Origin of the sequence: Paenibacillus phytorum, from assembly GCF_013141715.1 — a bacterium.
Taxonomy (GTDB): domain Bacteria; phylum Bacillota; class Bacilli; order Paenibacillales; family NBRC-103111; genus Paenibacillus_E; species Paenibacillus_E phytorum.
The window spans coordinates 1-47,417 of sequence record NZ_WHOA01000014.1; the positions used below are offsets into that span (position 1 = coordinate 1).

43 protein-coding genes, 2 tRNA genes and 1 pseudogene are annotated in these 47,417 nt (G+C 45.8%); 10 read left to right on the top strand and 36 right to left on the bottom strand.

From position 1 onward, the window contains the following. Positions 1-309: 309 nt before the first annotated feature. Complete coding sequence (locus GC098_RS02450; protein WP_171640642.1) at positions 310-1,179, bottom strand: nucleotidyltransferase-like protein; 870 nt, start codon at positions 1,177-1,179, stop codon at positions 310-312. A 124-nt stretch (positions 1,180-1,303) separates the two neighbouring features. Between GC098_RS02450 and GC098_RS02455 the strand changes: the two genes are divergently transcribed. Beyond that, positions 1,304-1,708 carry a DUF2614 family zinc ribbon-containing protein gene (locus GC098_RS02455; RefSeq protein WP_171640644.1) on the top strand — a complete coding sequence of 135 codons (405 nt, stop codon included), beginning with the start codon at positions 1,304-1,306 and terminating at the stop codon, positions 1,706-1,708. A gap of 44 nt (positions 1,709-1,752) precedes the next feature. Here the strand turns inward: GC098_RS02455 and GC098_RS02460 are convergent, their stop codons facing one another. The 15 genes from GC098_RS02460 to GC098_RS02530 all read right to left on the bottom strand — a co-directional run bounded on the left by GC098_RS02460 (position 1,753) and on the right by GC098_RS02530 (position 15,448). Further along, entirely contained in the window at positions 1,753-3,405 is a 1,653-nt protein-coding gene (locus tag GC098_RS02460; RefSeq protein ID WP_171640646.1) for a glycosyl hydrolase family 18 protein, read from the bottom strand. Positions 3,406-3,612: 207 nt separating this feature from the next. Then, positions 3,613-4,047 carry a peroxide-responsive transcriptional repressor PerR gene (gene perR / locus GC098_RS02465; RefSeq protein ID WP_171640648.1) on the bottom strand — a complete coding sequence of 145 codons (435 nt, stop codon included), beginning with the start codon at positions 4,045-4,047 and terminating at the stop codon, positions 3,613-3,615. A gap of 100 nt (positions 4,048-4,147) precedes the next feature. After that, positions 4,148-4,726: a DUF6677 family protein gene (locus GC098_RS02470; RefSeq protein ID WP_171640650.1), complete on the bottom strand. Its 579-nt coding sequence runs from the start codon at positions 4,724-4,726 to the stop codon at positions 4,148-4,150. A 20-nt stretch (positions 4,727-4,746) separates the two neighbouring features. Then, positions 4,747-5,055, bottom strand: a complete 309-nt coding sequence (locus GC098_RS02475; protein WP_171640652.1) for a hypothetical protein — start codon at positions 5,053-5,055, stop codon at positions 4,747-4,749. After that, on the bottom strand, positions 5,006-5,608 hold the full coding sequence (locus GC098_RS02480; protein ID WP_171640654.1) for an RNA polymerase sigma factor: 603 nt from the start codon (positions 5,606-5,608) through the stop codon (positions 5,006-5,008). The genes GC098_RS02475 and GC098_RS02480 overlap by 50 nt, the downstream gene beginning before the upstream one ends. Positions 5,609-5,671: 63 nt before the next feature. Continuing rightward, entirely contained in the window at positions 5,672-6,379 is a 708-nt protein-coding gene (locus GC098_RS02485) for an MgtC/SapB family protein (protein ID WP_171640656.1), read from the bottom strand. A gap of 75 nt (positions 6,380-6,454) precedes the next feature. Then, on the bottom strand, positions 6,455-6,937 hold the full coding sequence (locus GC098_RS02490; RefSeq protein ID WP_171640658.1) for a GNAT family N-acetyltransferase: 483 nt from the start codon (positions 6,935-6,937) through the stop codon (positions 6,455-6,457). An 84-nt stretch (positions 6,938-7,021) separates the two neighbouring features. After that, entirely contained in the window at positions 7,022-8,473 is a 1,452-nt protein-coding gene (gene gatB, locus GC098_RS02495) for an Asp-tRNA(Asn)/Glu-tRNA(Gln) amidotransferase subunit GatB (protein WP_171640710.1), read from the bottom strand. Positions 8,474-8,506: 33 nt separating this feature from the next. Then, positions 8,507-9,964: an Asp-tRNA(Asn)/Glu-tRNA(Gln) amidotransferase subunit GatA gene (gatA, locus tag GC098_RS02500; protein WP_171640660.1), complete on the bottom strand. Its 1,458-nt coding sequence runs from the start codon at positions 9,962-9,964 to the stop codon at positions 8,507-8,509. Positions 9,965-9,992: 28 nt separating this feature from the next. Next, positions 9,993-10,280 (bottom strand): Asp-tRNA(Asn)/Glu-tRNA(Gln) amidotransferase subunit GatC, encoded by a 288-nt coding sequence (gene gatC, locus GC098_RS02505; protein WP_057305138.1) that lies wholly within the window; start codon positions 10,278-10,280, stop codon positions 9,993-9,995. 172 nt (positions 10,281-10,452) lie between these two features. Then, positions 10,453-11,748 (bottom strand): TolC family protein, encoded by a 1,296-nt coding sequence (locus GC098_RS02510; protein WP_171640662.1) that lies wholly within the window; start codon positions 11,746-11,748, stop codon positions 10,453-10,455. A 24-nt stretch (positions 11,749-11,772) separates the two neighbouring features. Then, positions 11,773-12,993, bottom strand: coding sequence for an ABC transporter permease (locus GC098_RS02515; RefSeq protein WP_246358383.1), 1,221 nt, complete (start codon positions 12,991-12,993; stop codon positions 11,773-11,775). A gap of 8 nt (positions 12,994-13,001) precedes the next feature. Beyond that, entirely contained in the window at positions 13,002-14,276 is a 1,275-nt protein-coding gene (locus GC098_RS02520; RefSeq protein WP_171640666.1) for an HlyD family secretion protein, read from the bottom strand. A 26-nt stretch (positions 14,277-14,302) separates the two neighbouring features. Then, positions 14,303-14,878: a TetR/AcrR family transcriptional regulator gene (locus GC098_RS02525; protein WP_171640668.1), complete on the bottom strand. Its 576-nt coding sequence runs from the start codon at positions 14,876-14,878 to the stop codon at positions 14,303-14,305. A gap of 189 nt (positions 14,879-15,067) precedes the next feature. After that, complete coding sequence (locus GC098_RS02530; RefSeq protein WP_171640670.1) at positions 15,068-15,448, bottom strand: ATPase; 381 nt, start codon at positions 15,446-15,448, stop codon at positions 15,068-15,070. Positions 15,449-15,653: 205 nt separating this feature from the next. Here GC098_RS02530 and GC098_RS02535 point away from each other — a divergent pair, with 205 nt between their 5' ends. Next, entirely contained in the window at positions 15,654-17,045 is a 1,392-nt protein-coding gene (locus tag GC098_RS02535) for an MATE family efflux transporter (RefSeq protein ID WP_171640672.1), read from the top strand. A gap of 68 nt (positions 17,046-17,113) precedes the next feature. Here the strand turns inward: GC098_RS02535 and GC098_RS02540 are convergent, their stop codons facing one another. The 3 genes from GC098_RS02540 to tkt form a co-directional block, all read right to left on the bottom strand. After that, a complete protein-coding gene (locus GC098_RS02540) occupies positions 17,114-17,605 on the bottom strand; it encodes a NanQ anomerase/TabA/YiaL family protein (RefSeq protein ID WP_171640674.1) in 492 nt (163 codons plus the stop codon). Between the two features lie 99 nt (positions 17,606-17,704). Next, positions 17,705-18,361: a fructose-6-phosphate aldolase gene (gene fsa / locus GC098_RS02545; protein WP_047682483.1), complete on the bottom strand. Its 657-nt coding sequence runs from the start codon at positions 18,359-18,361 to the stop codon at positions 17,705-17,707. Between the two features lie 35 nt (positions 18,362-18,396). Continuing rightward, complete coding sequence (tkt, locus tag GC098_RS02550) at positions 18,397-20,424, bottom strand: transketolase (protein ID WP_171640676.1); 2,028 nt, start codon at positions 20,422-20,424, stop codon at positions 18,397-18,399. Between the two features lie 115 nt (positions 20,425-20,539). Between tkt and GC098_RS02555 the strand changes: the two genes are divergently transcribed. Then, positions 20,540-21,427: a LysR family transcriptional regulator gene (locus GC098_RS02555; RefSeq protein WP_171640713.1), complete on the top strand. Its 888-nt coding sequence runs from the start codon at positions 20,540-20,542 to the stop codon at positions 21,425-21,427. A 93-nt stretch (positions 21,428-21,520) separates the two neighbouring features. Here the strand turns inward: GC098_RS02555 and GC098_RS02560 are convergent, their stop codons facing one another. From GC098_RS02560 to GC098_RS02570, 3 genes and pseudogenes are all read right to left on the bottom strand, one after another. Beyond that, a complete protein-coding gene (locus GC098_RS02560; protein WP_171640677.1) occupies positions 21,521-22,588 on the bottom strand; it encodes a zinc-binding alcohol dehydrogenase family protein in 1,068 nt (355 codons plus the stop codon). Positions 22,589-22,609: 21 nt separating this feature from the next. Next, positions 22,610-23,554, bottom strand: a pseudogene (locus GC098_RS02565) (aldo/keto reductase). Continuing rightward, positions 23,551-24,381: an amidohydrolase family protein gene (locus GC098_RS02570; RefSeq protein WP_171640678.1), complete on the bottom strand. Its 831-nt coding sequence runs from the start codon at positions 24,379-24,381 to the stop codon at positions 23,551-23,553. Before GC098_RS02570 ends, GC098_RS02565 begins: the two are co-directional and overlap by 4 nt. Positions 24,382-24,526: 145 nt before the next feature. Here GC098_RS02570 and GC098_RS02575 point away from each other — a divergent pair, with 145 nt between their 5' ends. Further along, the gene (locus tag GC098_RS02575; protein ID WP_171640679.1) at positions 24,527-25,390 is read left to right on the top strand and encodes an AraC family transcriptional regulator; all 864 of its coding nucleotides are present in this window, start codon (positions 24,527-24,529) and stop codon (positions 25,388-25,390) included. 14 nt (positions 25,391-25,404) lie between these two features. Here the strand turns inward: GC098_RS02575 and GC098_RS02580 are convergent, their stop codons facing one another. The 7 genes from GC098_RS02580 to GC098_RS02610 all read right to left on the bottom strand — a co-directional run bounded on the left by GC098_RS02580 (position 25,405) and on the right by GC098_RS02610 (position 34,183). Then, positions 25,405-26,673 (bottom strand): ATP-binding protein, encoded by a 1,269-nt coding sequence (locus GC098_RS02580; RefSeq protein ID WP_171640680.1) that lies wholly within the window; start codon positions 26,671-26,673, stop codon positions 25,405-25,407. Between the two features lie 123 nt (positions 26,674-26,796). Beyond that, positions 26,797-28,254, bottom strand: coding sequence for an exopolysaccharide Pel transporter PelG (gene pelG / locus GC098_RS02585; RefSeq protein WP_171640681.1), 1,458 nt, complete (start codon positions 28,252-28,254; stop codon positions 26,797-26,799). Further along, positions 28,254-29,666, bottom strand: a complete 1,413-nt coding sequence (gene pelF / locus GC098_RS02590; protein WP_171640682.1) for a GT4 family glycosyltransferase PelF — start codon at positions 29,664-29,666, stop codon at positions 28,254-28,256. The genes pelG and pelF overlap by 1 nt, the downstream gene beginning before the upstream one ends. Further along, entirely contained in the window at positions 29,663-31,507 is a 1,845-nt protein-coding gene (locus tag GC098_RS02595) for a DUF2194 domain-containing protein (protein WP_171640683.1), read from the bottom strand. Before GC098_RS02595 ends, pelF begins: the two co-directional genes overlap by 4 nt. Continuing rightward, on the bottom strand, positions 31,467-32,531 hold the full coding sequence (locus tag GC098_RS02600; RefSeq protein ID WP_171640685.1) for a tetratricopeptide repeat protein: 1,065 nt from the start codon (positions 32,529-32,531) through the stop codon (positions 31,467-31,469). The genes GC098_RS02595 and GC098_RS02600 overlap by 41 nt, the downstream gene beginning before the upstream one ends. After that, positions 32,528-33,763 carry a hypothetical protein gene (locus GC098_RS02605; protein ID WP_171640687.1) on the bottom strand — a complete coding sequence of 412 codons (1,236 nt, stop codon included), beginning with the start codon at positions 33,761-33,763 and terminating at the stop codon, positions 32,528-32,530. Before GC098_RS02605 ends, GC098_RS02600 begins: the two co-directional genes overlap by 4 nt. Before the next feature lie 18 nt (positions 33,764-33,781). After that, on the bottom strand, positions 33,782-34,183 hold the full coding sequence (locus GC098_RS02610; protein ID WP_171640689.1) for a response regulator: 402 nt from the start codon (positions 34,181-34,183) through the stop codon (positions 33,782-33,784). A gap of 138 nt (positions 34,184-34,321) precedes the next feature. Between GC098_RS02610 and GC098_RS02615 the strand changes: the two genes are divergently transcribed. From GC098_RS02615 to GC098_RS02635, 5 genes are all read left to right on the top strand, one after another. Continuing rightward, complete coding sequence (locus GC098_RS02615; RefSeq protein ID WP_171640691.1) at positions 34,322-35,152, top strand: glycoside hydrolase family 191 protein; 831 nt, start codon at positions 34,322-34,324, stop codon at positions 35,150-35,152. Positions 35,153-35,335: 183 nt separating this feature from the next. Then, positions 35,336-36,379, top strand: a complete 1,044-nt coding sequence (locus GC098_RS02620) for an HD-GYP domain-containing protein (RefSeq protein ID WP_171640693.1) — start codon at positions 35,336-35,338, stop codon at positions 36,377-36,379. 18 nt (positions 36,380-36,397) lie between these two features. Continuing rightward, on the top strand, positions 36,398-36,943 hold the full coding sequence (locus GC098_RS02625; protein WP_171640695.1) for a heme NO-binding domain-containing protein: 546 nt from the start codon (positions 36,398-36,400) through the stop codon (positions 36,941-36,943). Next, positions 36,944-38,698, top strand: coding sequence for a hybrid sensor histidine kinase/response regulator (locus GC098_RS02630; RefSeq protein ID WP_171640697.1), 1,755 nt, complete (start codon positions 36,944-36,946; stop codon positions 38,696-38,698). Next, entirely contained in the window at positions 38,691-39,059 is a 369-nt protein-coding gene (locus GC098_RS02635) for a response regulator (protein WP_171640699.1), read from the top strand. The genes GC098_RS02630 and GC098_RS02635 overlap by 8 nt, the downstream gene beginning before the upstream one ends. Here GC098_RS02635 and GC098_RS02640 read toward each other — a convergent pair. The 3 genes from GC098_RS02640 to GC098_RS02650 all read right to left on the bottom strand — a co-directional run bounded on the left by GC098_RS02640 (position 39,053) and on the right by GC098_RS02650 (position 42,896). Beyond that, positions 39,053-39,970 carry an NAD-dependent epimerase/dehydratase family protein gene (locus GC098_RS02640; RefSeq protein WP_171640701.1) on the bottom strand — a complete coding sequence of 306 codons (918 nt, stop codon included), beginning with the start codon at positions 39,968-39,970 and terminating at the stop codon, positions 39,053-39,055. The two genes, GC098_RS02635 and GC098_RS02640, sit on opposite strands and share 7 nt — an antisense overlap. A 183-nt stretch (positions 39,971-40,153) precedes the next feature. Then, positions 40,154-41,488, bottom strand: coding sequence for a (Fe-S)-binding protein (locus GC098_RS02645; RefSeq protein WP_376773821.1), 1,335 nt, complete (start codon positions 41,486-41,488; stop codon positions 40,154-40,156). Further along, positions 41,481-42,896 (bottom strand): FAD-binding oxidoreductase, encoded by a 1,416-nt coding sequence (locus tag GC098_RS02650; protein WP_171640703.1) that lies wholly within the window; start codon positions 42,894-42,896, stop codon positions 41,481-41,483. Before GC098_RS02650 ends, GC098_RS02645 begins: the two co-directional genes overlap by 8 nt. Positions 42,897-43,015: 119 nt before the next feature. On the opposite strand from GC098_RS02650, the gene GC098_RS02655 reads away from it, so the two are divergent. Next, a complete protein-coding gene (locus tag GC098_RS02655) occupies positions 43,016-43,729 on the top strand; it encodes a FadR/GntR family transcriptional regulator (RefSeq protein WP_171640705.1) in 714 nt (237 codons plus the stop codon). Positions 43,730-43,922: 193 nt separating this feature from the next. Here GC098_RS02655 and GC098_RS02660 read toward each other — a convergent pair whose 3' ends face one another. From GC098_RS02660 to GC098_RS02675, 4 genes are all read right to left on the bottom strand, one after another. Continuing rightward, positions 43,923-45,116 carry an anhydro-N-acetylmuramic acid kinase gene (locus GC098_RS02660; protein ID WP_171640707.1) on the bottom strand — a complete coding sequence of 398 codons (1,194 nt, stop codon included), beginning with the start codon at positions 45,114-45,116 and terminating at the stop codon, positions 43,923-43,925. Then, positions 45,116-46,774: a beta-N-acetylhexosaminidase gene (gene nagZ, locus GC098_RS02665; RefSeq protein ID WP_246358384.1), complete on the bottom strand. Its 1,659-nt coding sequence runs from the start codon at positions 46,772-46,774 to the stop codon at positions 45,116-45,118. Before nagZ ends, GC098_RS02660 begins: the two co-directional genes overlap by 1 nt. Before the next feature lie 341 nt (positions 46,775-47,115). Continuing rightward, positions 47,116-47,194 (bottom strand) — tRNA-Leu (locus GC098_RS02670). A gap of 47 nt (positions 47,195-47,241) precedes the next feature. Further along, a tRNA-Leu gene (locus GC098_RS02675) sits at positions 47,242-47,327 on the bottom strand. Positions 47,328-47,417: the final 90 nt, after the last annotated feature.

Sequence of the window (47,417 nt, forward strand, 5' to 3'; positions counted from 1 at the left end):
AACGATTTCTCGTTCGTGTTTACTCACTCGTTGTTCAGTTTTCAAAGATCAATTTCTTTCGTATTTCTTCGCCATCCGTTTAGCGGCGACTTTTATAATATATCACATCTAGGCTACTCAATGCAAGCTTTTTTTATTTTTCTTTTTTTCTTACTTCGCTTACATCTTGGTACTGCGTTGGCTTTCGAATGCGAACCGTTTTTAGCGGCGAGAGTTAATTTATCATAGAATCGCAATCAAAGTCAAGCAATAAAATAAGAATAAAAAAAGAACCAGAATAATACCTGATTCTTCATGGGGTTGGCTCGATTAAACGCTCGTATATCTTAACTCTATTTCTGAATTCTCTTCATCAATGAGAACGGCCACTTCTTTAATCAATCCTTTTTTGACAAGCTTATTCAACAGCAAGGGAAGCTCCGTCTTAAGCTCAACTAACTGAGAATGCTGCTGCAGTTCATCTGTGCTTAAAGGTATTTCATTTTCTCTTAGGATTTGAATAAATGCCTCACAGCAACGCTCCATTTTCGACATGACCGAAAATTCACAAGCGAGTAGAACGAGCTGGACTCTCTGTTTCAACGTTTCTTTACTCATTGTAAGTTCCTCATAGAGCTTATACACGCCAGGATTAATCGCACGGATCTGCCTCCATACGGTGATTTCCGGGTGATAGCCATCTTCGATAATAACAATGCGAGCCCAGTGATGAAGCGCTTCTAGAATATTATTGTAAGCATCGAGCAAATGCTCATCTAAAATGTATTCCTTGCTCTGAAGATATTTACGTAGAAAAAGGGAAAATTCAACAAGTAATTTGTGCTCACGCAAGTCCCCTGGAAACTCGAGTATTCGATGACGCAAGCCTTCTAAATAAGTGTTCTGATCCAGAAGTATCTCCCCTTTTAGCAGCCAGTGAAGGATATTTCGGTTGACGCCATGACGTATCCATTGCTCTATGGAAGATGGATCTATCCATCTTTCTTGTATCCTCGAATCGTCTCTTATATAATTAGTCGTATGATTGTTCAGGCTCAGGTCGTTCGTTACTATAAGAAGTAGCGTATCAAAACCATCCGTCAGTGAAGGAAGTTGCTTAGGATTATCTACCGCCATGACACTAATGATCCTCTGGTCATTTCGGAACTTAAGCAAAAACTGCTCTTTATCGATTCCCATGGGTATCCGAAGCTCCTGTCTCCAAATTGTTTATATCTATTTCTACATCGTAGAAGGAGTTTCCTGCTGATTTCTGTGACAATTCATACAAACATGATAGCAATTGAATGGGGAGGAACAACGCGTGCGTTTCAGATCAAGTAAAGTAAATGAATTCCGCTTATGGGGTCTCGGCATGACCATGGGTGGAATGCTGCTTATGATTATAGGACTAGCGGGCATCGTTTTTGACTGGGGGAAGGCTGGGCGAATCATCGCTGTAGTCTTCATGATCATTGGTATGATAAGTATGATGGTTAGCATGGGTATATACTTCTGGGCAGGGATGCTTTCCACATCAGCAACTGTCATTGATTGTCCGGAATGCGGAAGAAGAACGAAGATGTTAGGGAAGACGGATCGCTGCATGTTTTGCAAAACGATTTTAACAGTTGATCCACAATTCGAACCTACAGCCGAGAACGAAACAGCCGCCACACATACAGTTCAACTCGAATTGGACAGAGCTCACGAACATAAACCTCATTGATTGTAAAAAAGCCGCAACCCTCTTGGGTTCGGCTTTTTGTTTTGTTATTGCTTAGCTTGTTGTAATGTATCCTGAATGACTTTCCACGTTGCCGGTTGTTCAAAACCTCTTCTCCATGAGGCCACTCCTGCTAAATCATACTTCTTCACGAGTTCAAGCCTTGCTTTCATCGATGTTTCATCTTCTAACCAAATACGTATGAGTTTCTCTCCTTCTTTGTACTCCACATAGTTCTGACCTGTTTCAGCTAAGAAAGTAGGTGTTAGTTTCTTATCTTTAATAATCGTCTGGGCGGCTTCCATCGTTAAAGTTTTGGAGGTGACAGTCGCTTTACCATTCTTCGTCTCTTCGGTCCACTGACGCGTATAGAATGGCACACCTAGGACAAGCTTAGATGGTGGCACCTTCTCGCTCCCCAAGAGCTGGGTAACAGAGCGCTCTGCCCACGGCAGCGATGAAACGGAGCCAGATTTGGGGCTAGAAGCCCAGTATTCGTCATATGCCATCAACATCATATAGTCAACAACTTCGGCAAGAGCAGGTCTGTCATAAAACATGGACCACATCTCATTCGTTGATTTCGGTGTTACATCGATGGAAACGGCAAGACCTTGTTCATGCATAAAAGGTGTCAATTCACGGACGAATTGGACCAAATTTTCTTTATCTTTGAGATGCATATTTTCAAAATCAATATTGATGCCCTGCAAATTGTATGTTTGTGCAAAGCCGAGCAATTGTTTAATCATTTTCATACGACGATCATAGGAGGACAGAGCTTGAGACGTTCGATCGGGTTCAAAGCCGTTGCTAAACAACGCCCAGACTTGATAATTGCGCGTTTGCGCCCATTTCACATAGGAAGCGTCGGCCAAGTTCTTAATGCGCCCCTCACCGTCAGCCAGAGAGAACCAGGTAGGGCTAACAACATGTAAGCCGGGCATATCGCCAAGCTTAGAAGTGTCGGGATTCTTCGTAATGACGTGTTCCCAAGTGAGATTTAGTTTACCGTTAAGCGGCTTCCAAGGTACATAAGATGATGCTTGCTCCTGAGCTGGTATAGTTTCTTCATGATCCTCCAAAATATCAGCTTTACGCACAAAGCCTATAGGACCACTCTGCTGCTGTACGCGATACCAATCTCCCTCAACGGCTAGTATCATAACTTGCTCATTGTTTGCGATCGTGGAGACTATCGGTGCTTTTATAGAAGCAAATGTCCGCAGCTCTGCATCTTCGGTACCCACATGCTTCCCCCATTTGACAAGGTCGCCCTTTTTGAATAAAAGAATGGCACCTGACTTCTCGGACTCTCTTATTTCAAAAGGATACAGCTGCCGAAGGGGCTCAATGGGCACGTAAATGTCATTCCCTTTCTTTTCAACAGGAAAAGATAAGGTGATTGGTTTCTCGTTCATTAAAGCTGAAAGCTCCGTAGTCTTTAACCGCAATACTTTATCTTTCGTTGTGATAATAACGGAATCACTGCTTTTTTCATATATAATCGATGGGTCCATCCACTCCTGTATAAGCTCCAAAGGAAGCTTCAGTCCCTCTTTTTCCCCAATCGCGCTTGTCTTATAGTAATTACCTTGATAAAAAACCGGCTTGCTTAACTCGTTATATTCTAGCTCTACCTTCGTCCGGTTCGGCGCTAACTGATGCCATAAGAAAGTAGCTGCTCCCGCGGCAAACATTCCAATACAAAGGCCAAATAATAAGAGAATTCTTTTCGTAGATCTTCTGCGTTTCGGTTGCAGATCTGTAGGTGATGAATGCAAGGGTTCACTTCCTTTATGTGATATATAAAAAGAAAAAACGTGTTCTTACCTCTCTACATCCGAAAGGAAGGATCACGTTTCATTATACATCATAGGTACAGATAATGAGGAATTTTGCTTAAGTTAATGCTTGGTAATCCCTGTACAATCCGGGCAAACGCCATAAACCTCTAGTCGATAACCGCCAACTCGGAAGCCTGTTTGCTCAGCAGCGGTAGTCTCTATATCCGAAAGTGGCGGATACTCAAAATCCGAAATCTTCCCACACATATCGCAAACAGCATGATAATGGTCCGTCATATCCGCATCAAAGCGACTCGAGCTGTCTCCATAAGTCAGTTCCCGAACGAGTCCCGATTCAATAAATACTTTAAGATTATTGTAAACAGTCGCAACGCTCATGTTAGGAAATTTCGATTCAAGAGACTTGTAAATGTCATCTGCTGTCGGATGAGTCATGGAGTCCAGCAAAAAGGATAGAATAGCATGCCGCTGCGGCGTCATCCGAACACCTGTTGTTTTCAACTTAGCTAAAGCCTGTTCTAATTGTGCTGCCATGGTACTCACCACCTGATGTTAGTCATTAAAACCTTACATTATATTGTACGTGTGTTAATTGACTTTTGTCAATGATGGTTGCGCATATAGCACCATATGACTATTTATTTTTACGGGAATCTAGTACATACATAGCCAAACCAGCAAGGACGAGGATAACCGATCCAAAATACGAGCCCATGAGATCAAAGAGCCCTGTGAACCAACGAGGTTTGTTGCTGAGAAGAAAAAACAATACACCAGCCGCAATAAGAATAACACCTAAGTTTGTGCCTTTGATTAGTTTCTGTAAAGGATCTTCATTGTTATAGAGTTCAGCTGCAAATTCCCCAAGCTCATTGCGCCGATTCACATTGTCTGTGGTTTGAAGCGCATCGAATAGATTATAGAAGTAAATGACCGGAATGAACAATGCAAAAAGCGTTACCATAGGTACACTTGTGTCGGACCGAGTAGTGATAGATGTGATAATAAAAATATCGAGAATGAGAAGCATCATAATAAATAGACCACGCTGCATAAGGCCTAAGTAAAAGTGTCCAGTTCCCGGGACAATGAACGATAGAATGCCTGCGACCCATTTGCGCTTCTTAGGAGCTTGATAATAAGGAGCATAGTGTTGAAAAGATGGATTGGGCGAATACTCCGGAATGTGCGGATTGTCTTTGGGTAGATTCACTTAAATACCTCCTATATGATTTACAAAATTCGGGATAAATGTTGGATATAAGTTGTTATCTGAGCAATCCCCGTATCTATATTCATAATTTTGTTGATAATCCCTGATTGCATGAGGAGTACCGTCGCGGCTATTGCAACAAAACTGTTCACCCATTGTTTTCTTTTGCCAACTTGATGATTAATTGGATTCTCAGGAATTTCTGCAGATTGTACCCTGCGCATCACACGCTCCGTCAACATTGGGCTTGGTTCGCTAAGCGGCATCTCGTCCAGCAATTTATTTAGGTATTGCGTGAGCCGCGTGTCTTCCTGATGTTTGGGAATCATGTGCATTCACCTCCAACCATTTTTCTTTTAGCATCGCTTTTCCCCGATAGAGTCTAGTTTCCAACGTTTTCATGGGCAGCCCGGTCACCTCAGACATTTCTTGGTACGAGAGCTGCTTATAATGAAACAAATACATAATTAATCTATACTTGTCTGGCAGTTCGGAAAGCAGAGCCTGCATACGCTCCTGCTCATCCCTGAGCATAGCCATTTCCTCGGGCTGCTCACGGGCATCCGTAAACCAGCCCTTCATTTTATCGAGAAGCGCTTCATAGGGCTTACGTTTCTGCGAACGCCGAAAGTCAGTCACGAGATTCGTCGTCATGCGATAAAGCCAAGTTGTAAACTTCGCATCGCCGCGAAAATGGGCTAATGAACGAAACAGCTTAACGAACACTTCTTGGGTTAAGTCTTCAGCAGTTTCCTTATGCGGGACCATGCGGTATACCAAGGTATAGATGTAACTCTTATGCCGTTCTACCAATACACGGTAAGCATCGGAGTGACCTTGACGGACCTGGTCGATCAGCTGCTCATCCGTCATTTTGTCCATGCCTGACTCCCCCCCCCTTTCTGTTCGTCCAAAAGCTTAGACGCTTCCCATGGGCTGACCCCTTCAATTTTTACTTTTTTCGAGGGTAACGCCGGTAACACCTTGCATTTGATTGATTTCTTCAAGAACCGTCCCAATAATGGACGGCTTAGGAATGGTGACGTGGAATGTAATTTGAACATGATTCGGTTTACTGTCGCTCTCTTGTTCTTCCATTGAGATCTTACGGATGTCAACTTTCTGTTTACCAAGTAGGGTCGTAATAAGTCCAAGTGTCCCCGGTTGATCACTCGCCAGTATTTTGAGAATACGAATTTTCTTGCCGTTAAAATATTTATGCTCCACTTTGTTCAAAATCCATAAGGAGATGAGCACCATGAAACATGCTAGAACAGCTGGATAATAGAAGCCAGCCCCAATGGCAAGGCCGATACCCGCAACTACCCAAAGTGAAGCCGCTGTCGTAAGCCCCGTAATGGATCTCCCGTTAAAGATAATCGTTCCAGCACCTAAGAATCCGATACCGCTAATAACTTGTGCAGCTAAGCGCGAAGGATCAATACGGACATTCACTTCGTTCACAAAGGCACTAAACCCATACATGGAAAGCAACATAACAAGGGCAGAGCCCACACAAACTAAAATATGCGTACGAAGGCCAGCTGCATGACTGCTGACCTCCCTCTCAAACCCGATTAATCCACCTAGAAAAAGTGCCAGAACTAACCGTATCGTAATATGGAGTTGATCAATAACCCAAGGATTGCTCATCGTGTAACCGCTCCCTTTTTTCATACTGATAGTGCCTTGTTTCACACATGATAGCGAGAACCACTGAACATATATTTAGGAGATGATGGCTGGTCGTTCGAAAGTGGTTAAGCTTATTCCCGGAGGAACTGTGAATACTCGACGTACGGCGAAACCGAAACTCTCGTATAACTGAATAGCAGGGAAATTCTCTGTTCCGGTGGATACAATGAAGCGTGTCGCTCCATTTAACTGTTGATCCAATAGTATATGTTGTAAAAGTGACCTAGCAATCCCACGGCGAAAAAAATTCGGATGCACCATCATGCGGCAGATCGTGACCATGCAGCCTTCTCGGGAGTAGGAGATGGCCCCAGCAAGTGTGGGCTCATCATTCTCATGAACGTAAAAGCCATAAAATGTTTCCTCCGCTTCGCGTATAGAGTGGATCCCATCCTTCAGAGGCGGGATGTCATCGAAGCCAATAAGATCAGCTTCCACGCGATAGGAAGCGATCTGTAGAGATAACAGGACTAAGATATCCTCGTTGGTTTCCAATAGAAGTTGTTGAATGGACATGAAGAGTCCTCCCCTCAGTGAGCTACGCCAATCAATTGAAAAAAAGTGGTGTCCATAAACATCGGATCACCACTTCAACTTTAATCATTTACTGTTCAGGCACTCCACAATTAATTTGTTGACGAGTCCTGGATTTGCTTTACCTTTGGTTTCTTTCATAACTTGTCCGACTAAGAAGCCGACGGCTTTTTCCTTGCCGGCTTTGAAATCCGCTACCGATTGTGGACTGTTTTCGACAACCTGCTCAACAATGGCCTTGATAGCACCTTCGTCGCTGATTTGTACAAGCCCCTGCTCTTCAACGATCTTTTGCGGCTCTTTGCCGGATTCGATCATTTCCTTGAACACCGTTTTGGCGATTTTGGTGGAGATTGTGCCTTTCTCAATCAGACCAATCATCTCGCCTAAGCCCTTACCTGTGATTTTCACATCGGCTAGTTCCAGGCTATTCGCGTTCAAATACCCGAGCAGATCGCCCATGATCCAGTTCGAGACCGCTTTGGCATCTTGGGTATATTGCAAGCTCTCTTCGAAGAAATTAGCCATCTTCATGGATGAAGTAATTACATCAGCATCATAGCTCGGTAACCCGTACTCACTGCTGTATCTCGCTTTACGCGCATCAGGCAATTCAGGAATAGAGGCTTTGACGTTAGCTTTCCAAGCATCGTCGATATGCAGGCTGACTAGATCCGGATCTGGGAAATAGCGATAATCATGCGCATCCTCTTTGCCGCGCATGGATAACGTCTTACCTTGTGTTTCATCCCAGCGGCGAGTTTCTTGCTCGACTTCGTCACCACTGCGGAGAATTTCGGCTTGGCGATATTCCTCGTATTCCAGTCCTCTTTGGACGCCACGGAACGAGTTCATGTTCTTCAGTTCGGCTCTCGTGCCGAATTTCTCTTGCCCGAATGGACGCAAGCTGATGTTAGCGTCGCAGCGAAGCGAGCCTTCCTCCATTTTCACATCAGAAACGTCGCAATAGATCATGATCGCTCTGAGCTTCTCCAGATAAGCTCGCGCTTCCTCCGGCGAACGCAGATCAGGCTCGGATACGATTTCAATCAGAGGTGTTCCCGCACGGTTCAAGTCCACAAGAGAGGTGTAACCACCATCAACGTGTGTCAGCTTGCCTGCATCTTCCTCTAGATGAACGCGAGTCACACCAATACGCTTGCTTTCTCCATTCACTTCGATATCAATCCAACCGTTCAAGCCGATCGGCTGATCATATTGCGAAGTTTGGTAGGCGTCCGGTGAATCCGGGTAAAAGTAGTTTTTACGGTCAAATTTACTATGTGTAGAAATCGTACAATTGAGTGCCATAGCGGCTTTCATCGCATATTCGACTGCTTGACGGTTAAGTACCGGAAGTACACCCGGGTGACCTAAACAAACCGGACAAGTATTCGTATTCGGAGGTGCTCCGAATGAGGTTGCACAACCGCAAAATATTTTGGAAGCGGTATGAAGCTCTACGTGAACTTCAAGACCGACTACAGTTTCAAATTGGGTATCTGTTGCCGACAAAATGAATGCCTCCTTCGTTACTCATGAACTATTAACCTACAATTGCGGGCGCTGCTTATGGTGATCTGTATGCTGCTCGAAAGCGTGGGCTACACGCAGAAGGGTAGCTTCATCCAACGCTTTGCCGATGACTTGCAGGCCAACCGGAAGTTCGTTCACGAATCCGCAAGGTACGCTAATCGCAGGAATGCCCGCCAAACTGACCGGAATGGTCATGATATCGTTCAAATACATCGTGAGTGGATCACTGCTTTGCTCACCGATTTTGAAAGCAGGTGTCGGAGCCGTTGGTCCGATGATGATGTCGAATTTCTCGAACACTTGATCAAAATCTTGCTTGATCAGGGTGCGGACTTGTTGTGCTTTCAAATAGTAAGCATCATAGTAGCCTGAGCTTAACGCATAGGTTCCGAGCATGATGCGGCGTTTGACCTCGGGGCCAAAGCCTTCGCTGCGCGACATATGGTACAAGTCCAGCAAGTTGCGAGTGTTGTCCGAACGCACACCGTAGCGCACGCCGTCAAAGCGCGCAAGGTTCGAGGATGCTTCGGAAGAAGCGAGCAAGTAGTAAGTCGCTACGGCATACTCAGAATGAGGCAGCGTCACTTCTTCCCATACAGCGCCTAAGCCTTCAAACACTTTGAGCGCTTCAAGCACTTTCTCTTTGACGGCAGGGTCGATACCATTGCCCATGTATTCTTTGGGTACACCAATGCGCAGACCTTTGATATCACCGGTCAATGCGCTGAGGTAATCAGGGATATCCACTTTCGCAGACGTGGAATCCTTCGGGTCGTAGCCAGCGATGGCTTGCAGCAGGTAGGCAGAGTCTTCAACGTTCTTCGTCAGCGGCCCGATCTGGTCGAGTGAGGACGCGAACGCGACTAAGCCATAGCGGGACACAAGTCCGTACGTCGGCTTCAGCCCGACGATACCGCAGTAAGCGGCAGGCTGGCGAATGGAGCCGCCTGTGTCTGAGCCCAGCGCGAAGTACACTTCGCCTGCAGCTACTGCTGCAGCGGAGCCGCCGCTGGAGCCGCCTGGCACGTAATCCGTGTTCCACGGATTGTGGGACGGATGGAAAGCGGAGTTCTCGTTGGAGCCGCCCATGGCGAATTCATCCATGTTGAGCTTGCCAATCGTAACGGTTTGAGCATCTTTGAGCTTGCTAACCACTGTTGCATCATAGATCGGCGTGAAGTTCGATAAGATTTTGCTTGCACAGGTCGTTTTCAAGCCTTCGGTAACCATGTTATCTTTGATCCCAATCGGAAGGCCGAATAAAGGGCCACGTTCATTGCTGCTCGCGAACTGCTCTTCCAACTTGGCGGCAGCTTGTCTAGCGTTCTCTTCATCTAATGTAAGAAAGGCGCGAACCTTGCTTTCCACTTGTTGAATTCTTGTATAGGATTGATCCACGAGATCGGCAACTTTAAGTTCTTTGCCTTGAAGCTTCGCGTGAATTTGCTGTAGGTTTAAATCAAACAAAGACAACGACAGGCACTTCCTTTCATAATGGTTCTTATTCTAAAACAGCTGGGACTTTGAATTGCCCGTCTTCGTGATCGGGTGCGTTCAGCATCACTTTCTCAATAGGCAGCGATGGTTTCGTGACATCTTCGCGCATGACGTTGACTAACGGCATAGCATGACTAGTCGGAATAACACCTTCGGTATTCAGCTCATTCAGCTGCTCGGCATATTTTAAAATGGCATTTAGCTGTTCAGTAAATAGTTCTTTCTCGTTATCACTCAGGTCGAGTCTAGCCAACTTCGCAACGTGCTCGACATCTGTTTTCGTTATGCTCAAGTTTTCTACACCCCTTTAATTAATCAGCATTTAGTCATTCTTTTCATTATATCCCAGATATTTTACGAACTCAATCCAGAAAAAACCACAAATCAAAAACCACAGCTTTCTTCTTAGCTTGGCTTGGAGGCCATCACTAAAAAGAAGCTGTGGTTGAGTTTGTGGTCAAGAATTATTGGATAAATCCCGTATCCATCGCTTTCGCTTTTTCTTTTAACACGTAATACTTGAGCTTAGCAGCGGCTAAGGTCGTTTCATTCTGACGGACTTTGATTTCGAATTTATTCAGATCATGCTTGGAGATGACGCCAACGCTATAGCGAAACTTCATTTTAGTCAAATCGGCCTGCACATCATTCAAGTTCCGCTGTTCTGTGAGAACGGCTTGATACGCATTTTTGGCATCGTTGTACGTCGCTTGAATTTTCTTGGTTAGTTCAAGCTTGGTTTGCTCATTTTTCTGCCCGTTTATGGCTAGATTAACGCCTTGATACATTTCGCCATACGTGTTCTGGGTAACCGTGTGACCCGTTTCCCATACAGCTTCGTCAATATTATTGCCGGCTGTTTTCATCTGATAAGAAGCCTTCAATAAGGTGGTCGTGTCTGTCTCCGAAATGGGATCCACTGAAATGGACTCGATATCCTTGATGACTAGATTAGGGTCATAGGAAATCCCAATATCCGTCGAAAGCTGCACAAGTCCCAACCGATAGTTATTAAGCAATGTTGCGATATCGTCCTTTTGCTTATTGATGGCTTTCTGCACCGTCTGCACATCGTCAGGTGATGCTAACCCTTGCTGCGCGAAAAGCGTAGCTTTCAGCAGGTCTTTCTCCATCACAACCTGGTATTCATTCATGAAATCAAGCTGCTTCTTCTGGGCTAATAGCTGAACATATTGCGCGATGGTTTGCAGGCGGATGCCCGCCTTAGCTTCATCTGACTGCAGCAGCGAGTTCCGCCCATCCGTTCCGAGCTGATGTGCTGCTGTGCTCATTTGCGCACGTTGGGAGGATATGATTTTATTCATGCCGCCAGCGAGAGCTCCCATCCCCTGCATCATCTGGTTCATCGCATTATTTTGCATGACGGTCCAGGCGATATCAGTTGGGTCTTTTAAATTAGGCAGCTGTGGATTCCCCGTGTTGGTCACCTCGGCCGGAGTGCTCGGCAAATGACCGGGCGTCATCGAGGCCGAACCCATTTCGTTCATTTGCTGTTCCAGATCGCCCTTTTTACTGCCTTGAGCTGCGTATTTTAGCGTTAGCAAGGCAAGGTTATGGGAATCTTTCAGTGCTTTATCCAGTACATATGTCAAATCTACGGAAGATACGGTTTCCAGAATGTCTACGTTGACGTATACATTTTGAGTTGGATCTTGGGCATTATCGGCGAATACGAGAGCTTGCGTTGTGCTTGAAAGGAGTAACAGGGCTGCAGATAAACTTATGAGCGTTTTTTTCAAAAAAATCGCTTCCTTCCTCTTCGGTTATAACGTGATATTCGATCCGGATGACAGCGCAGTTCGTGTGCCCGCAGCGGCATCTTTTGATTTCTTTTTAGAGAAAATAATGAATCGAGTTAGCAACATAGCAATGAAATAAGTGAGTGCACCAGTCAAAATCAATGAAACGCAATCATGCCAAATGACGGCAAAGTCATTTCCTTTAACAAATACGTTGCGCACGCCATCTAAAAAATAAGTAAGCGGAAGCATATGCCCGACCACCTGCAGCACTTTAGGCATGGCTTCGAATGGCCAAGTGAACCCCGATAGCATGAAGGAAGGCACCGCAATTAACATCGCAGTTTGCGTCGCCCCGAGCTGATTGCTCGAGAACAAGCTGATTAGATAACCGATACCGCTGACGGCAAAAGTAAAGCTCACAACGATGGCCAAGCCGACAAGCAAACTGCCGCTCATAGGTGCACCAAAGGCATACAAAGCGATGACAAAGGTAACGGCTGTGTTAAAGAAATTGATTAAAAAATAAGGAGCTGTCTTCGCGTAAGCAATGCGCCACGGATTTCTTCTCCATGCCTCGAACCGCTGCCACGTCCCAGCATCTTTCTCGCGAGTAATGGTTAGAGCAATACCAAGGAAAAGAACTTGCTGCAAAATCGCACCAACTAGCCCGTACAGCATAAAGTCACTATAGTTGAAAGCTGAATTGTACATAATGCGATATCGGAATGGAATCGGAGAAAGGGTGTTCATCACTTCTTCGTTCTGAAGTCCTTGTTTTAGTTGGAGCTTTTTTTGTGAGTAACCCATGCTGAAGGTTGAGATGACTTCGTTGGCACCTTTGGTTGCCGAGTTCGAAATCATCATGTTACTGCCGTCGATCAGTGTAAGCAGCGGCAGCGTTTCGCCATGTTTCAGCTTCGCTTCGAAATTAGAGGGTATGACGAGGCCTACCTTGGCCTCTCCTGATGAAAGCGCCCGCTTCACATCTTCCTCCGAGTGATATTCCTTCTTGATCTGGAACGTTTCACTCTGCTCGAAGGCTTGAATAATTTGACGACTAAGTGGACTTTGGTCTTCATCGATAACAACAGTGGCCATTTCGGTCACTTTATGGTGTAAGTAAATCGATCCGAACAGTACCGTATAAAGAATCGGAACGAAGAACAAGATCAGAAAAAGACGTCGGTCCTTCAGAATGTGCTTCCATTCTTCTGTAATTAGCTTGCCAATCTGAAGATCCATCTCCTTCATCATCCTTCCGTTTTACCGTTCCATTGCAAGGTCATCCCTGTTGTTGCTGTGTCCGGCAATGTGTTCAGTTCGATTTTGATCCCAAACGAACGAATATCCGTTTCGCCTGAGGTTTGTGTCGCTTTCTTGATTGCGAAATCCGGCGCAGCCGCGACAGTTTTAACGGTACCAACGACTTTCTCGCCCGTTGACAGCATGGTCATACTGATGTTGTTGCCTACTTTCAGTCCTGCTATAGACGTTTCCGGCATGTAAAACTTAGCCCAACGTTTCTCTGCTGATTCGATCGAGAGTACAGGGAATCCGGATCCAACAAGCTCGCCCACTTGTGCGGATTGCATAAGAATGGTCCCATCGATTGGTGCAACCAACTCTGTGTAGCTCAAGTAAGTCTCCGCTTCCAGCTGAGCCGCTTTCGCTTGCTGTTCACCGGATTGCGCGGATTGAATTGCACCTTGAGCTTGCTGCACAGCCGCAGCTGCTGCCGCTACATCGCCTTGTCTCACTTGCACGTTTCCACGATTAGCTTCAGCCAGCTTCAAGGACGCTTGCGCTTGGGCTAGCAAAGCTTCCGCTCCGCGAATTTCTTCCTCACGGGGTCCTTGATTCGCCATGTTTAGCTGCTGCTGTGCCAGATCGCGTTTCGTTTTCGCTTCTTCGTAGCTCACCTTCACTTTATCCACGTCAGCCTGAGCAACAAGTCCTTGCTCCAGCATCGCTTTCATCCGATTCAAGTTTTGCTCAGCAATGGTGTATACTTCGGAAGCCGCTTGGAACTGAATCTCAGCTTGCTTCTTCTCCTCCGGACGCGCCCCATTATGCAGCCCATCAACTTTGGCCTGTGCCGCGCTAACAGCCGCTTTGGCCTGTTCGACTTGCTGTTCGGCCGTATCAGCCGTCACGTTGACACCTGCAATGCCCTGCTGCTTCTTCGCTTGAGCGGTCGCGGTAGCTCCTTGCGCCTCAGCGATTTTGCCTTGAGCGAGCGCGACAGCAGCTTTGGCCTGCTCGACTTTAGCTTCAATCTCGGTGCTTTGCAGACGGGCCAGAACTTGCCCTTTTTTCACGACATCCCCTTCTTTCACAAGGATTTCGGTAACTCTTCCGCCCACTTTGAAGCTGGCGCTCACTTCGTTCGATTCAATATAGGCCGTAGGATGCAGTTGGTTAACTGTATCTGTTTGGCTAGTTGCCTGTTTGGTTGTTAAAAGAAATGCACTCGTTCCGATGACAATCGCCATCGCGGAATAAACCATTGGTCTAATAAAACGCATAATTACCCCTCCAAGAAATAAAAAAATTACTGAATCAGAAAGTTATCAAAATACAACTGCAGTGTGCTCATAATCCGCTCGTCAGTTAATGGGACGTTCTGCTTCTGCTTCTCCCAATCGAAAACTAAAGCGACATACAGCTTGAATAAAATAAAAGCTGTCATTTTCGGGTCACAGCTCTTCATCGTGCCGTTATGTATCGCGCGTTCCATATGTTCACTCATGAACTGGATCACTTCTGTTTCGATACTGGCCATCGCTTCGATCGTTACCGGACTGCCAAATTGTTGAACCTCGTGAGCCAATTGGATGAGCAGCTCATGCTCTTTGCGAAAAACGAGAACCCCATAAATCGCACTATGAATTTTCTCGAAGGGTGTTGCTCCCTCTGCAATAGCTTTATCGGCGACTGCCTTCATTTCGGCAATTAACGACTGTACAATTTCATGCAATAGCTCTTCCTTATTCGCGAAAAACGTATAGATCGTCGCTTTACCGACACCGGCTATTTTGGCGATTTGATCCATCGTTGTACCTTTGTACCCAAAAAGTGAAAAAGATTTCTTCGCCGATTCCATAATTAACAATTTTTTGGCATCCATTTGCGCACCTCAGAACTAGAATACTAAAATAGTTTTATGTTCGGATATTAATGTACCACCATTTCATGATTTTAGCAACCCAAAAACCATGATTCTCAAGCAGCTTCTTTTGTATACATAATCACACTAATAAAACAAAACCCGCACTAGTGAGCACTAGGCGGGTTTTGGTGTTTGATGAAACATGTATTAAATCCAGGCCTTCAGGCCGATTTGTTTAATGAAATCTTCGGTTGATTGAACATCTTTGTCTCGTTCTACTTCCTGTTGTCCACTTGGCTCACCATTCATAATTTTACGAAACAGTTCTTCATTCTTCGTTGCTAGCGCGAAATCAATTAACGCTTCTCTCTCGACTTGATCTGCCTGCTGATGGAGAAGAACTTCTTCAAGCTCGATATCTGACGCAGGTACGTAATAGTGTTTATTATCCTTGGGGACACGAATGACGTAGTCGAAAATGTTATCGTTATTCCGGTCGTAAGCAATAATATATCCATACCCGCCTATTGGCAGATTCTGTTCTAAACTATCGGCAATTACTATTATTTTCTCACCAAGACGAAGCATCCTGAATTCCCCCCACCTATATAAACCCACAATCTATAAGTCAAAAAGACTTATTCTCTACTCTACTAAAAAAAATAGATTGTGTCCAATTGATAGAGGGAGCATTAGTAAAATAGGCCATTATTTTTGGATTGAGTTGGAAGAAGGTATAATGAAGGAAGAACTTTAAAAGCTAGTATCTGAATGAATAACAAGGAGATTCCACATGAGCGAGAATACCACTAAAAAGCCACGCCCGTCTTTGACGGAAGGCCCGATTGCCAAGACGTTGATCTTATTTTCGTTACCGATTCTGTTAGGTAATGTGCTCCAGACACTTAATGGTTCTATTAATGCCATATGGATTGGCAAGTACCTCGGTGAAGGTGGGCTTGCGGCGACGTCCAATGCCAACATTATCATGTTCTTCTTAATTAGCTCTATTTTCGGCATTGCAATGGCCGCCGTTATCATGATTGGTCAAAATCTCGGCGGACAAAAGGTAGAAGAAGCTAAAAAAGTTGTCGGCACCAGCGCCGTCTTTTTCCTCATTCTTTCCATCGTCGTTGCCTTATTCGGGTTGCTTTTCTCCCATACCATTCTGGGGTGGATGAATACACCTGCGGATGTTAAGGATCTTGCCGTTACGTACACGCGAATCATTTTCGCTGGTGTTCCATTTATGTTCGGTTTTAATCTCATCATGGCCATATTACGGGGTTCAGGCGACGCCAAGACTCCTTTCTATTTCCTGCTGTTGTCTGCTGTTTTGGACATTGTGCTCAATCCATTGCTCATTCAAGGCATGGGGCCTTTTCCGAAAATGGGGATAGCCGGCTCGGCTGTCGCTACCTTTGTGGCACAGCTAATCAGCTTCGTACTGTTGATTGTGTATTTGTATCAGAAAAAGTATTTTCTGCGGATTACGAAAAAAGATATTCCCCTGCTTCGCATTAATTGGATGATCATTCGGACTCTGATTCAAAAAGGACTGCCGATGGGATTAAATATGGTCGTGGTTTCCTTAAGCAACTTAATTCTCATCCATCTCGTGAACTCCTATGGTTCTGAATCGACCGCTGCTTTCGGCGTTGCGATGCAAATATCCAGCTATGTGCAAATGCCCGCAATGGCGATTGGCGGAACTGTAACTTCCATGGCCGCGCAGAATATTGGTGCTGGGAAATGGGATCGGGTGAATCGAATTACGTGGACCGGTGTTGGGGTTAACATCATGATGACGGGACTTATTGTCGTTCTTCTTCATTTGTTCAACCGTGAGGTCGTCAGTTTCTTCCTTCCTTCTGAGGGCAAAGCGATCGCAATTGGGGTACACATTAATAATATAACGCTATGGTCGTTTATTATATTTGGCGTGTTTAACGTCGTTGCCGGCGTAGTTCGTTCTGCAGGGGCAGTTGTGTTCCCGCTTATTGTTGCCTTTATTGCCCTGCTGCTTGTACGAATTCCGCTTGCCACTGTATTGGCTAACAAGTATGGATTTGATGTGATTTGGTGGAGCTTCCCGGTTAGCTTTAGTGTAGCGGCTGCGTTGAACTTGCTTTATTATCGCTTTGGTAGATGGAAGCAAGCGAGGATGATTCCGAGTAGGGGGTAGAAAATGAGAAGGGATAGTGAAAAGAGCCCGTGAAACACGGACTCTTTTCCTACTATTTTGAGATAAAGTTAAAGCTGGAGAAGATCTCTGTGGATCTTGATGACGATCTTTTTGTTGCTCATTGACTCCGTGATGGAACCATTCGGACGGTGAATGTCAGAGGGAAAGCAAACCGCAAACATACCTGGTTTCAGAAGGATTTCCGTTTCTTGCTGCGAGGGATCTGATTCATAAAAAGCAATATCATGGGAGTCGAACTTATCATCGACGACTTTCGCGTTAGGATGCAGCTTGTAGAAACTAAGCCTTTCCTCCCCGTTTACAAGAAACTGAATATCCGTATATATCAAATGGGACTCCGGCATCTGCTCCTCAATGGGACGGGTCACAACTTCCTGCACATTGGCAAACATCAAATGACCCTTATCACCTTCAAGATCATACCTCCCAACTTCCGCCTCACCTAACTTGCGATTCAAAATGTAATCGATACCCCGCGATACGGCCGGCGGCCACAGATGACGTTCCTGCTCAAAATGCTCAACATCGCTAATAATCATTGTGATATGACTCCTTCTATAACTCCGAATAAAAACTTACATTTACTATATCCTATGACGAGAAAAAAGACCCGCTTCTTACAGCGAGTCTTCCTACCCTTAAAACTTTTCTTGTTTTGCGCCTTCCCAATCTGCCAAAAACTTCTCGATCCCCGCGTCTGTCAGCGGGTGCTTGCTCATGGACTCGATAACTTTATAAGGCACTGTAGCGATATGTGACCCTGCAAGCGCCGCTTCAATCACGTGAGCGGAGTGACGAACACTAGCAGAGATAATTTCGGATTTGATACCGTGTACTTGGAAAATTTGGCTGATTTCTTTAATTAGATTCATACCAACTTGGTTGATATCATCCAAACGTCCAATAAATGGTGATACGTAAGTTGCTCCTGCGCGTGCAGCAAGTAAAGCTTGCGTCGAGCTGAAGATCAAGGTTACGTTCGTAGGGATGCCGAGTGATCTGAACACGCTAGTCGCTTGAAGTCCATCCAACGTCATTGGAAGCTTAATAACAACATTTGGGCTTAGTTTAGCAAGCTTCTTGCCCTGCTCAACCATTTCATCTGCTTTCAGTGAAACGACTTCTGCACTAATCGGTACATCGCCGACAATGGAGATAATTTCTTTCACTGTTTCGAAGAAATCTCTACCTTCTTTAGCAATCAATGAAGGGTTGGTTGTTACTCCTGCTACAACACCTAACGCGTGAGCTTTGCGAATTTCGTCTACATTGGCCGTGTCGATAAACAATTTCATCCTGTATCCCTACCTTTTCTCCCTTTTGTGGGCTCTTATTGGAAATACTTCTGTCTGATTTGTTGAACGATTGCATCTGCTGTAAAGCCGTATTCACGAATTACTCGATCTGCCTTCGCTGATGCACCAAATTTACGGATGCCAACAACGAAGCCATCGCCTCCCGTAATCTCTTCCCATCCAGCAGGATAGGCCATCTCAATGACAACATTTGCTTTTACTTGTGGTAAAAGGATGGCATTCCGCACCTCTTCAGGCTGCTGCTCGAACAATTCACGGCTTGGCATGGAAATAACACGAGCCCCAATACCATCTTGCGCCAACTGCTTCTTCACGTCAAGTGCTAAGCTCACTTCAGAGCCCGTTGCGATGAGTTGGATATCAGGTGTCGCTGATGCGTCAACATCGGATAAAATATAAGCTCCTTGATGAATATGAGCATAAGCAAGATGATCCGTGCCCGGAAGCACCGGTAAATTCTGACGCGAAAGCGCGAATACGAACGGGCCTTCCTTCGCCCCCAGAACATACTCCCAAGCCGCTGCGGTTTCGTTAGCGTCCGCAGGACGGAACAGCGTCAGATCCGGAATCATCCGCAGGGATGGGATCTGTTCGATCGGCTGATGCGTAGGACCGTCTTCGCCGACAGCAATGCTATCATGCGTGAACACGTACGCAACAGGGAGCTTCATGAGCGCGGACAAGCGAATCGCGCCGCGCAAATAGTCGCTGAACACGAGGAACGTTCCGCCGAAAGCGCGCAATCCGCCGTGCAGCAGCATGCCGTTTAGTGCTGCGCCCATGGCGAACTCACGGACGCCGAACCAGAAGTTGCGGCCACTGTAATCCGCGGCGCTGAAAGCCGCGGCGTCGTTAATCATGGTGAAGTTGGAGCTCGCAAGGTCGGCAGAGCCGCCTACTAGCTGAGGTACCCGCTTCGCCAAGCCGTTAATCACTTTGCCCGAAGCTGTGCGCGTCGATATAGCGCCGCTTTCTGGGGTAAAGCGCGGTACATCGGCGTTCCAGTCCGCTGGAAGGTCGCCGCGGCTCGCGAGCTCGAATTGCTGAGCGAGCTCGGGGTGCGCAGCCTGGTAGCTGTTCCACAGCTGCTCCCAGCTGGTTTGGGCTTGAGCGCCCAGTTCCTTGTGCTGGGCGAAGTGCTTGTAGACCTCGGCCGGGACGTAGAAGTCCGGCTCGAGCGGCCAACCCAGAGCTTGCTTCGTCAGCAGCAGCTCTTCTTTGCCAAGCGGTGAGCCGTGCGTGCCGCCGTGGCCGCCTTTGCCGGCTTTGTTCGGACTGCCGAAGCCGATTGTTGTTTTGATCTCAATCAGGGTTGGACGACCCAGATCCGCTTTGCCTTCTTCGATCGCGGCAGAAATCGCCTCGACGTTGTTTTGCTCTTCCACACGTAAGTATTGCCAACCATAGGATTCAATACGCGTCCGAATATTTTCAGAGAACGACATGTTCAACTCGCCGTCGAGCGAAATATCATTAGAATCGTAGAGCACAATTAGCTTGCCCAATTTCAAATGACCTGCCAAAGAAGCAGCTTCGGAGGAAACACCTTCCATCAAGTCGCCATCTCCGCAAATAGCATACGTGAAGTGATCAACGATCGGGAAGTTCGGTTTATTGTAGACGGAAGCCTGATGAGCTTCGGCCATTGCCATACCGACAGCCATGGCAACCCCTTGGCCAAGTGGTCCTGTTGTCGCTTCAACACCCGCAGTATGACCATACTCCGGATGCCCGGGTGTGCGGCTTCCCCATTGACGGAATTCCTTGATGTCATCAATGGTTACATCATAACCACTTAGGTGCAGTAAACTATAAAGCAGCATCGAACCGTGTCCTGCAGAAAGAACAAATCGATCACGATCAACCCATTTGGGATTCGTCGGATTGTGCTTCAAGTGACGTGTCCAAAGTGCATATGCCATAGGTGCCGCACCCATCGGCATACCAGGATGACCCATAGCCGCTTTCTCGACTGCATCGATTGTAAGCGTTCTAATTGTATTGATGCTTAACTCTTCAATGCCAACAGTTGTCTGATTCAAAAGAGATTCGCCTCCATCAATTTGGTTGTATTAATTCCATCTACTCTTTATTATAAGGATAGATGAAGCATTCAAATAATTGATAGTTTCGATACTCGCTATAGAAGGTGTCTATATGGTGAATTTTGAGCTTTATAAAGTATTTTATCTGACTGCCAAAACTGGCAGCTTATCTAAAGCAGCAAAAGAGCTGTACATTACACAGCCCAGCGTCTCTCATTCGATCAAATTGTTGGAGGATACTTTGGGGCTGCAGCTGTTTGCCAGAACGTCCAAAGGCGTCGAGCTTACCAAGGAAGGCGCTGTGCTATTTTCCTATATCGAACAGGCGTACAATTTCATTTCACTTGCTGAAGAGAAATTAAGTGAGCTTCGTAATTTCTCTAGCGGAGAAATCAAAATTGGCGGCAGTGACTCCTTGTGTAAACACTATCTGCTCCCTTTCTTGGAGTCATTTCACGTACAGTACCCGCATGTGCAGATTAACTTAGTCCACGGAACGACACCGGAAATTGTGAAGCATCTGAAGGAAGGCAAGATTGATATTGGAATTGTCAGGACGCCTATTCTAGATGATCAATTGCAGGTGCGAGAAGGCATTACCATTCAGGATTGCTTCGTAACAGGGCCAAAATACCGAGAGCTATCATTGGGAAAAGTCTCCCTTGCTAAGCTGTTAACCTACCCAATCATCTTATTTTCGAGTAATAGCTCATCACGGAAATTCGTCACCCGACTGTTCAGTGAAAATGGCTTGCTGTTGGAACCGGAAATTGAGCTCGGCAGCGTGGATTTACTCATTGAATTCGCAAAGATAGGTTTTGGCGTTTCCTTCGTAACCAAAGAATTTGTAGCGAAGGAACTGGCAGACGGAAGCTTGTTTGAGGTGAATATTGACGCTACCATTCCGTCGACTAAGATCGGTATTATCACTTTGAAAAATATGCCGCTATCGACCGCAGCTTCTGCTTTCGTAGCAGAGCTGGAAAGCCCGGGAAGTTGAGCCGAGGTGAGAATGGTACCTAAACAAACCTCTATGCCGCCTGAGAACGCCAAAAAGGCACGCCTGGCCACACTGAGCGCGCCTTTTTCATTTTCACAAACTAACGATCGCTTTAATGACCTTCGACTCAGGCTTCAGCCAAGTCTCGAACTGATCAATCATGTCCTCGAATGTCGCGCGGTGCGTGATGTAGCGCTCGATGTCGATGATGCCGTCTTGCATGGCGGCACGTACGGTGTCGAAATCCTCCATGGTCGCATTGCGGCTGCTCATTACAGTCAGCTCCCGCTTATGAAAGTCGGGATCATGGAAGGTGATGTCAGCCTTAACAAGTCCGACATACACGAGTTTGCCGCCATGTGCGACAAGTCCGAACGACTCGGTCATCGACCTTGCGTTCCCTGTCGCATCGAAGACGACAGTAGGAAATTCGCCGTTCGTGAGCGTGGCTAGCTGCTCCTTCGGCTGCTGCAAGGCATTAATCGTATGGTCGATGCCTGCCCAATCACGGCAAAAGGCCAATCGCTCATCGTTAATGTCCATCGCAATAACGTTCGCTCCAAGCTGCTTAGCCAGGATCATGACGCCGAGTCCAATTGGACCAGCCCCAATCACGAGCACGTTTTCACCAGCGCGGAGTTCGGATCTTCTCACTGCGTGAGCTCCGATGCTAAGCGGCTCTAACATAGCTGCTTGGTCCAGCGTGAGCCCATCGGTCTTGATGAGATGGCTGACTGGCAAGGAGATCAGCTCTCTCATACCCCCGTCGATATGTACGCCAAGTACCTTCATATCTGTACAGCAGTTTGTCTTGCCGTTCCGGCAAGCAATACAAGTCCCGCAGTGCATATAAGGGACGATGCTTACTTGATCACCGATTTGCAGTCCTGTGACTCCCTCACCTTCTTGCAATCCTGTGACGCTCTCACCGACTTTTAGCCCTGTGTCACCCTCACCGATCTGTTCAATATAACCAGCCAGTTCATGCCCGAGAACACGCGGATAGCTAAAAAACGGCTGATTCCCTTTATACGCATGCAAATCTGTCCCGCATATGCCAATCCTTTTGATGCGAACAATAGCTTCGCCTGCTTTTAGACTAGGCTCTTGTACTTCCACAAGCTTAAACTTCTCGATCTGTTCACATATGATTGCTCTCATACCTGGTTTCCCCCTGTCCGATTACACATAGGTTTTCTCGTTATATTCGGGTCTTCCACTAATCCAAGACTTATTGTGAATGGGGGCCAGGATCTCCTGCACCTCATGAAGCAGCTCCATGTCAATTGGTTCATCTGTCCACGCAATATTATTGCGAATGTTGCCAGGGTTCGCTGTGCTGACTAGTGTCGTAGGGATGCGTTCGTTCGCTGTTGCATACTGCACAGCCAACTTGGCAATGTCAGTTCCCTTACTTGCACAGTGTTCAGCAGCCTGTTTACATAGTCGCTGAATTTCGCCTGAGGCTGGATGCCATTCCGCTGCTGGTCTAGTGCTCAGAAGCCCCATCGACAGCGGCGATGCATTCACCAAACCGACCCCATGCTGTTCCAGAACTGGAACTAAATCCAGCAAGGAAGTATCGTTCAAACTATAGTGACAGTAGGACAAGACGGAATCCAGTTCTTTGTGAGCCAATGCCTTTTCAAAAATAGATAACGGTAAACCGGATACCCCAAAATAACGAATCTTGCCTGATTGCTTCAATTCATCCAGCGCAGGAAAGGCGCCTTCAAGAATCTCGTTAAATGGTGCAAACTCAATATCATGTAAATATAAGATATCGATATAATCCGTCTGAAGCCGTTGTAAGCTCTCATCGACACTTTCCAGAATTCACTACTTCGAGAAATCGAACGCTTCTGCTCCATAACGCCCTGCCTTCGTCGTCAGGATGAAACGATCCCGCTCCAATTGAGCTATTGCCTTACCTAGTACCGTCTCTGCCTTGGTTAACCCATAAAAAGGAGACACATCAATCAGATTAATGCCCATATCAATCGCTGTATGAACGGTTCGGATGCTTTCTTCTTCGTTCGTTTCACGGAATACAGATCCTAGTGAGGATGCACCAAAGCTCAGCACGGATACGTCAAGTCCGGTTTTGCCTAATTTACGATACTTCATAATTTATAAAATCCCTTTGCATTTAATCCGAATAAGCGGGCTTTATCTGCTTCCGACCAATTTTCTGGCAATGCTTGAGTAAGCACATCGACAACGTCATCGTACTCTGCTGCGAGCAAACAAACTGGCCAATCACTGCCGAATAAAACACGCTTCGTTCCAAATACATCTAGCACATGCTGGATATAAGCAGTAAAATCCTCATGCTTCCATTCTGTATGATTGGCTTCTGTCACCATACCGGAAAGCTTACAATATATATTGGAATGCTTCGCAATGGCTGCCATTTGGCTTTTCCAAGGCTCAATAACACCATCCGCAATTCGCGGCTTAGCCATATGATCAATAACAGCGCGTAAACCTGGAACCAACTTCAAAAGCTGAACTACCGGCTCCAATTGATGAGATACGACAAGCAGATCAACTGGTACATCTTTTTCAGCAAAATAACGTAACGCTTCTACAAAATGAGGCTCAAGTATAACACTCGGATCCGGCATTTCTTGAATCATGACTCTAAAGCCTACATATTTAGGATGCTGGCTAAATCGTTTGTAATGAATATGAAAGTCAGGATCATTCAGATTGAGCCAACCTACTACACCGGCAATTGTATCTGATTCCTCGCTTAGGGATAATAAATAATCCGTTTCTTCTAATGTCGGCGCCGCTTGAACCACAATAGTTTGATCCAAGTTGTGCTGGTGCAGGTGGGGTAATAAGTCGTTCGGCAGGAAATCACGATACAATACCGACAGCTCCGGTGTAAGCCACCCATAGTCACCCCGATCTATCTTCCAATAGTGCTGGTGTGCATCGATCCGCATTGAGATTCTCCTCTTCATCGTCCGTATTTGGTACCGCTTTCTTCTATTGTATCACCAAACAAATCATATGAAATAACGATATCTAGCATCTTTATACGGTTTTTTGATATCATGAGATTACGAGTTATCTTGAAGGAGGAATCTTATGCATCCTGTCCGTAAAGTGTTCGATGCGAACGATGCCTTCCCGTTTTCACTTGCCTACAAAAACACAAAGAGCTCGCAAAGCGAGCTTCCTGATCATTTCCACGATTGGTATGAAATTGTGTATGTGTATCGAGGAAAAGGAACCTTCTTTATCGATCACACGTTTTATGAAATGAAACAAGGCGATCTCTTCCTCATCCCTGGCAATACGATTCACCGGGCAACTCCGGATAAAGAGACTCCTGTTACGTCCACAGCGATTTATTTCAGCCCCAGCATTATACAGACTCCTAACTTAGGTGACTCTTTTTCTTATTTGCATTGCTTCGAGCAAGCCGCAGCACATCACAATTACAAGTTTGAAACTTTACTCTCACAACGTCAAAACTTAGATTCATGGTTGGAATCCATTCAATATGAATTCAAACATCCGAATTTAGGTCACCGGCAAGCTATCTTACTGCAGCTTCTTCAACTCCTGCTTTTTTTGAATCGTGATCTGGGTTCTGGCACGAAGCCTAGCACCGGGGATTCCATCGCTCCTCCTATGTGGATGAGGGAAATTTTGCTTTATATCGATCAGCATTTCTGTGAGGACATCGGCCTTAAGACGCTTTCCAAGCAAGCATCCGTCACACCTGCGCATTTCAGCCGGGTATTTAAGCAGCTAATTGGGATGAATATTACCGCCTATATCATGACCAAACGAATTATCCGAGCGAAGCAGCTGCTTAGTGAAAACGACCTCAACATTAGCATCATCGCAGAAATGTGCGGCTTCGAGAGCTTACCTCATTTTCATGCCATGTTCAAAAGAGTTCTGGGTATGACTCCCGCGGCTGCTAGAAAGTCGGCTAGATAGCTGAGCTGCACTAGTTATTTAGAGGCATTTAATCGAGCAATTGTGATCATATACGTGGTACCTTTGGCCAATTCACTCTTGACCTCTATCTTACCTTGCATCTTTCTAATAATACTAAACGAAACCATTGTGCCAAGGCCCGTCCCCTTATCTTTAGTCGAATAATAAGGAGTTCCAAGTCGATTCATTTGCTCTTTGGTCATACCAATGCCAGTATCTCCAACTGAAATGACAACATGTCCGTTTATCGAATGGGCGGTAAATGTCAAATTCCCACCCTCAGGCATGGCTTCAATACTATTTTTCCCGATATTAATTAGCGCTTGCCGCAATTTATTTTTATCACCAAGAATAAGAAGCTCATCTTGTTCGATTTGTATGATGATCTGTACGTTTTGATAATTGGCATAGGAAGTAAGGACGTTAGCAACATAATCAATCTCATTCTTCATCTCAATTACTTCTATTTTTTCCGGTTCAGGCTTAGCGAAGGTTAAATAGTCGGAAATGATGTGTTCCGCGCGATCCAATTCCTCCAGACAAATTTTTTGATAATATTGTCTATTCGATGTCGTAAGGTCATCTTTCCCCATCAGCTGAATGAACCCTCTTACAGAAGTTAAAGGGTTTCTAACCTCGTGTGCAACGGATGCCGCTATATCACTGACGATCTTCATTTTCTCGCTTCTTATGATTTCTCCGCGCAATCGGGCATTTCTCTTGAAAGTCTCGAGTACATACACAAATACACCTGAAATAGAGCATTGGACAATAATCACACCGTAAAAAACCGGATAATTCGTATTAAATAATGTAGACATATTGCCTATGAGATAGCTATAAACGGTTAAACTAATAAGACGAATACTAGCATAAACAAGAATGGATGAGATCATTTTTTGAATCAATGATAATCTCTGGAACCTGATTACAAACCAGATAATCACCAAAAAAGTAGGTAGAAAAGCGATGATATATGCCATTTGGTTGGGACTGTCTATTATAAAGCGATAGACAACGACAACCGCATACAAAAAAAGTGAGACATAAACGCCTCCATATAAAGAGCCAATACTTAGCGCAACAGCACGTAAATCAAAGTTAAGACCATTAAGTACTACAGGAAACGTCATTGTGGCCACGAGTGTGAAACTAAAAACAACGGCAATTATAATCCGAGTATAACCATTTTCACGATCTGTCTTCATGAGATATGGGTAGATAATAACAGGTAGAAACACAATAAATAAATTGAATAGAAGATCTCTAACGTTATTAAACATACAGCCCCCCAGTAGCGTCCATACACATAACAGTACCACTAAACATGATGCAGAAACAATAAAAAAAACAACCTCCATAGATGTCTATGGAGGTTGCTTATGTCAAACCGAAACCTATTAATTTTAGAACCGCCAGTAAGCTTTTTCACTTAATCGGGTGAAGAATCCTCGGACTTCCTTGTAAATGATGCTTTGCGAGATAAAGGTATGCACCTCGATCCGCTTCAAGAACGTCAGCAATCGAAAACCGCTCCAGCTATAAGCAGCAAGCCCTGCCATAAAGTAGCTAAACCCATAATAATCGAAGCCCAGAGGCAGCAGTGCGAAAGTTAGTATCACATTTAAGGTGAAATAAATTCCCCCGGTAATAACTGCCCCTTTGCGATCTTCGAAGTACAACATGATTAAGATATTAATGAGCATAATGGAATTCATCAGTGCTCCTAGCGCACACATCTTAAAAATGTCGATTACGATTTCTTGTAAGCCTAGCCTTTCTAGGAGCATATCACTAATTAAAATGATAAATAGCGTCAATATGCCTTGCAGCTTCGTCAGACGATACAGTTCACGCCATAACACCTCGACCATTCGCTTCTTCGCCTTGGTGATCATTTCCAGGGTTCCACCATGGGTTACATAGCCGTAAAACGTTTTGTATTTATCATAAAATTGTGTCTCCAACGATACGACGAACAGAACGAGTGACGGAATGATTGTGAGATTTGCCAAAAAGACAGGGGTATCATAGATGGGGCTATACATAAACGTCTCCTCGATCCGGACACCCGATGGTCCTAACCAAATGATGATGTTATGCGTCCAAACGCCTATGTTGTAAAGAAATCCGATCCAAAGCAGCGAAGGATATTTATCAACATAATGTAAAAAACCATATGGATTAGACGCTTCTTTAGCCGGAAACGAGCGCAGCAGCACAAATACCAGCATGCTCATGGTAAGTAGAATACCACAACTAAAACCTATTAAAATATTGGTCGCCTGCTCATGTTGCTCGAAAGCAATGGGGTACCTCATCAGAACAATCACACCGATGATCGAGACCAGCCCGCCTGCCAAAAACGAATAAGAAATAATCTTATAATCCTTAGCTGCGGTTAAAAAGACCATGGCCAGCCAAATTTGTCCAATCATGAAAAATAACAATACGCTCGTCACTTTATAAACCATTGATAACGGAGACGACCAATAAAAAATCACAGCGATAATGAGCGAAATACCGAGTATGATCCTACTTATACCAACATAGGTAGGTGTGACGACCTCTAGGCGATTTTGAAAGAAATGATCGGCCAAATATCTTGTAACACTAAGCTGCCAACCCCCGGAAAGTATTTGCGAGAAAATGAAACAATACGATACCGTAACAATAAACAATTGACGCTGAGCGTCATCTACATGACCGAATTGAACCAGCATAAAGTTAATCAGAGCAATACTGCCAACAGATAGCATCCAAGGACCAGCAGCAATGAAAGAAGCGTAGGCATAAGCCCGAACTCTTAGTGTAAGATAGTCATCGCGGAACAACTTCTGTAGGGTAAATCCAATTCCCGCCATTAGGTAACCACCTCATCATATAACTGCCGATAAGCATCAATAAAATGATCAATCTGATAATAGGCTTCCACACGATTGCGTCCTACTTGTCCCATGTAAGCTCGCTCTTCCGGGAGTGAATACATTTTTACCATAGCCTCAGACATGGCTTTTGGATTAACAGGAGGAACGATGTAGCCGGCTATTCCGACATCGTGCTCGTCCTTCCCCTCCAACAGCTCGCGGCAGCTGCCTACCTCGGTACAGATCCATGGTATTCCTGCGGCCATTCCTTCCAGAACGGCGAGGGGCTGTCCTTCACTAATCGAGCTCAGTATGAGCGCATCAATCTTGGGTAAATATTCGTCAATCGCTACCTTTCCCATAAAAGTAACAATCTCCTCCAGATGGAGATTGCGGGTTAAGGCTACGCATTCTTGATAGTAATCAGGATCTTCGTCCGTAGGCCCCATAATCCAAAGACGTATGTCAGGGATGTCATGACTGGCGAGCCGAACAGCATAGAGCATCGTCTTAATATCCTTAATGGGTACGAGACGCACTAAGGCTCCGAAGACGATCCCTCCACCGGAGGTACTCGTATGTCTTGGAAGTACTGACAATTTGTGATAATCAATGCCATTAGGGATAATCATAGCTTTCTCAGCATGAAGTCCGAGCTCAAGCTGAATTTGATGCGTACCTTTATAGAGAGAGATGGTTCGATCAGCCGTGTGATAAGCACCTTGAGACATATGGTAGAAATACTCGATCCATCTTTTTTTGAAGGGAGGATCTACCCACACAGATTTCAAAATCTCTTCTTCCCGTTCACGTGCGTATACGCCATGCTCAGTAAGCAGGAATGGCTTCTTATGCTTCATTCGCAGATAGGTGGCAATCAAGCCAGCATATCCAGTTGAAACAGCATGATACACATCGGCTACCGGATAGGACTGCTGCAGCAGATAAATGGCGGGGATGTACATAGATCTCCACGTCCAGAAATAGCTATTAAACGAATGATTCGGCATTTCTTGCTCATAGGAAGCGACAAGGAAATCCCAAAATATTTCACTTTTCATAAAGGTAATCGGATTTCCCAGCTTTTTAGAATCAGCAATGCAGAGAAGAGATTGCTCGGAATTTTTTTGAAAAGCAAACCACTCCAGACAGGAAGCAGCTTCTTTCTTGGTTAATCGTGGTGGCTTCCCCTCCTCTAGCTTCAGGTAATCCATCATGAAAACATCATGAATGCCTGAAATATTGGGCGGAAGCTTGTATTTATAGCTTGAGGCCTCTTTACGAGAGGAAGAAATCGCGATGATTTCAAATTCATGTTCTGGCATTGCCGAGACCAACATCTGAATCCAATTCGCTACCCCACCTGACACGTAAGGGTAACTCCCTTCCACTAACAATGCGATTTTCATGGCTTCATTTCCTTCAATTGTAGGGTCACAGTAGGTTGATGAGCCTCCAAATGCCAAAGTCCGTCCGTATGCTCCATACGTGTCAGTACGCCAGCTGCCTTGGAAATCTCTGGTGTTCGGTTATCTGGCACGCGAACGGTGTAATGCATGGGGACCAGTTCATCTTTGGTCGTAATCGTAATTACGTCTTTACTATAATGAACGTCGACCTTTCCGGCCGAGTAAATACTTAGCTTTTTCACCGCGTCCCTAACCGTTAAAGGTTGAAGATACGCATAGTTTCTATTGAGTGATGCCATCCATGCTTCGAATTGCTCACTCAAGTATTTCCAGCCTTTCCCCCCGGAACGTTGAATATCCAGCGCATCGTCCGGATGTACAAAGTGATTCACCAAACCAAAATTAGCAATAACATCATTGACGTAAAACTTCGTGCTATCGTCCAGCCAGTAACCGGATGAAATACGGGGGAAATTCGTGAATTGCGGAAATTCACTGTCCACCCCAAATTCCTGCTCCAGAAAGCCCTCTTCTTCCCCCGTATAATAAAGGGAAGAAATGATATCAATGGAGGGTACTGCTTCAGCGATCGCTGCCTTCCCAGTCTTGTTCAGCACATTGGATGGAGGCACATATGTCTTTAACTCATGTCCGGGAAACAAGTCATTCGATAGCTCTACCATACGCTGAAGACTTTCAACCATGGAAGCCTTATCAGGCCAAGGAACATAGCCGAGATTAGTGTCAATTGGCTCCTTTGCAGTGACAAGAGATTGGTGATTATAGCCATGCAGACCAATCTCACCACCTTGACCTAACAATTTAGAGCCAAAATACGGCAGAATCTTCGGATAGTTCCCCAGAAGGGTTGGGAGAGGCGAACTCGTCTGATTCTGATAATTCCCAATCATGAGGCCCGTATACTTCCACCCATAGAGCTTAGCGAAACGAGCCATATCCGCCCACCAAATCCGTTCATAAAATGCAGGTGTGCTAAGTCCGTACTCCTGACGAATCAGCGGATTAACGACAAGCGGAACGGGTGATGGGAAATCGTCAATATTCAGACTTCGTACTGCCACTTGTGAAGTAACCAAGCTGTCTAAAGCAAGACCAATGGATTGAACCATTAGCCCTCGACCTACCTTCTGGATACTGTTGGTTGAGTTCCAGAACACAACGCTCCCCTGCCCATAGTTATTTTTCCAGAGCATAGGCACTCCTTCGGCCGATAAATAAACTTTAACCTGCGGCTTAAGCTTAATATCCAACATACTGTTGGAAAATAGCGCATTGCTTGCCGGAAGATTAGGATAGCCGGGAAATACGGTTTGGTTGACTTCTATGCCATGTATCGTTCTTTCAATGAATTCGTTATTACTTTCTATCCCCAGCATGTCATTCCATTCTGGAGCATAAAACCGCGTAAAGGCAAGAAGTCGACCGCCTTCCTTCAAATAAGACTGGATAACGGTCTGATCCAGCTCGCTTATATCCTCGCCGGTGAGTAGAATGACAGTCCACGGGTTTGGTTTAATTGTTCTCAATTCGTCGGCCGTTATGGAATCTGCATGCAATTTGGCAAGCCCCAGTGCTGTCTGTAGGTTGACTTTGACCTTATTGCCTTCTGAATCTTTAGGATTTGTATACATATACAGACTGAGTTTATCACCTGTTATTGATGATTGGGCCGAGCTCTTCACCGAGAACTGTGCCTCTTGATAAACATTTCTTGCTGAAGATAAAGGAAACAAATCAACGGTTCGTATGGTTTGCAGCCCGACACCGAGCAGCAGCACACTAACGATAACGCATGTAAAGATGATCAGCTTGCGGGACACCTTGTTCCTTCAGCTCCTTCCAAAATTGGATCGCAGGCAGATGCTCGTCCGGAACCTCAATGCTGCTGTCCAACCATTGCTGTGCAAATTGACTAAGTTCGTTTAATTTTCCTTCTGCATACATTTTTTCTGCTTTAGTTAAATAAACCATATAGCGATATTCACCCACATTGGAAACCTGCTCAGCGTGGCGGATGGCCGTCTGGTAATCCTTTTCCATTCGTGCCAGATTGCATAACTCTGCGATAAATCGGGGCTCATCGGGAAATTGAGTAAGTCCCTTTCCTATCCATTGTTTGAACGTCTGTCTAACTTCCATAGCGAGCTCTTCCGTCAATAAATGGCTTCCCAAATAAAGTCGGTAGGCTTCCAATAATTCTTTCCATGTCTCCCAGCTTTTATCATCCTGCTGCAGAAGGAAGGTCCATTTCTTGATACTTCGGATATATTGCTCATTTAAATAGTTCAAGCTAGTCGCTGCATAATGAACCACTTCGGGATCCTCATTGCGCAGGGCTTCGTTAAACAACTGCACTTTATTATTGCCTTCATATTGGAGGAGAGAAAATAAAGCCTCCTTCTTGCCCACAGGCTCACCTGACATCAGGATTTCCCGGAATGGTAAACGGTTCGATTCCGCTTCCACATTAATATTATAGCTTTCCATGGATTGCGGAGAATAATAGACGTAGTTCTCATATTCCTCGTAAAAGTCGTGCCTAAAACGAAAAAATAACAATCCTGAGAAGACAAATGATCCAACCAGAAATCCAATACTAGGAAAGAAAAGGATGATCGTTTGCACCCACCCGGCACTCAGTCTATCTTCGATTCGGAAGGAGATAATATGGAGCAGCCTATTATATATGAGCACAAGAACGAGATGAAGCAGCAAGCTAATCCAATGAAAAGAAAGCCCAATGATCTGCAATCCGTCTAACACTGCGAATAGTAGACTAACTGCCACGGCAAGCCTTGCGTAAGGAGAAACATCAAAATGCCGGACATTCCGAGAGACTCTCATTCTGAGCCCCCCCTATTGAAACGATCCCTAATCCTGGCTTCAATACGTGATGCCAGCTCTGGAGACGTTGCGGGAAGTAGAAATAACAGCTCTCCGCGGAATGAATCGTAGGCCATAGCATCTTCATCACGCAGCATCTGCTGTGTCAGAGCATTGATCTCTATCAGAGCCTCTGTCTCTTCCATTTCACTAAACTCGATTGGAATCTGCAGTAATAGGAATTTTTGGGAAAAATCAGTTGCGCGTATCGTTTCTTCATTCAATTTGGCGTAGAAATAATCCGGCTTCATTACCCAGGTATTGGGGAAATAACGCTGTTCATTCAACTTCTGTTCCTTTTGGAACGCTTTAACGCAGCTCTCGCCCATCCAAGTGAGAATAAGTCGAAATAGGTCCATCGTATGCTTGTTCAAGGCAACAAAATCAAGTCCGTTCAAACCTATAATACCTATAATTTGCTTGTTCTCATCCAGAAGAGGTCCTGCAAGTATGGGGATATCTGCCGATTCTCCCTCCGGTCGCATTTGAATCGTTTTCTCCTTACATATTTGGGAGTACAATGATGGTTGATCTAGGAATACGGTGGACGGATAATGTGTTTCAGCACCGTAATAGACTTTCAGTCTCAGTACATCACCGCCTGGACTCATTCGATAGATGACGATGGATCCCGCCTGAATTAAATCTTTGCATAAGCGCACCGCATCCGTGAAAATAATTTCCGAATCTTCGGAATCTAATGCCTTGGCAATTTTATAGAGGGTATACATGCTTTCTTGAGCGCCGACTACCTTCGTTTCCAGGGCTTTCTTAACAAAGAGAAGATCCTGATAGCTGGTATCCATTTTCGCTAGCTGCTGCTTATTGTCCTCAAATTCATCCGCCAGAATGGCATATCGAAAGCGTAAATCGGAGGAAACGTGACCTACAAATAAAGCGATCCCCCAATAACACACGAACCATTTCGCCTGATCCCATTGGTCAAACATCCCATATAAATCACCGTTAATCTGAAGGTACGTTAAGATATGCAGCAAGCTGGCTCCAACCGCCGAGGCTGCTCCTATGCGTGTTCCATAGCGGAGTGAAAAGTAAAGAGTAACAAATAAAAATGGATTGGGTGACCAATTCAACCAATCCATGTTGTACACCAAATGGATAATAAATAGAACGGCCAGAAAAAAAGCCAGTTCACACCAGGCTAACCAACTTCGGTTTTGTCGAAAAATCAATCACGTTTCCTCCAAACTTTAACTATCCAAGGGTTTGATAATGATGGGGTTATTTTTCTTTCTATAAAACTGTTTCAATTGCTCATAGATATCATCAATTTGAAAAGGCTTAATAATATACTCATCGGCTCCTGCCATCATTGACTTCGATAATTCGCCGATGGAATGCTTCGCGCTCATCAGAAAAATGGGTGCTTTTGCAAAGGATTTGTCCGAGCGAAGCTCTCGGCATAGTTCAAATCCAGTCAAATTCGGCATAAGAACATCAGACAGAACAGCATCCGGTTTCAATTCCTTTATCGATTTTAACGCAGCAATAGGATCATTGAAGGCTGATACCTGGAGACCTCTCACTTCGAATAAATCCTGTAAAATGTGTAGTAGAACATTATCGTCGTCCACTATAGCTAGGTGATTCATGGCTCTCAACTCCTTACATTTATCTAGCTGCATATTTCATAAATTTACGTATGTAAAAGGATATGTTTGAATGTTTCTAGGTTATATTTTATCATATAATGAAGCTAATCCAAATTTCAGGAAGGTCCGTGAAAAGCGATGAAGACATCAAAGGTAACAGCTGCCATTATCGTCTCCATGGTCTTTTTCTCATTCCCATTCAAGAAGCAAATCCAAGCTTCTAAACCTTTTCAAAACGTGAAAGACTACTCCCTCTACTATGGTGCACCTACTGAACAAGCCATCATTCAATTAAAGACCAAAGATCTTATTATTATTGAACCTCAATTGTTCTCAAAGCTACAAATACAAGACATTCAAACGACGGGCACAATGGTTATAGGTTATATAAGCGTTATAGAAACCCCTGCCTGGAACACTCTTCGTGTGAAGGAACTTTTGTCTTCGGACTATTTATTGAAGCAGGGCGAGCGTATCCATTTCAAGCAATGGGACTCTTATTTGATGGATTTGCGACAATCACATTACCGTCAGCTGCTGTTATCAGAAATCAAAACTTCTATCTCAGACAAAGGTTTAGACGGTATGTTCCTAGATACGGTTGGAGATATCGATGACTGGATTCAAGATGCAGCTACTCAAACCCCAACAAGAGAAGCATACCGTTCTTTCCTCCAAGACGTGAGCGGCCAATACCCCAAGCTTTCCATTATTCAGAATCGCGGCTTTGATACACTCGACTATGCGCTGCCTTATATCGATGGTTTGTTATGGGAGGACTGGCGGGCTAATTGGAAAGAGGATTTGTGGATGAAAACAAGAGTGGACAGACTGCGAAAGGAACAAAAGAAGGGCTTGACCGTATTTTCCATCCATTTAAATAAAGAGAGCTCTCCTGGTAGAGAAGCCCGTAAACTAAAGTTTTTACATATAGACGCACCTGATGGTTATACGAAAGAAGTCAATTAATTTTGAACCTCCCCCCTACACCATACTTAGACCAACTTCCATTTCAAGTGCTTCAACACAACGAGCTCCAAGTATTATTTTTTTTACAGGATTCGACATTTAATAGTCACATTACGTGTTATCTATGGTAAAATCTCACATATAGCCTATGATTTAAGAGCAAGGATGGAATGAGGTACATAGATGGATGAGGTTTGGAAGCAAAGCGCTAATTTTCTGGTTATCGATGATCAGGAGTACAATATCAACCTTTTAGAGCGGATACTGCGCCGTGCGGGTTTTTCCAATATACACTGTACGACGGATCCCAAGCGTTTAGATACCCTTTTTGATGAGGTTCAGCCTGATATCATTTTATTGGATCTGCATATGCCGGAAATGGACGGATTTGCAGCGTTGAAGCTTTTGAAAGAACGCGTCTTGGAAAGCAATTACCTACCGATCGTAGTACTTACCGCCGATGTAACTCAAGAGGCAAAGAAGGAAGCGCTGCATCTCGGAGCGCATGATTTCCTTACGAAGCCTTTGGATAAAACAGAAGTGGTTTTACGGATCAACAACTTACTCAAGACACGCTTCTATCATTTGCAGCTTCAAGACCAGAATCAACGTTTGGAGCAGCGTGTTCAGGAACGAACCGCCAAGCTTGAACAAGCCAAGCTGGAAATCTTGGAGTTACTTGGACGCACCTCCGAATTTCGTGATGATCAGACAGGGCAGCACACACAGCGCGTAGGCCGGATAGCGAAGGAGATCGCCACTTCTCTTGGACTGCCTAAGCAGGAAGCGGAGCTCCTCGAGCGGGCCACTCCCTTACACGATCTAGGGAAGATCGGCATCCCCGATGAGATTTTATTAAAACCGGGAAGATTCACCCCCGAAGAGTTTGAGCACATGAAAACACATACGACGATCGGGGCCAGCATACTCGAAGGAAGTCAATTTCCTGATCTGCAATTAGCCAGAACGATCGCTTTGTCGCACCATGAGAAGTGGGATGGAACTGGATACCCGAGCGGATTAAGCGGTGAAGAAATCCCACTAGCTGGACGTATCGTGGCCATTGCCGACTTCTATGATGCGTTGACTCACGAGCGCCCCTATAAAAGGGCTTGGTCGGAAGAAGAAGCTTTGACAGAAATTCAGAAGCAGCGCGGCATTCATTTTGATCCCCAAGTCGTGGACGCCTTCATGGGCATTATCCGAAGAAACAACAATTTCGAATAGAAATGGGAAGGTGTTCTTATGAAAGGCATGGTTTTTACTTCTTTTCTCGAAATGGTCGAAAATAAATTTTCTCTTGGTATTGTCGATCAAATTATTGAAAGCTCCGACTTGCCGTCGGGCGGTAGCTATACCTCTGTCGGTACATACGATCATAATGAAATGATTCAGCTTATTGTACAGCTAAGCCAGCGGACAAACATTCCCGTTACCGACTTGATCATCACTTTCGGCGAATATCTGTTTACACAGCTTATCGAACTTCATCCTCAATTCATCCAAGAAAACAGCTCCGTATTCAGCTTTCTGCAAAAAGTGGACAGCTATATTCACGTAGAAGTCCGCAAGCTCTATCCAGGCGCCGAGCTGCCGGCATTCGAATATGACACTTCGGTACCTGGAACGCTGATCATGACCTACCGGTCCTCGCGACCTTTTGCCGATTTGGCAGAGGGGCTCATCATGGGATGCATTCAGTATTATGGCGAGCAGATAAGCATAGCACGGGAGAATTTAGACGAAGGAACCGCGGCCCGATTTATTTTGACGAACACGGAAGTGAAATAGATGCAGGATACGCAGGAACTAGACGTTCTTCGCCGTCAACTAGAACGGGAAAAGAAAGCGCGCAAAGAAGCTGAACAGATCGCCGAGCAGAAAACGCGTGAAATTTATTATGTAAATCAAGAACTTAGACAGTTGAACGATCAGCTGGAGGAATTGGTGAAGGAGCGTACGGTGGAGCTATCCAAAGCACGCGATGAAGCCATTGAAGCCAATCAAATCAAAAGCCAGTTTCTGGCCAATATGAGCCATGAACTACGCACGCCGCTCAACGCTATTATCGGTTATAGTGAAATGCTCAAAGAAGATGCCGAAGATATGAATGAACCCATATTCGCAGACGACCTAGGCAAAATCCATAACGCGGGGAAACATCTGCTGACACTTATTAATGATATTCTGGATCTCTCCAAGATCGAAGCTGGCAAGATGGATCTCTACTTGGAAGTATGTGATATCCCGACGCTTATTCACGAAGTTCTGACAACTGTAAATCCGCTAATAGAGTCAGGCGGCAACCATTTGGAAGTTGCCTTCCCCCAAGGCGAAATGAAGACAGACATCACGAAGCTTAGACAGATCTTGTTCAATTTGCTAAGCAATGCCGGTAAGTTTACCAAGGATGGAACGATATGGCTAACAATTGGCTATGAAATGGCAAATGGGCATCCAGGCATTAGCTTCAGCATTAAAGACACCGGCATCGGCATGACGCCTGAACAGATGGAACATTTATTTCATGCTTTTAAACAAGCCGATTCCTCGACAACAAGGAAATACGGAGGCACAGGACTGGGACTTGCGATCAGTCAAAAGCTGTGCAAAATGATGGGTGGCCAGATCACTGTCGATAGTACGTACAGTCAAGGCACAACTTTTGCTTTCTGGTTGCCTCTACTAGAGAATCATGCGGAAGGCATTAACGATCCATTAACGGAAAACGGCTCATGGACGATGCAGCGAAACCGCACGGTTCTGGTTATTGATGATGATCCTGCTATGCTGCAGTTGATGCAGCGTTTGCTCAGTAAAGAGGGATGTACGGTGGCGCTGGCCCAAAATGGACAAGAAGGCCTTCGGCTCGCTAGGGAGCTGCGTCCTACGCTTATCTCCCTTGATGTGCTCATGCCGGGTACCGATGGTTGGACCGTACTAACAACACTCAAAAACGATCCAGAACTATCAGACATACCTGTCATCATGATGACAATGACCGATGATAAAAATATGGGCTATGCACTTGGCGCTGCGGAGTTTTTGATCAAACCGATTTATAAAGAAAAATTAATTTCTGTGCTGGACAAGCATATCCCTGAGAGGCAATCTAACTCGATACTCGTCATTGAAGACGATATCACAACAAGTCAAATGATGACTCAGATGTTGGAGAAAGAAGGCTACAAGGTCACTAAAGCGAAGGATGGACGCGTGGCCTTGCAATTCATGGTACAAGCGCTCCCGCAATTGATTCTGCTCGATTTAATGATGCCGGGAATGGATGGATTCGAGTTCGTTACGGAACTGCGCAAACGCGAGGAATGGCGCTGGATTCCGATTGTTGTCATTACGGCGAAAGACATTGCTTCGGAGGATCGCTTGCGACTGAACGGCTATGTGAAAAAATTAATCCAAAAAGGAAGCTTTAGGCGCGAAACATTATTACATGAAATCCGCAGCCTAATGGCTGGTTCCATGGAGGACCAGACCATTGGGGAGCATACCTATATACGCAGCAAAGAGGAAACAAACGATGTATAAAATCTTATTAGTTGAAGACAACGAAATGAACCGTGACATGTTATCCCGCCGTTTATTGCGCAAGGGTTATGAAGTCATCATGGCTATGGATGGACAGCAAGGTGTCGATGCCGCAAGATCCGAATCCCCGGATCTCATTCTCATGGATATGAGTCTTCCTGTATTGGACGGCTGGAACGCCACACGTCAACTTAAAGCTTCGCCGGAAACAAAGGAGATCCCCATTATCGCGCTAACCGCCCATGCAATGGCCACGGATCGAGAACAGGCATTTGAGGCGGGATGCGATGATTTTGACACGAAGCCTGTTGAATGGAATCGGCTGCTCGAGAAGATGAAAGTGTATTTGAAAGATCAGTAGCGATCTTTGTAATGGTCAAAGGTTTCCTGCAAACCACTTCTTAATGTATATACCGGACTCCAATCCAAACCGGCAAGCGCGGCACGATTATCCAAGCGGCTGTGAACGATATCTCCAGCTCGAGAAGGTGCGTAAGAGGGATTGAAGCTCATCCCGCTGATGTCGCACATTTCCTTAAGAAGAACGTTAACACTTGTCTGCTCGTTCCAACTAATATTGTATAATCCTCGGCCGCCCTTACTCAGTGCGGCCATATTTGCGCGTACGATATCTTTCACATAAATAAAATCTCTTGTTTGCTCCCCATCACCAAAAATCAATGGTTGTTGACCCGCTAGAAGCTTATCAACGAAAATGGAGACTACGCCTCCCTCACCCTTTGGATCCTGTCTAATCCCATATACGTTCGCATAACGCAAAATCGTATAATCCAACTCATAAAGAGAAGAAAAGCTTTCTATATAGTGTTCCGGTGTATGTTTAGAAATACCATAGAAGGATAGCGGCTTTATCGGATGATTCTCATCAACGCCCAAATATTGCGGGGTTCCATACACAGCTGCGGATGAAGCGTAAATCAGCTTACGAACACCATGCTCCCTGCATTGTTCCAAGACGGCAAGAGTACCGAGAATGTTTATTTTAGCGTCTAGTAAAGGATTAGTAAGCGAAGTCTGAACATCGATTTGTGCAGCATGATGAATCACGACTTCTGGGCGTGCAGCGGTGAAAGTCTCTGCTAATCCATTATCTAACAAATCTCCATGATGGAAGACAGCAAGGGGATTCAAATTTTCTTTACGACCTGTAGATAAATTATCAAAAATATGTACGTGATGCCCTGAAATGATCAATTGATCGACAATATGTGAAGCAATAAAACCCGCTCCCCCAGTAACTAAAATATTCATAAGCGCACGCCCCATCATGATAACGTAAATAAGCTGAAAAATAGATCACTCGACTTGAGTTTTATTATATTATAGATCTCCTCCGTGTAGTTAGAATGAAAAAAATACAAATAAAAAAGAGCCATTATTTCGAACTAGATGAACTAGCTCAAGATAATGTCTCTATTTTTGTTTGACTTGGATTTAATTCTTCACGACTCTATCATATAAAAAGTCGGCAATATGGACGGCCTCCATGCGGTCTTTTTGCCCGTGCTTTTCAATACCCAGCTTCATTTGCAGCAAGCAGCCAGGGTTGCTTGTAACGAGATATTGAGCGGCAGTAGCGTTCACATTTTCCATTTTATGCTCAAGAATTTGGTTCGCCATAACGGGTTGTGTGACATTATAAATGCCGGCCGAACCACAGCAGGAGCCTGCATCTTTCATTTCTATATAGGCAACGCTGCCTACCTCTTTCAGAAGCTGTCTGGCAGGATTGCTGCCTTTCATAACATTACGCAGATGACAAGAGTCCTGATACGTAACGCGAGTGGAAGCTCCACCGTCAACGGTCTCTGCGAACTGGAGTGGACGTCCTTGCTCTACAAGAATCGTACTGATGTCCTTCACTCGTACAGCGAACCAAGCCGATGCTTCCTTCCATTCCGGCTCCTCATGAAGCAAATGATCATACTCTACAAGAATGGCACCGCAGCCACCCGCATTGGACACGATATAATCTACACCGGCCTCTTGGAAAGCGCGAATGTTATTCTTGGCCAAAGCTTTTGCCTGATCACTCTCACCGCTGTGTGCATGTAGGGCCCCGCAACAATTCTGCGTCTCTGGAATGACTACGTCAAATCCTGCTTCAGAAAGCAGCTTTACCGTTTTGATATTCGTTTCGGTAAACAAAACATCCATTAAGCAGCCACGGAACATGCCAACCGTAGCTATCTTTTCCCCTTTTGCCGGAATGTAGGTACCCAATTGCTCTACGATCCCTTTACTGGAAGCGTCAGGGAGTATTGTTTCCATATCGGATAAGTGCTTGGAAAATACCTTTACAGCGCCTGTTTTCCTAACGATGGTTTGCAACCCTGATTTTTTATAGAAATGAAGGCCTGATCCCAACAAACTCATCCTTTTTTGATGAGGGAAAAGCTCCTTGAACACCAGCTTACGTACACCGCTTACCCACCATCTGTGCTGCTTCGTATGCGTCTCAATCGCATCACGGGCTTGCTCAATTAACTGTCCATATTTCACATCTGCCGGACACGCTGGTTCACAAGCGCGGCATCCCAGGCAATGGTTCATTTGGTCTTCGAAGCTGATCCCTGGCTCCATAATACCATCCACGGCCGCTTTCATAAGTGAAATTCGCCCGCGAGGGGACTCGGCTTCCACGCCGGTCTCCTTAAATGTCGGACAAGCAGGTAGACAAAAACCACAGCGCATACAATTGGTTAACTGTTCATAATCCAGCTTCTGTACGAGTGTTTCTTGAAGTGTTGCTGCTGGATGCTTAGCCACGATCAATCACCACCCTGCGTCTGGACTCTTTGGCAAACATTTTACCTGGATTTAAAAGAAGGTGTGGATCGAAGACTTCCTTAATCCCTTTCATCATGGCGATTCCGGCACTTCCCACTTTCCATTCCAAGAAAGGGGCTTTGACTAAACCAACACCATGCTCACCAGTAATCGTCCCTCCCATCCCGATAGCCGCTTCAAATATTTCCTCGAAGGCTAATTCAACACGATGTATTTCTTCGTGATCCCTTGCATCCGTCGTCGCCGTTGGGTGAAGGTTGCCATCTCCCGCATGTCCAAAGGTACAAATTTGCACGCGATGCTTCTCGGCTATGCGATTAATCTCTAGGACCATATCAGCAATCTTAGAGCGTGGAACGGTCGCATCCTCTAATATCGTTGTTGGGCGTAGACGAGCTAGTGCAGTAAAGGCGCTTCTCCTTGCCGTTAACAGCTTCAGGGCTTCCTCTTGATTGCTCGCAATGCTGACTTCATCCGCCAGCTCCTCGCGGCAAATTTCTGAGATCCGTTCGATATCCCGCTCGACGGTTTCCATATCTCCATCCTGCTCGATTAACAGAATAGCTGCCATATCGAGCGGAAGTCCCAATTTGGCGAAATCGTCTACAACACGAATCGTAGGATTATCCATGAATTCTAAGGTAGCCGGAATGATGCGATTTTCTATGATTTTAGACACCGTACGAGCTGCTCCATATAAGTCTTTGTACATGGCGAGCATCGTTTTCTTATATTTGGGAGGCGGTATTAGCTTAAGCGTTGCTTCGGTAATGACTGCTAATGTACCCTCCGAGCCAATGAGCAGCTTCGTTAAATCATAGCCGGCCACATCCTTCATCAGCTTCCCGCCTGTTCGCATAATTTCGCCTGAGGCTAGGACACATTCTAATCCGATCACATAATCTTTGGTAGTGCCGTATTTTAAGCCGCGAAGACCTCCGGAGCATTCCGCTATATTTCCGCCTATCGTCGAGATCGACATACTGCTCGGATCTGGTGGATAAAATAAGCCAAGATTTTCAATATGCTCTATGAATTGCTTCGTAATGATACCCGGCTGGACCGTTGCCGTTAAATTTTGCAAATCAATGTCGAGTATCGCATTCATTCGATGCATGACCATCACGATTCCCCCTTGAACGGGAACCGTTCCGCCGCAAAGATTCGTGCCTGAACCTCTGCTTACCAGCGGAATGCGATATTCATTTAACACCTTCATAATCGCAGATACCTGCGCCGTATCTTTGGGATAGATCACACCATCAGGCAGCGCTTGGAGCATAGGTGTTCCATCGTAAGAATGCGTAACAAGAGATTCCATATCATCTTTGAAAAATGCCTCGCCTACAATATCCTGCAGTTTTTGTCTTACTCGACTATCAAGCATAAATACCTCCCATGGGACAACTCATTTATTTCAACACAATTGATCATGTGATCAGATGACTTTTTTTCTATTTTAACTTATGATTGAATAGATGTATAGATACTTCATGGGGGAATTATATGACATTTCAGCAGATTCGACCGCAAAAGGGCTCGGAAATCGTGCTTCAACAAATAAAAATGCAAATCGAGACGGGTACCTATGCACCAGGTTCGAAACTTCCAACTGTTGTTGAACTTGCTGCTAGCTTTCAGGTTGGCCGTTCTACGGTTAGAGAAGCGCTTAGCGGGTTAAAGGCTATAGGCTGGGTAGATATTCGACATGGCGGAGGCACCTTCGTTACGAACCCTTTGCCAAAAGACAGCAGCAGCCTTTTTGACCAAGGCCAAACGCTGCAGGAAGTGCAGGAGGTCCGAAGATTCATAGAGGCGGGTTGTGCTTCGTTAGCCGCAAGTCGCCGTACCGAAGAAAATTTGACGGCACTCAGGCAGATCCTCAGCACTATGGAAGCTTCCCTTGAAAATGAAGAAGAAAGCGAGCAAGCCGATATTCGCTTTCACCTAGAAATCGCCAAAGCCTCCCACAATTCCCTCATGATCGGGATGATGGAGTCATTAACGGAGCGGTTGCAGCAAAGTATGAAGGCTTCTCGCCGGCTATGGTTTTTTGCTGAACGTGCTTCCGCTGAAAAGCTCCTTCAGGAACATCGTGACATCGTCGATGCCATCGAGACGAAAGATGAGCAGCTTGCAGCGGAGAAGATGTCGCAGCATATTCATAAAGTGGACCAAGTTATTCAAAAGCTTGCCAAAATCTCTACGGATAAATTCTGAGAAACTTCACTGCTTATTCTTCTATAACTGGTATTCTATCGATTCGGGGATCGGTAAAGATGTCATACTCACACTTCTACTGTGCGCTCTTGAGCCCTCGTGATCTCGCTTCTTTTCATCTCTTCTCGCCCTCCCTAAAGTACCATCGGAAATTGCACATCATAACATAACTCAAGAGAATCTAAGGTAGAATCTAAGGCAGGGCTAACTTACCCATGATCGTGGGCCGCTCAGCTCCAGTAGCGGATGGCAGATTATTAGGCACGCCATGAATCCAATCGTTACCCAGCAAGGCAAAGAGGACAGCTTCTTTGGCATCACCCGATAAGCCAAGTTCATCCGATGTAAGAATGGATTGCTCTGGAAGCAGTTCTCGGAGCATTCCGAGCAGCGTCTGATTATGCGCCCCGCCACCGCTTACAATCACTTCCGCAATGTTATACTCCGGTAAAACGAAGTCGTTGTAAGAACGGGCGATGGAATGCGCGGTAAATGAAGTCGCTGTCGCGACGATGTCTTCAGGAGGTAGACCTCGCTCAAGTGCAGTCGCCAAATAAGAAGAGGCATATGCTTTACCAAAGAGCTCACGCCCCGTTGTTTTGGGTGGAGGGAGTTTGAAGTAAGGATGTGCCAGCATGCTATTAAGCAGCTCTACATCTACAAAGCCGATAGAGGCCCAAGAGCCATTCGCATCATAAGTTAACCGGCCTTGTGAAAGCTCAAAGACAACTTGGTCCATGATCATATTGCCTGGTCCCGTATCAAAGGCGATAAGACGATGAGCATCGGTCGATGCGGAAGCCGGAATCGCGGTGCAATTGCCAATCCCGCCGATATTTTGGAGAATACGACCCTTTTCCTCATGGCGGAACAGAATAAAGTCCCCGTAAGGCGCAAGCGGTGCACCTTGACCGCCAACCGCCATATCCGCTGTACGGAAATCGCCAACAACAGGTCTTCCCGTCCGCTTAGCAAGGACGGATAAATCGCCGATTTGCAGGGTTGATTTCGGCAGAAATGGATTTGCTTCATCCGCTACCGGGATGTGCCATACCGTCTGACCATGAGAACTGATGAGATCAATTTGCTCCAAGGGGATATTAGCCGCTGCCGCCGCGCGTAACACTGCATCGGCAAAGCGTTCCGCTATCGCGAAGTTCATCCCGCATAACAAAGACACATCGGAATGTTCGATGGAACATAATTCTTTGAGCTTTTCCCGTAATTCATCTTCATAGGCGAAGCTCTCAAAGTGGAGCACCTCGACCTTCGCGTTAACGCCGCAGCCATCAATCCGAACAAGCGCGACGTCAATGCCGTCAAGGGAAGTACCGGACATAATTCCAGCAACCGTCAGAGACGTTTGATTCAATAAGGAACGCAGCATTATAAACCACCCTCCCATTTCCATCCTGCAGGATAGTCTAGACCGAGCGAGACCGGCAGCCGGCCTTGCGGAGTAAGCTGTCCTAACAAGCACTTGGCCGCACTTTGCAGGGCAAGCGGCCGACTTTCATAAGCCGCGACGAAGGTTGAAATCTCAGGCAGCTCCAGCAAATCGTACGGCACTCGCAGTGCGACGACGACAAGCGGCTTGCCGAGCGCCTGCAGGGCAAGCACCAACTCGACCTGCGCGGGATGGAATCGGGCGTTGTACGTCCCGATGACGATCTGCTCCGCCTGCTGCGCCTCGGCGAGCAGCGCAGAGCTGCTCGCTGCCACCTCCGGCAGCGGCAGCACGCGATCGAGCACGTCTAGGCCGTGCTCGGCCAGCGCAGCCCCTAAGCTCGCGGGGCCCGCGTATGTTTCGTCGACACCCGACGAAACGGCTGCGGCCACAGTGATCGCGAGCGTCTTCTCCCGCTTCAGCGGGAGCAGCTTCTGCTCGTCTTTGACGAGCGTGATGCTCGCCTCGCTGAGGCGCTGGGCGACCGCGCGGTGCGCCGCGGTCCCTACCTCATCCGCGGCCGCCGCACTTGGCCGCGCTTCAAACAAGCCGCGCCGCTCCTTGAGCGCGAGCAAACGGGCGACCGAAGCGTCAATACGCGCTTCGGTAATCCGCCCTTCGCGCACCGCGCGCTCCAGCGCGGTGATGGCCGCGAGCTGGCGGTCGCGGCTGTGGCTGATCAGCACGAGATCAGCCCCCGCTTCGACCGCCATGACAGCCGCCGGCGCTGTGCCGTAATGCTCGGAGATCGCGTTCATTTCCATACAATCGGTCATGATAACTCCCTCAAAGCCGAGCTCCTCACGAAGCAATCCAGTAAGTACAGACTTCGAAAGAGTGACAGGCAGCTTATCCGATTCTAAAGCGGGGAAATAAATGTGCGCTGACATAATAGCATCCACGCCGCTCTTGATCGATTCAACGAAAGGCACCAATTCAACCGCACGAATACGAACTTCAGAATGCTCGATCGTTGGTAAATCCAGATGCGAATCTACGTTTGTATCACCATGACCTGGGAAATGCTTGGCCGTTGCAACGACCCCGGCATCCTGGTAACCTTGCATCGACTGACTTCCATATTCGGCGACAAGTTCCGGAGACTCCCCGAATGATCGAACGCCGATAACGGGATTATCCGGATTATTATTCACATCCAGAACAGGTGCGAAGTTCATATTAACGCCCAGTGTTCGCAATTCCTGCCCTGAAATAAAGGACGACTCATAGGCAGACTTTGAACCGTCAGCTGCTTTAAGAGCTCCCGCAGCTAGTGCCATCTGTCCTGGCATTAACGCCACGCCTTCAGTCAAGCGAGCCACCATGCCGCCCTCTTGATCAATGGATATCCATAACGGCAGATTCTGAGAACGCTTTGCAACTTGTTGGAGCTGCTCGGATAACCGAGCAACTTGCTGTGTGTCCTGTACATTACGCGCGAAGTAAATGACCCCGCCTATGTGGTTTTGTTCAATAAAGCTCTCCAGATCTTCAGTCATACCCGTACCTTCAAAACCACAAAGGATCATCTGACCTATTTTTTGCCGAAGCGTCAATTCATTGATGTCTCTCTGGCTCCTGCTCGTATTCATATTCATATCGTTTACTAACTCCCCTCGTCAAGCAATCAAATTCCTATATGTAAGTGTTTACAATGCAAACCGAATACCTATTATTATAGGAATAAAAAAATAATATTTCAATATAAATATAATATGTGAAATTTTATTTTAAATTGAAATAGAACCGAGAAGAGTGAAAAGAGGCAAACGAATGTCATCCATTCGCTGCCTCTTTTTTGCTAACCCATATAAAAAGAAATGACATCTAAAGCCTCGCGACCATAGGGAAAGCCCTTGTCGAAATCCTATCGGGGAACGACAAAAAAAGTGGTTGAGCAGGAAAGCTTCCTGTTCAACCACTTTACTTTGTCATACGATACCGGCAAGAGGACTCGAACCTCCACCCTTTCGGACTCGATTTTGAGTCGAGCGCGTCTGCCATTCCGCCATGCCGGCTTAGCTGCACGCCTTGATGTGTTACGGCGTGCTTGCAGTTAAGATAATGCCGAAGACCGGACTTGAACCGGTACGGTAGTCACCTACCGCAGGATTTTAAGTCCTGTGCGTCTGCCGATTCCGCCACTCCGGCTTAATTGAAAGCTCCGAACTGGATGTAACTAAGCTACCATCCAGTTCGTTACTTTGGGATGCGCGTAGAGGGACTTGAACCCCCACGGTC

What these genes read in the sequence shown, in the direction of transcription:
- nagZ (WP_246358384.1), bottom strand. Translation starts at nt 46,774, where the DNA reads ATGAATATGAATACGAGCAGGAGCCAGAGAGACATCAATGAATTGACG.
- GC098_RS02620 (WP_171640693.1), top strand. Translation starts at nt 35,336, where the DNA reads ATGGATGAGGTTTGGAAGCAAAGCGCTAATTTTCTGGTTATCGATGAT.
- GC098_RS02475 (WP_171640652.1), bottom strand. Translation starts at nt 5,055, where the DNA reads ATGATTCCCAAACATCAGGAAGACACGCGGCTCACGCAATACCTAAAT.
- perR (WP_171640648.1), bottom strand. Translation starts at nt 4,047, where the DNA reads ATGGCAGCACAATTAGAACAGGCTTTAGCTAAGTTGAAAACAACAGGT.
- GC098_RS02480 (WP_171640654.1), bottom strand. Translation starts at nt 5,608, where the DNA reads ATGGACAAAATGACGGATGAGCAGCTGATCGACCAGGTCCGTCAAGGT.
- GC098_RS02555 (WP_171640713.1), top strand. Translation starts at nt 20,540, where the DNA reads ATGGTGAATTTTGAGCTTTATAAAGTATTTTATCTGACTGCCAAAACT.
- GC098_RS02615 (WP_171640691.1), top strand. Translation starts at nt 34,322, where the DNA reads ATGAAGACATCAAAGGTAACAGCTGCCATTATCGTCTCCATGGTCTTT.
- GC098_RS02575 (WP_171640679.1), top strand. Translation starts at nt 24,527, where the DNA reads ATGCATCCTGTCCGTAAAGTGTTCGATGCGAACGATGCCTTCCCGTTT.
- GC098_RS02530 (WP_171640670.1), bottom strand. Translation starts at nt 15,448, where the DNA reads ATGCTTCGTCTTGGTGAGAAAATAATAGTAATTGCCGATAGTTTAGAA.
- GC098_RS02525 (WP_171640668.1), bottom strand. Translation starts at nt 14,878, where the DNA reads ATGGATGCCAAAAAATTGTTAATTATGGAATCGGCGAAGAAATCTTTT.
- GC098_RS02600 (WP_171640685.1), bottom strand. Translation starts at nt 32,531, where the DNA reads ATGAGAGTCTCTCGGAATGTCCGGCATTTTGATGTTTCTCCTTACGCA.
- GC098_RS02450 (WP_171640642.1), bottom strand. Translation starts at nt 1,179, where the DNA reads ATGGGAATCGATAAAGAGCAGTTTTTGCTTAAGTTCCGAAATGACCAG.
- pelG (WP_171640681.1), bottom strand. Translation starts at nt 28,254, where the DNA reads ATGGCGGGAATTGGATTTACCCTACAGAAGTTGTTCCGCGATGACTAT.
- GC098_RS02540 (WP_171640674.1), bottom strand. Translation starts at nt 17,605, where the DNA reads ATGATTATTAGCGATGTTGAGCATTTTGAGCAGGAACGTCATCTGTGG.
- GC098_RS02460 (WP_171640646.1), bottom strand. Translation starts at nt 3,405, where the DNA reads ATGTTTGCCGCGGGAGCAGCTACTTTCTTATGGCATCAGTTAGCGCCG.
- GC098_RS02560 (WP_171640677.1), bottom strand. Translation starts at nt 22,588, where the DNA reads ATGAGAGCAATCATATGTGAACAGATCGAGAAGTTTAAGCTTGTGGAA.
- pelF (WP_171640682.1), bottom strand. Translation starts at nt 29,666, where the DNA reads ATGAAAATCGCATTGTTAGTGGAAGGGAGTTACCCTTACGTGTCAGGT.
- GC098_RS02490 (WP_171640658.1), bottom strand. Translation starts at nt 6,937, where the DNA reads ATGTCCATTCAACAACTTCTATTGGAAACCAACGAGGATATCTTAGTC.
- GC098_RS02570 (WP_171640678.1), bottom strand. Translation starts at nt 24,381, where the DNA reads ATGCGGATCGATGCACACCAGCACTATTGGAAGATAGATCGGGGTGAC.
- GC098_RS02625 (WP_171640695.1), top strand. Translation starts at nt 36,398, where the DNA reads ATGAAAGGCATGGTTTTTACTTCTTTTCTCGAAATGGTCGAAAATAAA.
- GC098_RS02660 (WP_171640707.1), bottom strand. Translation starts at nt 45,116, where the DNA reads ATGCTGCGTTCCTTATTGAATCAAACGTCTCTGACGGTTGCTGGAATT.
- GC098_RS02655 (WP_171640705.1), top strand. Translation starts at nt 43,016, where the DNA reads ATGACATTTCAGCAGATTCGACCGCAAAAGGGCTCGGAAATCGTGCTT.
- GC098_RS02635 (WP_171640699.1), top strand. Translation starts at nt 38,691, where the DNA reads ATGTATAAAATCTTATTAGTTGAAGACAACGAAATGAACCGTGACATG.
- GC098_RS02485 (WP_171640656.1), bottom strand. Translation starts at nt 6,379, where the DNA reads ATGAGCAATCCTTGGGTTATTGATCAACTCCATATTACGATACGGTTA.
- GC098_RS02580 (WP_171640680.1), bottom strand. Translation starts at nt 26,673, where the DNA reads ATGTTTAATAACGTTAGAGATCTTCTATTCAATTTATTTATTGTGTTT.
- GC098_RS02520 (WP_171640666.1), bottom strand. Translation starts at nt 14,276, where the DNA reads ATGCGTTTTATTAGACCAATGGTTTATTCCGCGATGGCGATTGTCATC.
- GC098_RS02630 (WP_171640697.1), top strand. Translation starts at nt 36,944, where the DNA reads ATGCAGGATACGCAGGAACTAGACGTTCTTCGCCGTCAACTAGAACGG.
- fsa (WP_047682483.1), bottom strand. Translation starts at nt 18,361, where the DNA reads ATGAAATTGTTTATCGACACGGCCAATGTAGACGAAATTCGCAAAGCT.
- GC098_RS02535 (WP_171640672.1), top strand. Translation starts at nt 15,654, where the DNA reads ATGAGCGAGAATACCACTAAAAAGCCACGCCCGTCTTTGACGGAAGGC.
- GC098_RS02650 (WP_171640703.1), bottom strand. Translation starts at nt 42,896, where the DNA reads ATGCTTGATAGTCGAGTAAGACAAAAACTGCAGGATATTGTAGGCGAG.
- GC098_RS02515 (WP_246358383.1), bottom strand. Translation starts at nt 12,993, where the DNA reads ATGGATCTTCAGATTGGCAAGCTAATTACAGAAGAATGGAAGCACATT.
- GC098_RS02610 (WP_171640689.1), bottom strand. Translation starts at nt 34,183, where the DNA reads ATGAATCACCTAGCTATAGTGGACGACGATAATGTTCTACTACACATT.
- GC098_RS02640 (WP_171640701.1), bottom strand. Translation starts at nt 39,970, where the DNA reads ATGAATATTTTAGTTACTGGGGGAGCGGGTTTTATTGCTTCACATATT.